The 54,643-nt window shown below is 67.1% G+C and carries 55 protein-coding genes and 1 riboswitch (1 of these 56 cut by a window edge); of the genes, 27 read left to right on the plus strand and 28 right to left on the minus strand.

Annotated features, from left to right (window positions below):
* Nucleotides 1-274 precede the first annotated feature (274 nt).
* The gene (locus PA6_RS01750) at nucleotides 275-1,435 is read left to right on the plus strand and encodes a GGDEF domain-containing protein (protein WP_021699142.1); all 1,161 of its coding nucleotides are present in this window, start codon (nucleotides 275-277) and stop codon (nucleotides 1,433-1,435) included.
* Nucleotides 1,436-1,462: 27 nt separating this feature from the next.
* Here PA6_RS01750 and PA6_RS01755 read toward each other — a convergent pair whose 3' ends face one another.
* The gene (locus PA6_RS01755; RefSeq protein ID WP_021699143.1) at nucleotides 1,463-2,350 is read right to left on the minus strand and encodes a LysR family transcriptional regulator; all 888 of its coding nucleotides are present in this window, start codon (nucleotides 2,348-2,350) and stop codon (nucleotides 1,463-1,465) included.
* 103 nt (nucleotides 2,351-2,453) lie between these two features.
* Here PA6_RS01755 and PA6_RS01760 point away from each other — a divergent pair, with 103 nt between their 5' ends.
* Both PA6_RS01760 and PA6_RS01765 read left to right on the plus strand, forming a co-directional pair.
* Nucleotides 2,454-3,971 carry an NADH-quinone oxidoreductase subunit L gene (locus PA6_RS01760; RefSeq protein ID WP_021699144.1) on the plus strand — a complete coding sequence of 506 codons (1,518 nt, stop codon included), beginning with the start codon at nucleotides 2,454-2,456 and terminating at the stop codon, nucleotides 3,969-3,971.
* A complete protein-coding gene (locus tag PA6_RS01765) occupies nucleotides 3,968-6,415 on the plus strand; it encodes a YbcC family protein (protein WP_021699145.1) in 2,448 nt (815 codons plus the stop codon). Before PA6_RS01760 ends, PA6_RS01765 begins: the two co-directional genes overlap by 4 nt.
* Before the next feature lie 64 nt (nucleotides 6,416-6,479).
* On the opposite strand, the gene cysD is transcribed toward PA6_RS01765, so the two are convergent.
* Complete coding sequence (gene cysD, locus PA6_RS01770) at nucleotides 6,480-7,415, minus strand: sulfate adenylyltransferase subunit CysD (RefSeq protein WP_021699146.1); 936 nt, start codon at nucleotides 7,413-7,415, stop codon at nucleotides 6,480-6,482.
* A complete protein-coding gene (locus PA6_RS01775) occupies nucleotides 7,412-8,269 on the minus strand; it encodes a DUF6671 family protein (RefSeq protein ID WP_021699147.1) in 858 nt (285 codons plus the stop codon). The genes cysD and PA6_RS01775 overlap by 4 nt, the downstream gene beginning before the upstream one ends.
* Nucleotides 8,270-8,365: 96 nt before the next feature.
* Between PA6_RS01775 and PA6_RS01780 the strand changes: the two genes are divergently transcribed.
* Nucleotides 8,366-9,289, plus strand: coding sequence for a LysR family transcriptional regulator (locus tag PA6_RS01780; RefSeq protein WP_021699148.1), 924 nt, complete (start codon nucleotides 8,366-8,368; stop codon nucleotides 9,287-9,289).
* 5 nt (nucleotides 9,290-9,294) lie between these two features.
* Here PA6_RS01780 and PA6_RS01785 read toward each other — a convergent pair whose 3' ends face one another.
* Nucleotides 9,295-10,239, minus strand: a complete 945-nt coding sequence (locus PA6_RS01785; RefSeq protein ID WP_021699149.1) for an L-threonylcarbamoyladenylate synthase — start codon at nucleotides 10,237-10,239, stop codon at nucleotides 9,295-9,297.
* Nucleotides 10,240-10,383: 144 nt separating this feature from the next.
* Between PA6_RS01785 and PA6_RS01790 the strand changes: the two genes are divergently transcribed.
* Entirely contained in the window at nucleotides 10,384-10,956 is a 573-nt protein-coding gene (locus PA6_RS01790; protein ID WP_021699150.1) for a flavin reductase family protein, read from the plus strand.
* 10 nt (nucleotides 10,957-10,966) lie between these two features.
* Here PA6_RS01790 and cobJ read toward each other — a convergent pair whose 3' ends face one another.
* The 4 genes from cobJ to cobG are packed head-to-tail and all read right to left on the minus strand — an operon-like array spanning nucleotide 10,967 to nucleotide 15,276.
* Nucleotides 10,967-12,625, minus strand: a complete 1,659-nt coding sequence (gene cobJ / locus PA6_RS01795; RefSeq protein WP_021699151.1) for a precorrin-3B C(17)-methyltransferase — start codon at nucleotides 12,623-12,625, stop codon at nucleotides 10,967-10,969.
* A complete protein-coding gene (locus tag PA6_RS01800) occupies nucleotides 12,618-13,358 on the minus strand; it encodes a precorrin-2 C(20)-methyltransferase (RefSeq protein WP_021699152.1) in 741 nt (246 codons plus the stop codon). Before PA6_RS01800 ends, cobJ begins: the two co-directional genes overlap by 8 nt.
* Nucleotides 13,358-13,984 carry a precorrin-8X methylmutase gene (locus PA6_RS01805; protein WP_021699153.1) on the minus strand — a complete coding sequence of 209 codons (627 nt, stop codon included), beginning with the start codon at nucleotides 13,982-13,984 and terminating at the stop codon, nucleotides 13,358-13,360. Before PA6_RS01805 ends, PA6_RS01800 begins: the two co-directional genes overlap by 1 nt.
* Nucleotides 13,981-15,276 carry a precorrin-3B synthase gene (gene cobG, locus PA6_RS01810; RefSeq protein WP_043216153.1) on the minus strand — a complete coding sequence of 432 codons (1,296 nt, stop codon included), beginning with the start codon at nucleotides 15,274-15,276 and terminating at the stop codon, nucleotides 13,981-13,983. Before cobG ends, PA6_RS01805 begins: the two co-directional genes overlap by 4 nt.
* 97 nt (nucleotides 15,277-15,373) lie before the next feature.
* A riboswitch (cobalamin riboswitch) is annotated at nucleotides 15,374-15,571 on the minus strand.
* Between the two features lie 182 nt (nucleotides 15,572-15,753).
* Here cobG and PA6_RS01815 point away from each other — a divergent pair.
* The 3 genes from PA6_RS01815 to PA6_RS01825 are packed head-to-tail and all read left to right on the plus strand — an operon-like array spanning nucleotide 15,754 to nucleotide 18,397.
* Complete coding sequence (locus PA6_RS01815; protein ID WP_021699155.1) at nucleotides 15,754-16,956, plus strand: bifunctional cobalt-precorrin-7 (C(5))-methyltransferase/cobalt-precorrin-6B (C(15))-methyltransferase; 1,203 nt, start codon at nucleotides 15,754-15,756, stop codon at nucleotides 16,954-16,956.
* Nucleotides 16,953-17,687 carry a cobalt-precorrin-6A reductase gene (locus tag PA6_RS01820; protein ID WP_021699156.1) on the plus strand — a complete coding sequence of 245 codons (735 nt, stop codon included), beginning with the start codon at nucleotides 16,953-16,955 and terminating at the stop codon, nucleotides 17,685-17,687. Before PA6_RS01815 ends, PA6_RS01820 begins: the two co-directional genes overlap by 4 nt.
* Complete coding sequence (locus PA6_RS01825; protein ID WP_021699157.1) at nucleotides 17,684-18,397, plus strand: (2Fe-2S) ferredoxin domain-containing protein; 714 nt, start codon at nucleotides 17,684-17,686, stop codon at nucleotides 18,395-18,397. Before PA6_RS01820 ends, PA6_RS01825 begins: the two co-directional genes overlap by 4 nt.
* 117 nt (nucleotides 18,398-18,514) lie before the next feature.
* On the opposite strand, the gene ttcA is transcribed toward PA6_RS01825, so the two are convergent.
* The gene (gene ttcA, locus PA6_RS01830; protein ID WP_021699158.1) at nucleotides 18,515-19,342 is read right to left on the minus strand and encodes a tRNA 2-thiocytidine(32) synthetase TtcA; all 828 of its coding nucleotides are present in this window, start codon (nucleotides 19,340-19,342) and stop codon (nucleotides 18,515-18,517) included.
* Nucleotides 19,343-19,428: 86 nt separating this feature from the next.
* On the opposite strand from ttcA, the gene PA6_RS01835 reads away from it, so the two are divergent.
* The 3 genes from PA6_RS01835 (at nucleotide 19,429) to PA6_RS01845 (ending at nucleotide 21,368) form a co-directional block, all read left to right on the plus strand.
* Nucleotides 19,429-20,022 carry a DNA-J related domain-containing protein gene (locus PA6_RS01835; protein ID WP_021699159.1) on the plus strand — a complete coding sequence of 198 codons (594 nt, stop codon included), beginning with the start codon at nucleotides 19,429-19,431 and terminating at the stop codon, nucleotides 20,020-20,022.
* Between the two features lie 166 nt (nucleotides 20,023-20,188).
* Nucleotides 20,189-20,788 (plus strand): Yip1 family protein, encoded by a 600-nt coding sequence (locus tag PA6_RS01840; protein WP_021699160.1) that lies wholly within the window; start codon nucleotides 20,189-20,191, stop codon nucleotides 20,786-20,788.
* Nucleotides 20,789-20,873: 85 nt separating this feature from the next.
* Nucleotides 20,874-21,368, plus strand: a complete 495-nt coding sequence (locus PA6_RS01845; RefSeq protein ID WP_021699161.1) for a SprT family zinc-dependent metalloprotease — start codon at nucleotides 20,874-20,876, stop codon at nucleotides 21,366-21,368.
* A gap of 9 nt (nucleotides 21,369-21,377) precedes the next feature.
* Here PA6_RS01845 and PA6_RS01850 read toward each other — a convergent pair whose 3' ends face one another.
* From PA6_RS01850 to PA6_RS01865, 4 genes are all read right to left on the minus strand, one after another.
* Nucleotides 21,378-21,668, minus strand: a complete 291-nt coding sequence (locus tag PA6_RS01850) for a lysozyme inhibitor LprI family protein (RefSeq protein WP_237034875.1) — start codon at nucleotides 21,666-21,668, stop codon at nucleotides 21,378-21,380.
* 147 nt (nucleotides 21,669-21,815) lie between these two features.
* A complete protein-coding gene (locus PA6_RS01855; protein WP_021699163.1) occupies nucleotides 21,816-22,991 on the minus strand; it encodes a CaiB/BaiF CoA transferase family protein in 1,176 nt (391 codons plus the stop codon).
* A gap of 2 nt (nucleotides 22,992-22,993) precedes the next feature.
* The gene (locus PA6_RS01860) at nucleotides 22,994-24,631 is read right to left on the minus strand and encodes an AMP-binding protein (RefSeq protein WP_021699164.1); all 1,638 of its coding nucleotides are present in this window, start codon (nucleotides 24,629-24,631) and stop codon (nucleotides 22,994-22,996) included.
* A gap of 100 nt (nucleotides 24,632-24,731) precedes the next feature.
* Nucleotides 24,732-25,655 carry a LysR family transcriptional regulator gene (locus tag PA6_RS01865; RefSeq protein WP_021699165.1) on the minus strand — a complete coding sequence of 308 codons (924 nt, stop codon included), beginning with the start codon at nucleotides 25,653-25,655 and terminating at the stop codon, nucleotides 24,732-24,734.
* Between the two features lie 156 nt (nucleotides 25,656-25,811).
* On the opposite strand from PA6_RS01865, the gene PA6_RS01870 reads away from it, so the two are divergent.
* From PA6_RS01870 to PA6_RS01890, 6 genes are all read left to right on the plus strand, one after another.
* A complete protein-coding gene (locus PA6_RS01870) occupies nucleotides 25,812-27,512 on the plus strand; it encodes an amidohydrolase (protein WP_081693920.1) in 1,701 nt (566 codons plus the stop codon).
* 96 nt (nucleotides 27,513-27,608) lie between these two features.
* A complete protein-coding gene (locus PA6_RS01875) occupies nucleotides 27,609-28,352 on the plus strand; it encodes a TorF family putative porin (RefSeq protein WP_021699167.1) in 744 nt (247 codons plus the stop codon).
* 110 nt (nucleotides 28,353-28,462) lie between these two features.
* Complete coding sequence (locus PA6_RS01880; protein WP_021699168.1) at nucleotides 28,463-29,365, plus strand: DMT family transporter; 903 nt, start codon at nucleotides 28,463-28,465, stop codon at nucleotides 29,363-29,365.
* Between the two features lie 291 nt (nucleotides 29,366-29,656).
* Nucleotides 29,657-31,099 (plus strand): cytochrome-c oxidase, cbb3-type subunit I, encoded by a 1,443-nt coding sequence (gene ccoN / locus PA6_RS01885; RefSeq protein ID WP_021699169.1) that lies wholly within the window; start codon nucleotides 29,657-29,659, stop codon nucleotides 31,097-31,099.
* Nucleotides 31,096-31,251: a hypothetical protein gene (locus PA6_RS23280; RefSeq protein ID WP_021699170.1), complete on the plus strand. Its 156-nt coding sequence runs from the start codon at nucleotides 31,096-31,098 to the stop codon at nucleotides 31,249-31,251. The genes ccoN and PA6_RS23280 overlap by 4 nt, the downstream gene beginning before the upstream one ends.
* Nucleotides 31,252-31,380: 129 nt before the next feature.
* Nucleotides 31,381-32,469 (plus strand): HPP family protein, encoded by a 1,089-nt coding sequence (locus PA6_RS01890; RefSeq protein WP_043216155.1) that lies wholly within the window; start codon nucleotides 31,381-31,383, stop codon nucleotides 32,467-32,469.
* 17 nt (nucleotides 32,470-32,486) lie between these two features.
* Here PA6_RS01890 and PA6_RS01895 read toward each other — a convergent pair whose 3' ends face one another.
* Both PA6_RS01895 and cysK read right to left on the minus strand, forming a co-directional pair.
* Entirely contained in the window at nucleotides 32,487-33,350 is an 864-nt protein-coding gene (locus PA6_RS01895) for a LysR family transcriptional regulator (protein WP_021699172.1), read from the minus strand.
* Between the two features lie 70 nt (nucleotides 33,351-33,420).
* Complete coding sequence (cysK, locus tag PA6_RS01900; protein ID WP_021699173.1) at nucleotides 33,421-34,395, minus strand: cysteine synthase A; 975 nt, start codon at nucleotides 34,393-34,395, stop codon at nucleotides 33,421-33,423.
* A gap of 213 nt (nucleotides 34,396-34,608) precedes the next feature.
* Between cysK and PA6_RS01905 the strand changes: the two genes are divergently transcribed.
* From PA6_RS01905 to PA6_RS01915, 3 genes are all read left to right on the plus strand, one after another.
* Entirely contained in the window at nucleotides 34,609-35,454 is an 846-nt protein-coding gene (locus PA6_RS01905) for an AAA family ATPase (RefSeq protein WP_021699174.1), read from the plus strand.
* A 144-nt stretch (nucleotides 35,455-35,598) separates the two neighbouring features.
* Nucleotides 35,599-36,777 carry a vWA domain-containing protein gene (locus tag PA6_RS01910; protein ID WP_021699175.1) on the plus strand — a complete coding sequence of 393 codons (1,179 nt, stop codon included), beginning with the start codon at nucleotides 35,599-35,601 and terminating at the stop codon, nucleotides 36,775-36,777.
* Between the two features lie 86 nt (nucleotides 36,778-36,863).
* On the plus strand, nucleotides 36,864-37,358 hold the full coding sequence (locus tag PA6_RS01915; protein WP_021699176.1) for a PaaI family thioesterase: 495 nt from the start codon (nucleotides 36,864-36,866) through the stop codon (nucleotides 37,356-37,358).
* A gap of 46 nt (nucleotides 37,359-37,404) precedes the next feature.
* Here the strand turns inward: PA6_RS01915 and PA6_RS01920 are convergent, their stop codons facing one another.
* The 4 genes from PA6_RS01920 to PA6_RS01935 are packed head-to-tail and all read right to left on the minus strand — an operon-like array spanning nucleotide 37,405 to nucleotide 39,660.
* Nucleotides 37,405-37,938 (minus strand): DUF2937 family protein, encoded by a 534-nt coding sequence (locus tag PA6_RS01920; RefSeq protein ID WP_021699177.1) that lies wholly within the window; start codon nucleotides 37,936-37,938, stop codon nucleotides 37,405-37,407.
* A 2-nt stretch (nucleotides 37,939-37,940) separates the two neighbouring features.
* Nucleotides 37,941-38,720: a class II glutamine amidotransferase gene (locus PA6_RS01925; RefSeq protein WP_021699178.1), complete on the minus strand. Its 780-nt coding sequence runs from the start codon at nucleotides 38,718-38,720 to the stop codon at nucleotides 37,941-37,943.
* Nucleotides 38,721-38,723: 3 nt separating this feature from the next.
* Entirely contained in the window at nucleotides 38,724-39,167 is a 444-nt protein-coding gene (locus PA6_RS01930) for an HIT family protein (RefSeq protein ID WP_021699179.1), read from the minus strand.
* Nucleotides 39,168-39,177: 10 nt separating this feature from the next.
* The gene (locus PA6_RS01935) at nucleotides 39,178-39,660 is read right to left on the minus strand and encodes a hypothetical protein (RefSeq protein WP_021699180.1); all 483 of its coding nucleotides are present in this window, start codon (nucleotides 39,658-39,660) and stop codon (nucleotides 39,178-39,180) included.
* A gap of 106 nt (nucleotides 39,661-39,766) precedes the next feature.
* Here PA6_RS01935 and PA6_RS01940 point away from each other — a divergent pair, with 106 nt between their 5' ends.
* From PA6_RS01940 to PA6_RS01950, 3 genes are all read left to right on the plus strand, one after another.
* Entirely contained in the window at nucleotides 39,767-41,809 is a 2,043-nt protein-coding gene (locus tag PA6_RS01940) for a S9 family peptidase (RefSeq protein WP_021699181.1), read from the plus strand.
* A 68-nt stretch (nucleotides 41,810-41,877) separates the two neighbouring features.
* On the plus strand, nucleotides 41,878-42,408 hold the full coding sequence (locus tag PA6_RS22370) for a DUF4124 domain-containing protein (RefSeq protein WP_021699182.1): 531 nt from the start codon (nucleotides 41,878-41,880) through the stop codon (nucleotides 42,406-42,408).
* Between the two features lie 3 nt (nucleotides 42,409-42,411).
* Nucleotides 42,412-42,837, plus strand: a complete 426-nt coding sequence (locus tag PA6_RS01950; protein WP_021699183.1) for a hypothetical protein — start codon at nucleotides 42,412-42,414, stop codon at nucleotides 42,835-42,837.
* On the opposite strand, the gene PA6_RS01955 is transcribed toward PA6_RS01950, so the two are convergent.
* Complete coding sequence (locus tag PA6_RS01955) at nucleotides 42,821-43,117, minus strand: hypothetical protein (RefSeq protein ID WP_021699184.1); 297 nt, start codon at nucleotides 43,115-43,117, stop codon at nucleotides 42,821-42,823. The genes PA6_RS01950 and PA6_RS01955 overlap by 17 nt on opposite strands.
* Before the next feature lie 84 nt (nucleotides 43,118-43,201).
* On the opposite strand from PA6_RS01955, the gene PA6_RS01960 reads away from it, so the two are divergent.
* Nucleotides 43,202-43,555, plus strand: coding sequence for a YajD family HNH nuclease (locus tag PA6_RS01960; protein ID WP_021699185.1), 354 nt, complete (start codon nucleotides 43,202-43,204; stop codon nucleotides 43,553-43,555).
* A 50-nt stretch (nucleotides 43,556-43,605) separates the two neighbouring features.
* On the opposite strand, the gene PA6_RS01965 is transcribed toward PA6_RS01960, so the two are convergent.
* The 6 genes from PA6_RS01965 to rnd form a co-directional block, all read right to left on the minus strand.
* On the minus strand, nucleotides 43,606-44,145 hold the full coding sequence (locus tag PA6_RS01965; protein WP_021699186.1) for a hypothetical protein: 540 nt from the start codon (nucleotides 44,143-44,145) through the stop codon (nucleotides 43,606-43,608).
* A 97-nt stretch (nucleotides 44,146-44,242) separates the two neighbouring features.
* Complete coding sequence (locus tag PA6_RS01970; RefSeq protein WP_021699187.1) at nucleotides 44,243-45,466, minus strand: hypothetical protein; 1,224 nt, start codon at nucleotides 45,464-45,466, stop codon at nucleotides 44,243-44,245.
* Between the two features lie 57 nt (nucleotides 45,467-45,523).
* Entirely contained in the window at nucleotides 45,524-45,973 is a 450-nt protein-coding gene (locus PA6_RS01975) for a YcgN family cysteine cluster protein (protein ID WP_021699188.1), read from the minus strand.
* Nucleotides 45,974-46,043: 70 nt separating this feature from the next.
* Nucleotides 46,044-46,970: a D-2-hydroxyacid dehydrogenase gene (locus PA6_RS01980; RefSeq protein ID WP_043216167.1), complete on the minus strand. Its 927-nt coding sequence runs from the start codon at nucleotides 46,968-46,970 to the stop codon at nucleotides 46,044-46,046.
* A 5-nt stretch (nucleotides 46,971-46,975) separates the two neighbouring features.
* A complete protein-coding gene (locus tag PA6_RS01985; protein ID WP_021699190.1) occupies nucleotides 46,976-47,269 on the minus strand; it encodes a YcgL domain-containing protein in 294 nt (97 codons plus the stop codon).
* Nucleotides 47,266-48,381, minus strand: a complete 1,116-nt coding sequence (rnd, locus tag PA6_RS01990; RefSeq protein ID WP_021699191.1) for a ribonuclease D — start codon at nucleotides 48,379-48,381, stop codon at nucleotides 47,266-47,268. Before rnd ends, PA6_RS01985 begins: the two co-directional genes overlap by 4 nt.
* Nucleotides 48,382-48,499: 118 nt before the next feature.
* On the opposite strand from rnd, the gene PA6_RS01995 reads away from it, so the two are divergent.
* On the plus strand, nucleotides 48,500-49,558 hold the full coding sequence (locus tag PA6_RS01995) for an SMP-30/gluconolactonase/LRE family protein (RefSeq protein ID WP_021699192.1): 1,059 nt from the start codon (nucleotides 48,500-48,502) through the stop codon (nucleotides 49,556-49,558).
* Between the two features lie 51 nt (nucleotides 49,559-49,609).
* Here PA6_RS01995 and PA6_RS02000 read toward each other — a convergent pair whose 3' ends face one another.
* Nucleotides 49,610-50,401 carry a lysophospholipid acyltransferase family protein gene (locus tag PA6_RS02000; RefSeq protein WP_021699193.1) on the minus strand — a complete coding sequence of 264 codons (792 nt, stop codon included), beginning with the start codon at nucleotides 50,399-50,401 and terminating at the stop codon, nucleotides 49,610-49,612.
* Nucleotides 50,402-50,500: 99 nt separating this feature from the next.
* Between PA6_RS02000 and PA6_RS02005 the strand changes: the two genes are divergently transcribed.
* Nucleotides 50,501-51,355 (plus strand): sulfurtransferase, encoded by an 855-nt coding sequence (locus tag PA6_RS02005; protein ID WP_021699194.1) that lies wholly within the window; start codon nucleotides 50,501-50,503, stop codon nucleotides 51,353-51,355.
* Between the two features lie 72 nt (nucleotides 51,356-51,427).
* On the opposite strand, the gene PA6_RS02010 is transcribed toward PA6_RS02005, so the two are convergent.
* A complete protein-coding gene (locus PA6_RS02010) occupies nucleotides 51,428-52,180 on the minus strand; it encodes a helix-turn-helix transcriptional regulator (RefSeq protein ID WP_021699195.1) in 753 nt (250 codons plus the stop codon).
* 184 nt (nucleotides 52,181-52,364) lie between these two features.
* Between PA6_RS02010 and lon the strand changes: the two genes are divergently transcribed.
* On the plus strand, nucleotides 52,365-54,643 hold the 5' portion of the coding sequence (lon, locus tag PA6_RS02015) for an endopeptidase La (RefSeq protein ID WP_021699196.1). It continues 106 nt past the right edge of the window; the window shows 2,279 of its 2,385 coding nt (coding positions 1-2,279); its start codon is at nucleotides 52,365-52,367; its stop codon lies off the right edge, out of view.

A 54,643-nucleotide genomic window follows, 5' to 3' on the forward strand; every position in this document is an offset into this window, starting at 1 on the left:
CCTTTTGGTTCCTTTTGGGGCGACTGCCAAAAGGAACCCGCCCAGCAGGACGGAACCACTGCCCCAGCCAACACGAAAACAGCTAGGCAATACCAACAGAAACGCCTGACCTGTAACAATGCATCACCTGGCAAAGCCGCTTTGAAGTTCCCTCCCTTGCCGCATGCGACTAAGATCAGCCACCCCCAAGTCGCCCCGAACCATTTCGGCATTGCGCACTTGCGCCACCGCTCAGTGGCGACTGTCCCTGCCCCGTTGCTCGATGTGAGAGCCCATGGTCACCACCGTAGTCATCGGCATGCTTTGCGTGCATCTGCTCTGCTTTAGCGTGATGTTCCTGCTGATCAGCAGACGACTGCATGGCAAGAAGATGGGTATGGACGTGTTCGCCCTGGGCAATCTCATGCTCGGGCTTGCCTACGTCCTGCAGCTGTTCGGCGGGCATGCCAACGGGAGCGTGATGAGCATCGTCAACCACACGCTGACGCTCTGCGCTCCCGCGACCTATGTGCTGGGCGGCCTGCGTTTCTTCGACTACCCGATCCGCATCTGGCGCCCCCTGCTTGCCACCGCAGCGGGCTACACCGCCGTGCAGATCCTGGTGCAGGTGCTGCTCGGGACCGAAGCCCGCCATGCCTTGCTGGCGGGTTCGTGCGCGGCGCTCTTCCTGGCGATGACGGTTGCCGCGCTCTATGTCGGAACGACCCTGGCCAGGGACCTGCGCGTCGAGATGGGCGTTTTTGCCGTGCTGATCGGCGGCATCTGCGCACTGAACGCGGGGAAGTTGCTGATGATTCTCTCGGGAGGCCTACAGGCGCTTGATTACGACACCAGCTTCCAGAAGCTCTTCTACCTCTACATGTCGTTCCTGGGCACCGTGCTCCCCCCGAGCCTGGTCTGGCTGGTGCTGCGCCGCCTCACCGATGAACTGCGCCAGATGGCCACCAGCGACCCGCTCACCCGCCTGCTCAACCGGCGCGGGTTGCTGGAAGGTCTGGAAGCACACTTCCGCTCCCGCACGGCCGGGCCGGCCAACCTGCTGATCGTGGATATCGATCATTTCAAACGCATCAATGACACCCACGGACACAAGGTCGGCGATTTGGCGCTGTGCCATGTTGCGCAGGTCATCAAGGCGACCGCTCGCCAGGGCGACTTGATCTGCCGGCTGGGTGGTGAGGAGTTCGCGGTGATCAGCCTGGACACGGGGAAAGCCGGCACCCTGGCATTGGCCGAGCGCATGCGCGCGGCAATCGAACACAGCGAGGTGCCTGGCGTTGGCGCAGACCAGCCGCTGCGCTGCACCGTTACCATCGGCATCTCGGATGGCTTCAGCAGCACTCAGGCGCTGGACGAAGCCATGCAGCAGGCGGACGCAGCGTTGTATCGGGGCAAGTCCAGCGGACGCAATCGCATCGAATGGGCGCTCGCCTGATCTGTCCGCTCGCCCCGGGGCGGCCTGTCAGCGCCGCGACACCACCGCTCGGTCGAGCAGCTCATCCAGAATCCGCAGGCTGAACTGGCGCTGCAGGGTCACCGCGAAGAACTGCTCGGCGATGTCCGACACTTCGGCATACAGCTGCAGGGCGCCGCTGCGCAGCTCGTCCTGCACCACCACGGCCGGCAACAGGGCCAGGTCGCCGGAGTCGCGTGCGAGCAGACGCAGCATGGCCATGTCGTCCACCTCCGCGCAGATGATCGGGGTCAGGCCGTGGCTGTGGCAGTAGACCTCGAACTGGCTGCGCACATCGCTGCTGCGCCCGGGCACGATCAGGCGCACCTGCTGCAGGTCGCGGCGCAGGTCGAAGGGCTGTGCGTCGGCACGCGGCGGGCCGATCAGGCACACCGCCTGGCGATCCAGCAGGCGGCATTGCCAGGGATGCTGGCTGTCGGCACTCACCGCCCGGTTGGTCAGCACCACATCCAGTTTGTGCAGGGCCAGGCGTTCCAGCAGTTCGTCCAGGCTGCCGGATTCCAGGGTGATGCGCAGGTCGTCACGGCCGAGGAAGGGGCGCAGCAGGTTCTCCTGGAAGTTACGCGACAGCGTGGCCACGGCGCCGATGCGCAGCGTCTGGCTGGCCTGGCGGGCGCTCTGCAGGGTGGTCTGCAGTTCGCTGCCGAGGGCGAAGATGGTCTCGGCGTAGTCCAGCACCAGGCGCCCTGCCTCGGTCAGCTGTAGGCTGCGGCCAGCGCGGATGAACAGTGGATGACCGAGCTGTTCTTCGAGCACGCGGATCTGCGTGGACAGGGCCGATTGCGACACGTGCAGCGCCTCGGCGGCACGCGTCAGGTTGCCTTCCTTGGCCACGGCCCAGAAGTAATGCAGGTGGTGGAAATTCAGCCGGCGCATATTTCGTTCTTCTAAAGTGAACGAACAATTCTTATCTATCTATTTTTAATAGTTCAAGCACTCCATGAGACTAGCGCCATCGCGCCCCCATGGAGATCGCCGCATGTTCAGCCTGTACTTCCCACTGGCTCAGGGGATGCCCTGGCTCTTCGCCCTGGCGCTGTTGCCGACGGCGCTGCTGCGCGGGTTCTGGTGGCCGGCGCGCATCGCCGGCGGCCTGGGCCTGGCCCTGGTGCTGGGCGCCTGGCTGCAGGCGGCGCTGGACGGCCAGGATAACGACCGTCTGGGGCTGGCCATGCTCGGCCTGGTCGGCCTGCTGGCCTGGGTGATCATCGAGTACTCGTGGCGCTACCTGGAGGGCGAGCCCGGCCAGCGTCGCTACGTGCTGGCCCTGCTGGTCACCCTGGCCGCCGTGGCCACGGTGGTGACCAGCACCGACCTGATCCTGCTGGTGGGCGCCTGGATTCTCTCCAGCCTGAGCCTGCACCAGTTGCTGACCTTCTACCGCGACCGCCCCCAGGCGCTGGTGGTGGCGCACAAGAAATTCCTCGCCAGCCGCCTGGCCGACGTCTGCCTGATCCTCGCCGCGCTGCTGCTGATCCGTGCCAGCGGCGACAGCAGCATGGCGCTGATCGTGGAGGCAGTTAATGCCCGCCTGCAGACCAGCGGCCAGCTGGGCTGGGACCTGCAACTGGCCGCCCTGCTGCTGGCCCTGGCGGTGATCCTCAAGTCCGCGCAGCTGCCAGTGCACGGCTGGCTGATCCAGGTGATGGAGGCGCCGACGCCAGTGTCGGCGCTGCTGCATGCCGGGCTGGTCAACCTCGGCGGCTTCCTGCTGCTGCGTTTCGCCCCACTGTTCTCCGCCGCCGTGCCGGCACAAAGCCTGCTGGTAGTGGTCGGCGGGCTGACAGCGGTAATCGCCGCGCTGGTGATGATGACGCGCATCAGCATCAAGGTGCGCCTGGCCTGGTCGACCTGCGCGCAGATGGGCCTGATGCTGCTGGAATGCGGCCTGGGCCTGTATGAACTGGCGCTGGTGCACCTGCTCGCCCACTCGCTGTACAAGGCCCACGCCTTCCTCGCTGCCGGCGAGACGGTGGCCCAGGCGCGGCAGCACGCGCTACAGCCCCAGGCCCCCACGCCCAGCCTCGCCGGCCTGCTGCTGGCCCTGTTGCTGGCCGGTCTGAGCCTGGCTCTGCTGCAGGGGCTGTGGGCCTGGCTGCTGCCGTCCCAGGCGTTGCCGCTGGTGGCCCTGGCCATTCTCGCCGTTGGCCTGGCGCCCTGGTGTCTGCGCCGTGGCCAGGTGCTCTACGGGCTGGCGATGTTCGCCCTGCTGCTCGGTGCCTACCTGCTGTGGCACCAGGCGGCGGCCTGGATCCTGCAGCAGCCGGGCAGCGCCGCGCCCTGGCCGCTGAGCGTCCTGGCGCTGCTGCTGTTCCTCGGCCTCTATCTGCTGCAGGCGCTGATCCTCGCCCGTCCCCAGGGCGCCCTGGCGCGGCGCCTGTATCCGCTGGCCTTCGCCGGCTTCTACCTGGATGAGCACTTCACCCGCCTCACCTTCCGTCTGTGGCCGGTCCGCGCGCCGCAGGTTTCGCCCCGCGCCACAGGAGATCGCCCATGACCGCGCACGAACACTTCCCTGGCCTCCACCGGGACGCCCTGCACGGCGCTGCCCGGCAGGCCTGTGAACGCATCGCGCCGACCTGGCCGCTGGACCGCATGATCGCTGTCAGCCCCCTGTGGGAACGTCGCGACCAGCCCTGGCAAACCATCGCCGCGCAGCTCTGGCAGCGTGCCGGCAGCCGCCTGAGCCTGGCCGCCGACGACTACCGGCAGGCCTGGCAGGCCGGCCGCATCGGTGCACGCCACCTGCAACAGGCAGTGGCCGAGCAGGGCCAGGCGTGGACAGTCGAGCAGTTGCTCAGCGCCCTGGACGCCGAGCCGGTGCACGCCAGCGGCCTGCCCTTGCTGGAAGACCTGACCGAGCCGGGCATCGCCCTGCCCGGCTGGCCGACGCTGATCACACAGCAGATCGGCCAGTGCTGCGCCGCCTGGTTCGACCACGAGCAGGCCGACTGGCGCCCGGATGCCGGCGTCGGGCTGTATCAGGCCTGGCGCAGCAGCATGCTGGCGGATCGCGGGCTCAGCGTGCTCAGCCCGCGGCGCGACCTGCGCGCGCGCATCGCCGAGCTGCCGGAGCAGGCCGGAGCGGCGCTGGAAGCCGCCGTGCGCGACCTGGGGCTGACCAGCAAGGACTGGGAACCCTGGTTCGACTGCCTGCTGCTGCGCAGCCTGGGCTGGGCCTCCTGGTGCGCCTACCGGCGCTGGCAGGCACGCCTGCAGGGTGGCAATGACCAGAACCTGCTGGAGCTGCTGGCCATTCGCGCGGCCTGGGAATGGCTGGTGGATGACCGCCAGCGCGGTGCAGAGAGCCGCTGGCAGCGTTGGCGCACGGCCTGGCAGGCCGGCCTACAGCAATCACCTTCGGCAGCCTGGCAGGCCTTGCAGCTGTGGCAGCGGGCCGATGAGCTGGCCTGGCAGGAACAGCTGCAGCAACGGCTCGGCCAGGCGTCTGCGGCCACCCCGGCGCAGGTGCCGATGGCCAAACTGTTCTTCTGCATCGATGTGCGTTCCGAGCCGCTGCGCCGGGCCCTGGAGCAGGTCTGTCCGGACCTCGAGACCGGCGGCTTTGCCGGCTTCTTCGGCCTACCCATCGCCTACACGCCGCTGGGCACCTGCGCTACCCGCCCGCAACTGCCGGGCCTGCTGGCGCCGCAACTGCAGGTCAGCGACAGCAGCGGCGACGCGGCGCAGGACCGGCACCTGGCTCAGATGCGCCAGCAGCGTCTGACGCGCCAGGGCCGCTGGCGCCTGTTCGAGCGTCTACCGGCCTCCACCTTCAGCCTGGTCGAGAGCATCGGCCTGGGCTATGCCGGCTCCCTGGTCGGGCGCACCAGCGGCCTGCTCGGTGGCACGCCGGAGGCCCACCGCAGTGCCTGGCGCGACGGTGAGTGGCAACGCCTGAGCCCGCAGTTACCGGCCATGGGCCTGGCGCAGAAGACCGAGCTGGCCGCGCGCATCCTCCAGGCCATGGGCCTCAGCGGCCAAGTGCCGGAATTGCTGGTGCTGATCGGCCACGGCAGCCAGAGCGCCAACAATCCCCAGGCCGCCGGCCTCGATTGCGGCGCCTGCTGCGGGCAGGGCGGCGAGGTCAATGCGCGCCTGCTGGCCAGCCTGCTCAACGACACCGAGGTGCGAGCCGAGCTGCGCAGCCGCGGGCATGAGCTGCCGGCGCACTGCCAGGTGCTGGCCGGCCTGCACAACACCAGCACCGACGAGGTTCGGATCTTCGGCCAGCAGCATCTGCCGGCCGCCCTGCAGCCCGCCTGGCAGCGCCTGCGCCACGCCCTCGACCAGGCCGCCGTGCGGGTGCGCCAGGAGCGTGCTGATGCGCTGGGCCTGGCGGCGGCGCGCGAGCAGCCGGGCAAGCTGCTTGACTTGCTGCGCCGACGGGCCCGCGACTGGGCGCAGACCCGTCCCGAATGGGGCCTGGCCGGCAACGCTGCGTTCATCGCCGCGCCGCGCGCGCGCACCCGTGACGTCGACCTGCAGGGCCGCGCCTTCCTGCACGACTACGACTGGCGCCAGGACCGCGAGGGCAGCGTGCTGGAGCTGATCATGACCGCGCCTATGGTGGTGGCGCACTGGATCAACCTGCAGTACTTCACCTCCACCACCGACAACCTGCGTTTCGGCAGCGGCAACAAGCTGCTGCACAACGTGGTGGGCGGCCATATCGGCGTGTTCGAGGGCAACGGCGGCGACCTGCGCATCGGCCTGGCCCGCCAGTCGCTGCACGACGGTCAGCAGTGGGTACACCGCCCGCTGCGCCTGCACGTGGTCATCGAAGCGCCGCAGGCGATGATCGACCGGGTGATCGAGGCGCACGCCGTGGTCCGCGATCTGGTGCAGCACGGCTGGCTGTACCTGCTGCGCCTGGACGGCGAGCCGGCGCGCCTGGAGCGGCGCACCGCCTGCGGCTGGCAAGCCTTGGCGGGCGCCTGAAAACGCCGAGGCCGCGTCCGGATGACGCGGCCTCGGTGGTTGCGGCAACCAGACGCTGGAGTCGCTAGAAGTAACCCTCGATTTTCTTCTTCTCCATCGAGCCTTCCTGGTCATGGTCGATGACCCGCCCCTGGCGTTCGGACGTGCGGGTCAGCAGCATCTCCTGGATGACCTGCGGCAGCGATTGCGCCTGCGATTCCACCGCACCGGTCAGCGGGTAGCAGCCAAGGGTGCGGAAACGTACCCAGCGGGTCTGGATGCCGGCGCGCTGCTCGGGCGTGAGGTGCTCCAGCAGCCGCTCGTCATCCACGCAGATTAGCGTGCCGTGCAGCTCCACCACCGGGCGCGGCGCCGCGCGGTAGAGGTCGACGATCTCGATGTTCTCCAGGTGGATGTACTGCCAGATATCCAGCTCGGTCCAGTTCGACAGCGGGAACACCCGCAGGCTTTCGCCGGCGTTGATCCGGGTGTTGTACAACTGCCACAGCTCGGGGCGCTGCTGCTTGGGGTCCCAGCGCTGGTGCGGATCGCGGAAGGAGCACACACGCTCCTTGGCCCGCGACTTTTCCTCGTCGCGCCGGGCGCCACCGAAGCAGGCGTCGAAACCGTACTGCGCCAGTGCCTGCTTGAGCGCCTCGGTCTTCATGATGTCGGTGTACTTGGCCGAGCCCACGGAGAACGGCGTGATATTCAGCCGCGCGCCGTCGGGGTTGATGTGCACGCGCATGTCCAGGCCCAGGCGCGCGGCCAGGCGGTCGCGGAACCGGCCCATCTCGTGGAATTCCCAGCCGGTGTCGACATGCAGCAGCGGAAACGGCAGCTGGCCGGGAAAGAACGCCTTGCGCGCCAGATGCAACAGCACGGTGGAGTCCTTGCCGATCGAATAGAACAGGCAGGGGTTACGCATCACCGCCACCACCTCGCGCAGGATATGGATGGCCTCGGCCTCGAGGGCGCGCAGGTGGGTCAGGCGGGGAACGCTGGGGGCGAAGGCATTCATGGATTGCATTGCTCGCAGTGGCCGGCACTGGCCAGTTGGGTGACGGGACGACGTTCTTCGTGCTGGCACGCCGGGCAGGCCCAGATGTGCGCCGCAGCCAGCGGCGTGCCCAGGCCACAGTCGGCACAGAGCAGGCCGGGCTCGCTGCGCACCACCGAGTAACCGCGCGCGCCACAGGCCGGGCAGTGACTGGAGAGACGTTGAGCCAGCTGCACGGCGGCATCGCGAATCACGGCCTGGCGCAGGGGATTGACGTGCGCTCGCATATCCGTCTCCAGCCAGATGCCTGGCTCGCGCGCCAGCAACCATTCCAACTGGCCAAGCAGCCAGTCGCGCTCGCGAATGCCCTTGTGGAACCAGGACTCGCCGGGACGCCCGAGGATCAGCGCGTGCTCGGGAAAACGCGCACGCTGCATGAAGGCCACGGCGGCCTCCAGGCTATCGACCTCGGTTTGGGCGTAATTGGTGGCACCGGAACCGGCCAGGGCAAACACCGGGTACTGCAACTGCGCATCCCACAGGCAGAGGATTTCGTAGTCCCAGGGCGTCCAGCCCAGATGCGGGTCGCGGGCGAAGCTGCCCTCGCTGCCCAGGCCGTAGCGCATTCCGCTCAGCGCACAGGCCAGCCTGGCCTTGGCCAGCGCCGTGTCATGGGCGCTGCCGCTACGCGGCACCTCGCGGCTGAAGGTGCCGAAGTGATCGGTGTCGTAGCTGCTGACCGCTTCGATGGCAAAGCCCAGCGGTGCCAGCGCTTCGACCACCAGGCGGGTCTTGTCATGGCAGGTGAGGAAGGCGACACACCGCGCCAGGGACTGGACGGCATGATGCCCATGGGGGGCAAGAGCGGCAGACATGGCGATGATTCCTGCTGAGGGAGACGCAGGTATTTTCACCAGCCGCAGCTATAGTCAAAAATAGATTATCGATTACAAAACCATCGCTTATTGGCTATGAAAAGACCGCGCTTTCACACCCGCCAGACCACCTTTCGCCAACTGGAAACCTTCCTCGCCGTGGCCGAGCGCCTCAGCGTGACGGAGGCGGCGCGCGCCCTGCACCTGGCGCAGCCCTCGGTGTCGACGCAGATTGCCAAGCTGGAGCAGGCCCTGGGCATGCGCCTGTTCGAACAGCTGGGCAAGCGCCTGCACCTGACCGATGCCGGACGCGAGGTGCAGGCCGGGGCGCGGGAGATCTTCGATGCCCTCGATCATCTGGAGATGCGCCTGGCCCAGCTCAACGGCCTGACCGCCGGGCAGCTGCGCCTCGGCGCGGTGACCACCGCCAAGTACCTGGTGCCGCGTCTGCTCGGCCCGTTCTGCCGGCAGTACCCGCAGGTCGAGGTGGAGCTGAATATCGCCAACCGCTCGGAGGTGATCCGCCGTCTGGAGGACAACCGCGACGACCTCTATGTATTCAGCCAGCCGCCGCGGCATCTGGACCTGGACGTGGTACCGCTGGCCGACAACCCGCTGGTGGTGATCGCCCCGGCCGGGCATCGCCTCGCCAGTCAGCGCCTGCGCTGGGAGCAGCTGGCGGCGGAGCCCTTTCTCAGCCGTGAACCGGGCTCCGGCACACGCCTGGCCATCGAGGAACACTTCGCCCGCTATGGTTGGAGCCTCAGGCCGCAGATGACCATCGAGAGCAACGAGGCGATCAAGGAGTCGGTCGCCGCCGGCCTGGGCATCGCCATCCTGTCGCGGCACACGCTGATCCACACCGCGCCGGGCAACCTGGTGGAGCTGGACGTGGAAGGCTTCCCGATTCCCAACCGCTGGTACCTGGTGCGCTGGCGCACCAAGAATCCGTCACCGGCCGCAGTGGCCTTCAGCCGTTTCGCTGAGATACCGCTGGCTACCCCGATGCTGCCGGACTGAGCATTTCAGTCCAGGCGCTGGCTGGCGCGACTCAGACGGTCATGCACCGCGGCCCAGGCGTCCTGCAGCGGCGGCAGCTGGATATACAGGCGCTCCAGGCCCAGCGCATCGAGCTGGTAGAGCGCGGCATACAGGCGCGCGGCATAGGCCTGCGGCTCGGCGCCCAGATCCAAGGCTGGTCCCTGGCTGGGCTGCGCGGCACCACACCAGAGCCAGCCGCAGCGCGGCGAAGCCAACGCCTCGGCAGGCGCCTGCACGAAGGCCAGGGTCGTGGTGCTGGGCGCGTAGTGACGATGGTGCTGGCCGGGCGCGCGCACGGCGCCGGCCTTGCCTTCCAGCGGCTCGCCCAGCAACGCCTCCAGCCGATCCTGGCCGAGCATGCCGCGCCGCAGCAGACGCGGGCTGTCGCCCGGCAACAGGCTGACGATGCTCGATTCCAGGCCCACCTGGCAGGGGCCGCCGTCGAGAATCCACAGGTCGCTGTCGGCGAACTGCTGCGCCACATGCTCGGCGCTGGTCGGGCTGATCGACATGTAGCGGTTGGCCGAGGGCGCCACCAGGCCACCAGCGAAGGCCGCCAGCAGCGCCTGCGCGCTCGGGTGTGCCGGCACGCGCAGGGCCACGCTGTCCTGGCCGGCGGTGACGCTGCGCGAGACTTCGTCACGGGCCGGCAGCACCAGGGTCAGCGGCCCCGGCCAGCAGGCGTCCATCAGCCGTCGCGCCGCCGGCGGCACCTCGGCGGCCCACTGGCCGACCTGCTCGGCGCTGGCCAGGTGCACGATCAGCGGGTTACTGCTCGGCCGCCCCTTGAGGGCGAAGACCTGCTCCACCGCCGCCGGCTGGCAGGCATCGGCGGCCAGGCCGTAGACGGTTTCCGTGGGCATGGCGACCAGGTCGCCGGCGCGCAGGCGGGCGGCGCACTGCTGGATATCGGTAGTAATCAGGGGCATGGCGGTGTGTGCGGCAGGAGCGTGGCTGAAAGCGGGCATAGCTTGGCATAAGTCGGCGCACCCGATAAGCCGGCGGGATGCCCGCAGTTGCCTTGCCGCCGGTAACAGGCCAGCATCGCGCATCCCTCGTGTTCTGGAGCCCCTATGCATCCGCACCTCGCCCCCGTCGACCTGGCCAAGGCCTACCGCCTGCTCAACCACGGCCCGACCGTGCTGGTTTCGACGCGCCATGCCGGCGTCGACAACGTGATGGCGGCGGCCTGGTGCTGCGCCCTGGACTTTGCCCCGCCCAAGCTGACCGTGGTACTGGACGAGGCCACACGCACCCGCGAATTGCTGGAAGGCAGCGGGCGCTTCGTCATCCAAGTGCCGACCGTTGCCCAGCTGCGGCTGACCGAGCAGGTCGGCAACCACAGCCTCAAGGACGATCCGGACAAGCTGGCCAAGGCCGGTGTCGAGCTGTTCGACCTACCCGACCACGACCTGCCCTTTGTCCAGGGCTGTTCGGCCTGGCTGGCCTGCGAGCTGATCGCCGAACCGCACAACCAGGCCGCCTACGACCTATTCATCGGCCAGGTCGTGGGCGCCTGGGCGGACGACCGGGTGTTTAGCGACGGTCGCTGGCACTTCGAGACCGCCGACCCGGCCTGGCGCAGCCTGCACCACGTGGCCGGCGGGCACTTCTATGCCATCGGCGAGGCACTCAAGGCCGAGTAGCCAATGCGAATCAGCCCTGCGGGTACCACCTCGGCGTGTACACCCACTCGCCGCCGCCCTGGCGTGGGAAGCGGCGGGTCTGGCTGGAGCCGATGATCACCAGGGTGCGCATGTCCACCAGCTCCGGGGTCAGCTCACCAAAGGTAAGCACGCGCAGGGCCTCGGCCGGGCGACCGATGTCGCGACCGAGCACCACCAGGGTCTGCGGTTCGCGGTGCTGGCGCAGCAGGTCGATGGCGCGGCCGAGTTGCCAGGGGCGGGCCTTGGAGATCGGGTTGTAGAAGGCCATGGCCAGGTCGGCGGCAGCGGCGTGCTGCAGGCGCCTCTCGATCACCGCCCAGGGCTTGAGGTTGTCGGACAGCGAGATCAGGCAGAAGTCGTGGCCCAGCGGCGCACCGGCCTTGGCGGCGGTAGCCAAGGCGGCGGAGATGCCGGGTAGCACCTCCAGTTCGACGCCCTGCCAGCCTGAGTCGGACGAGGCTTCCAGCGCTTCCATCACGGCTGCGGCCATAGCGAACACGCCAGGGTCGCCGGACGACACCATCACCACCCGCCGCCCCTGCGCGGCCAGCTCGAAAGCATGGGCGGCGCGCTGCAGCTCCTCGCGGTTGTCGCTGGCATGCAGGCACTGGCCTTCGCGATAGGGGCCAGCCATGCTCACGTAAGTCTCGTAGCCAAGCACGTCCTCGGCCTCATCCAGCGCGCGACGCACGGCCGGGGCCAGCAGTTCGGCGCAGCCGGGGCCGATACCGACCACGCTGAGGCGACCGCGCGGGCGGCCGATGGCGCTCGCGGACTCGGGGCTGTCGGCCAGATGCAGGCTTAGCCCCGGCGCCTCATAGCAGGCCGGCGGCAGCGCGGCCGTCGAGTCGATAAAGCGCAGCGGTACCTTCAGCTCGGCGGCGGCCTGCTCGGCGAACGGCAACGCGCGCCCTTCTCCCTCTACCAGCAGCGCGGCCAGGGCCGCCTCGGCCAGGCCGGCGTCGGCCAATGCGGTACGAACGGTTTCGGCGGAAGGCTCGGCACAACGCGCCAGCAACCGACGCGGATGAATCAGCAGCGCATCGTCGTCACTGGCGGCAGCCACATCGATACGCAGGCAGCGCTCGCCCTCGGCATGCAGCGGCAGGTCGGCCTGCGCCAGCCAGGGTGCCTCGCCCTCGACACGCAGGCGCGCGCCACCGAGCAGATCGCTGACCAGGCGTTTGCCCTGCTCCAGGTCGGCCAGGACATAGCCCGCCGGCGGATCGAGCAGGCAGGTGCCGAAGCGCAGCTCGCCGCTGGTGGTGATGGCCGGCGCCACGGCCAGCAACTCGCCCAGCTCGCGCGCCAGGCGATTGACCCCAGCCAGGCCGCCGAGCAGCGGCACCACAGCGCTGCCATCTTCGGCCAGGGCCAGTACCGGTGGCTCCAGGCCCTTCTCCGCCAGCAGCGGCGCAAGGCTGCGAATGACGATGCCGGCGGCGCACAGGGCGATGATCGGCGTGCCGGCGCGGTACAAGGCGCGCAGGTGTTCGGCGAACTCGCGGTAGCTTTCGTCTACCTCCTCCACCCGCCCAACCAGGCCGTGGATGCGCGCCGCCGGATAGCGCTCGCGCACGCGGCGTGCGGTCTCTAGAGCCGAGGTGCCGAGAATAACGATGGCGGCAGGATTCACGGACTCAGCCACGCCACTTCTCCCCTGGCACCAGGATCATGGAGAAGTACGGCGAGGCCAGCGGGTCCACCTGGTCCAGCGGCACTATCTGCTGGTTGTGCATGGTGGCGCGCTCCACATAGTGGGCGCGCTCGGCCAGACCGAGGCGTTGCAGGACGCGGCGCACCTTGTCGAAGTTGCGACCGAGCTTCATTACCACGGCGGCTTCGGCGCTGCGCAGGCGCTGCTCCAGCTCTTCCTCCGGCAGCACGCCAGAGAGCACGCTCAGGGACTGGTTGCGGTACACCAATGGCGTGCCCAGTACCGAGGCGCAGCCGAGCATTGAGCACACGCCGGGTACCACCTCGGCCTCATAGCGTTCGGCCAGGCGGTCGTGCAGGTACATGTAGGAGCCGTAGAAGAACGGATCGCCCTCGCAGATCACCGCCACATCGCGGCCGGCATCCAGCTCGGCGGCTATCTGCACGGCGCAGGTGTCGTAGAAGTCGGCGATCACATCCTCGTAGGTCAGCGGCGGCTCCAGCTTCTCGGTGGTCACCGGGTAGACCAGCGGCAGGCGGCGCTGCGCAGTGGTGAGATGAGCCTCGATGATGCCGAAGGCGTTGCCGCCCTGGCCCTTGTTGGCCTTGGCCTTGGCCACGAAGTAGCCCACCACCGGAGCAGACTGCAGCAGGCGCAGAGCCTTGAGGGTAATCAGTTCCGGATCACCGGGGCCGACGCCGAGGCCGAGCAGACGTCCCTTCATCACTCCACCTCCGTGGCCAGGGCGTTCACCGCGGCAGCGGCCATGGCGCTGCCACCACGGCGCCCGCGCACGATGACGTAGGGCACGCCGCGGCTATCGGCAGCCAGCATGTCCTTGGACTCGGCCGCGCCGATAAAGCCCACCGGCATGCCCAAGATCAGCGCCGGCCTGGGTGCGCCGGCGTCGAGCATCTCCAGCAGGTAGAACAACGCGGTCGGTGCGTTGCCGATCACCACCACGCTGCCCTCCAGGTGCTCGCGCCAGTGTTCAAGAGCCACGGCAGAGCGGGTGTTGCCAAGCTCGCGGGCCAGCTGCGGCACGTCCTTATCGTGCAGCGTGCAGATCACCGGGTTGTTCGCCGGCAGGCGCGCGCGGGTGATGCCTTCGGCCACCATGCGCGCATCGCAGAGGATCGGCGCGCCCTTGGCCAGGGCGGCGCGGCCGGCGGCACCGGCACCGGGCGAGAAACGCAGGTCCTGCACCACATCGACCATCCCGCAGGCGTGGATCAAACGCACGGCGAGCTTTTCCAGGTCGACGGGGATCGCCGAGAGGTCAGCCTCGGCGCGGATGGTGGCGAAGGACTGGCGGTAGATCTCCTGACCATCGCGGATGTAATCGATCATTCGGGGCTTCCTGCGGCGAGGCGCTCGCCGGCTTGGTCGATATCGAGGGATTGCGCCAACAGGCGGCCGAACCCGGCCAAGCCCTGCTCGCGCCGATAGAGGTCGTAACGGCCGCCGGGCTGGGCCAGCAGCGTATAAGGCGCGATATGAGCGGCGGCGCAGCTGCGCGGGCAGCCGCTCAGGTGCACCTGGGCGATCTGCGCCGGGAGGCGCTCAGCCAGCTCGCGGGCATCGGCCTTGGTGTCCGCCTGGGCCCTGGCGCAGCCGGGCAAGCCGCTGCAGGCGAGCAGGCGGGCCAGCGGCGTGCGCGTTTCCAGCAGCAAGCCGAGGTCATGCAGGGCTTGGCCGACGAAGGCTCGACGGCTCCCAGGTATGTCCGGCAGCAGCAACCCCTGCCAGGGCGTGAGACGCAGCTCGCCACAGCCCTCGGAGTCAGCCAGTTCAGCCAGGGCACTCAACTGGTCGGCGTGTAGCCTCCCGAGCGGCGCGCCGACCAGCAGCATCACCCAGCCTGACTGCGCCTGCACATGCGCCCCCAGCGGCGGGCTGTCATAGCGCGGACGCCGCGGAGTGGCCCATGGCTGCTGCACAGACAATGGCAGGCGCGCCAGGAACTGCTCCACCGGCAGCTCAGCCAACAGCTGGCGCATCCGGGTATGCGCGCCGGCCAACTGCAGGAACAGCCGCAGCACGGCCTCCACCAGTCGCTCCGCCTGTGCCAGGGGAATCACGCCCAGCGCCGCATCGCGCGGGCAGCCCGCCAGGCCGAAGGCCAGGTGCGTGCCGCCAGGCAACGCGCTGAGCCACAGGTCGTGGGGATGGTCGAGCATGGCGAGGGCCTCGCCGCCGTCCAGCTGGAGGGCGAACTTGGCCGACAAGGCGTGAAACTCGGGCGTATTTTCCAGCAGCGCCAGCAGGCGGCCGGCCAGCGGGCGGGTATCGAGGTGCGCGCTGCGATCGCGCCCGGCCGCCGGACTGAGTAGCAGGTTGCGCACATCATCAGCAGCCGGGTTGCGCGGGCCGAGGCCGGCGGCCAACAGGTGCTGCACCAGCGGTTCATGATTCTCGTCGCGCACGCCGCGCAACTGCAGGTTGCTGCGGTTGGTCAGCTCCAGCACGCCAGTGCCGCAGAGCCGTGCGGCCTCGGCCACGGCGCGGGCCTGCGCGCTGGTCAGCAGCCCACCGGGCAGCTTGACGCGGCAAATGCCGCCATCGCGCGCGGGCACGACACGCCATAACCCCGGGCAGGCCGAGGGACGCAACAAAGACGCGGCAGGAGCAACTGGCTGCATGCGGTCACCGACAACAAACGACGCGGCGACCGAACCGGAGGCATCACCCGGGCAGGGCGATTCCTTGGCATCGGTACACCCCGCCCGATGTTGGCACTCGCGACTGCGTCGTCGGCAGGTCTCCTGGCTGGCAGGTCGTCATCGCGGCGCGGCCTTCCCGATTGCTCAGTGGCGTGTGTGCGGAGCGACTCGCTGCTTACAGTTGCGGGGGCAGCCATGGTTGGAGCCGAGGCTCACCCATGTTCCCTCTTAGGCCCGTAAGGAGCCACGATCTGCTGCGCGTCGGAAAAACTGCGTTGAAAGCGGCTTCGGAATGCTCATTTACCGTTCGTAAACTCCGCTTCCTCAGCCCCTTTCGCCTGGTTTTTCTCTAGCTCGCCAGATCGTGAACCGTCTCATGGGCACCGACGAAGGCGCTATTATGCCCGCTTTTTCCGGCGCCGGGCCAAGCCCGCGCGTCACCGCAAGGAGAGCTGCATGACGGCCTGGCTGACAGTGGTGGGCATTGGCGAAGACGGTTACGCCGGCCTGGGCAAGGCGGCGCGGCGCGCGTTGCTGGGCGCCGAGTGCATTGTCGGCGCACCGCGCCAGCTCGACCTGCTGCCACCCTGCATTCGCGCCCCGCGCCAGACCTGGCCCAGCCCCTTCAGCCTGGAGCCGGTATTACGGCGGCGCGGCACGCCGACCTGCGTGCTGGCCAGCGGCGACCCCATGCTCTATGGCGTCGGCGCCAGCCTGGCGCGCCAGGTCGATGAGAGCGAGATGCTGGTGCTGCCGGCGCCCTCCTCCTATTCGCTGGCCGCCGCGCGCCTAGGGTGGCCACTGCAGGACGTCACCCTGCTGTCGGTGGTGGCGCGCCCGCTGCCTGCCATCGCCCGCCAGCTGCACGACGGCCAGCGTCTGCTGATCCTGTGCAACGACGGCAGCAGCCCGGGTGCGCTCGCCGCCTTGCTGCGCGAACGCGGCTTCGGCGCCAGCCGCCTGAGCGTGCTGGAACACCTGGGCGGCCCGCAGGAGCGCCGTATCGATGGCCTGGCAGCAAGCTGGAGCCTGGAGGAGATGGCCGCACTCAATCTGCTGGCCGTCGAGTGCCGGGCCGATGCCGGCGTGCAGCCGCTGCCGCTGACCATCGGCCTGCCCGACGACGCCTATCGCCACGACGGCCAGTTGACCAAGCGCGACGTGCGCGCCATCACCCTGGCCCGCCTGGCGCCGCGCCCCGGCGAGCTGCTGTGGGATGTCGGTGCCGGCTGCGGCTCGATCAGCATCGAGTGGCTGCGCAGCCACCCGCGCTGCCGCGCCATCGCCATCGAAGCTGATGCCGGACGCCAGCAGCTGATCGCCCATAACCGCGACGCTCTCGGCGTACCGCAACTGCAACTGGTGGCCGGCGAGGCACCGCAGGCCCTGAAGGGATTGGAAGCACCAGACGCCATCTTTATCGGCGGCGGCGTCACCGTGCCCGGCGTGCTGGAGCAATGCTGGCAGGCGCTAAGGCCCGGCGGCAGGCTGATCGCCAATGCCGTGACCCTGCAGAGCGAGGCCATGCTGGTGGCTTTCCGCGCACAGCACGGCGGCGAGCTGACCCGCATCGCCATCGCCCAGGCGCAGCCACTGGGCGATTTCGACACCTGGCGCAGCGCCCTGCCGATCACCCTGCTGCACGTGCACAAGCCATGACCCGCGTGCTGCTGCTCGGCGGCGTCGGCGACGCCCTGCGCCTGGCTCGGCGCCTGGGCCCCGAGCACCTGTACAGCCTGGCCGGGCTGGGCAAGGTGCCGGAGGATCTGAGCTGCCGGGTGCGCGTCGGTGGCTTCGGCGGTGCCGAAGGGTTGGCCGATTTTATTCGCACTGAAGGCTTCGACCTGCTGCTGGACGTCACCCACCCCTATGCCGCGCAAATCAGCGCCAATGCCGCTGCGGCCGCGCGCCTGGCCGGAGTACCCTGCTGGGCGCTGCGCCGGCCCGGCTGGCAGCCGCAGCCTGGCGACGACTGGCGCGAGGTAGCCGACTGGGCCGCACTGGTCTCGGCGCTGGCGCCCTTCCGCAAGCCCCTCTTCACCCTCGGCCGCGAACCGCTGGCGCACCTCGATGAAATCCCGGTACACCAGCACTGGACCCTGCGCCTGCTCGACGCCCAGCCCGAACACCCACGCGCCCGCTGCATCGCCGCGCGCGGCCCGTTCGCGCTCGAAGATGAACGGACGCTATTCGCCAACGAGGGCTTCGATGTGCTGATCAGCAAGAACAGCGGCGGCAACGCCACCGAGGCCAAGCTGCAGGTCGCCCGCGAGCGCGGCCTGCCGGTTTTGATCCTGCAACGCCCGCCACTGCCCGAGGTGGAGCGCAGCTTCGCCGATCCCGACACCCTGTGGCAGGCGCTACAGCCGCTGCTCCGAGATTCCCGATGAAGACCTCAATCTACGCCCGTGTCCTGTTCGCCGGCCCCGACCTCGACCATGGCAGCTTCGCCGAGCTGATCCGCCGCCAGTTCGGCGAACAGTTCGGCGCCGCCGTGCTGAGCGATCTGTTCGAAACCAGCACCGGTTATGACGCGCTCTGGACGCACGTGCGCGAGTGCCTGAGCGGCGAAGAACTGCCGCTGCTGGTCGTGGATCTGGACCCGCTCGGCGGCAGCCCGCAGCTGGACTGGCTGCGCGGCGAGCTGCAAGCCCTGGGGGGCGAGCACGCCGACCGCCTGTTCGTCTGCGCCGGCAATGCCGAGGACGTGGTGGCGCTGGCCGCACTGATCCAACAGCCGGAAAAGCACCTGGGCTGTGTGGACGTGCCGCAGCTGCCGCAATCCCACGCCTGGTCGTGCATCCCACCGCACCGCTATCGCGTGCTGCTGTGCAACGGCCCGCGCTGCACCCGGCGTGGCGCCCTGCCGCTGTGGAAGCTGTTGCGCGAGGAGCTGAAGGCAGTCGGGCGCCTGGAGACCGAGGATGGCGTGCATATCACCCGCACCCAGTGCCAGTTTCCCTGCGACCAGGGGCCGACCCTGAGCGTCTACCCGAGCGGCGAGTGGTACCGCATTCGCGATGCAGCCGAGGTGAGGCGTCTGGTGCAGGAGCGTTTCGTCGAGGAACGGGCGGTGCCTGAACTGATCATGCGCGCATGATCATGGAGCCCATGTAGGACGGGTGAAACCCGCGCGGTGTGATTACGCAGGTTTCAACCGCCCTACCAAAAGCTCACCCGGAAACGAAACCGGCCGCTCTGGGCGGCCGGTCGGGGATCACAGATTCATCACATCGAGGAAGCGCGGCGTGGCGCTGTCGTCGATCTTCAGGCTCTGGAAGTCGAACAGGTTGCGGTCGGCCAGTTGCGACGGCACCACGTTCTGCAGGGCGCGGAACATGATCTCGGTACGGCCCGGGCTCTTGCGCTCCCACTCGGTGAGCATTTCCTTGACCACCTGGCGCTGCAGGTTCTCCTGCGAGCCGCACAGGTTGCACGGGATGATCGGAAATTCCTTCATCACCGAGTAGGCCTCGATGTCCTTCTCGCTGCAGTAGGCCAGCGGGCGGATCACCACGTTGCGCCCATCGTCGGACAGCAGCTTGGGCGGCATAGCCTTCAGCGTGCCGCCGTAGAACATGTTGAGGAAGAAGGTCTCGAGGATGTCGTCACGATGGTGACCGAGGGCCATCTTGGTCGCGCCGATCTCGTCGGCGTAGGTGTACAGGGTGCCGCGGCGCAGGCGCGAGCACAGCGAGCAGGTGGTCTTGCCCTCCGGGATCTTCTCCTTCACCACCGAGTAGGTGTCTTTCTCGATGATGTGGTACGGCACGCCGATGGATTCCAGGTAGGCCGGCAGCACGTGCTCGGGGAAGCCGGGCTGCTTCTGGTCCATGTTCACCGCCACGATCTCGAACTGGATCGGCGCCACCTTCTGCAGGTACAGCAGCACGTCGAGCATCGTATAGCTGTCCTTGCCACCGGACAGGCAGACCATCACCTTGTCGCCGTCCTCGATCATGTTGAAGTCGGCAATGGCCTCGCCGACCTGGCGACGCAGGCGCTTCTGCAGTTTGTTCTGGTTGACCGATAGGGTGCTGGGCATGGTGCTGGGAAATCCGGGGTGAAGGCGAAAAGCTGGCTATTTTACGCACAAAGCCGGCGCACGGCAGCCCGTGTTAGGCTCAACCGATGAACAACGATCTCGATCCTGCGCTCGACCTTGCCGAGCAACTGCACGAACTGCTGCGCGCCGCCCCCGCCGGCATCAGCGAATTCCAGCTGATCCAGCAACTCAAGGCGCGCCACTCCACGCATATCCCCAACCTCGGGTTGGACGACAAGCTGGTGCTGTTCCGCACCCACTTCCTGCTGTTCAACGCCCTGTACCTGTTACGCGAGCGCCTCTGGGGGCGCGAGGAAGCGCACCTGCAGATCAGCCCGCTGTGCGTGCAGTTGCAGCCCTGGCACAGCGGCGGCGAAGGCCTGGCCGAGCACGACCCGCTGCGTGACTACTATCTCAATCTGAACAATCTGCGCGACACCACCGAGCGCGACGTGGAAAAGCTGCTGGCCAGTTTCTGGACGCGCATGCAGGGCGGCGACGAGAAACGCGCGGCCCTGGAACTGTTCGAGCTCAATGGCGACCAGCCGCTCAATCTCGCCGCTATCAAGCTGCGCTACCGCCAGCTGGTGAGCCAGCACCATCCGGATCGCGGCGGCAGCACGGAGCGCTTGCAATCGATCAACCTGGCGATGGAAATACTTGAGCGCTATTACGGCTGACAGATAGAGAGCAATTCGCTCTAAAGCCACGGCTCACGCGGACTCCAGCCTTCTCCTATACTGCGGCATACGGTCGCACTTAATTCGGCCTGCACCCGGCGCTGCTGAGCACGCACACCGGGCGCTACGCTCGGGGCGATCGACAATAAAAAGAGGAGGTGTCTGCATGATCCACCATGTTTGGGGGCTCTTCACCCATCCCGACCAAGAGTGGCAGGAAATCCGTGGCGAGGAAGAAAGCATCAGCCACATGTACCTGACCCACGTCCTGATTCTCGCTGCCATTCCCGCGCTCTGCGCCTATTTCGGTACCACCGAAGTGGGCTGGACCATCGGCGATGGCGATCCGGTCAAACTCACCGCCGAAAGCGCGCTGCAGATGACCATCATGTCCTACCTGGCGATGCTGGCCGGTGTGGCCGTGATGGGCGCCTTCATCCACTGGATGGCGCGTACCTACGACTCCAGCCCGACCATGACCCAGTGCGTGGTGTTCGCCGCCTACTGTGCCACCCCGCTGTTCATCGGTGGTGTCGCCGCACTCTACCCGAGCCTGTGGCTGGGCATGTTCATCGGCACGGCCGCCATCTGCTACACGGTCTACCTGCTGTATGCAGGCATTCCCACCTTCATGGGCATTCCCCAGGACGAAGGCTTCATGTTCTCCAGCTCGGTACTGGCCGTAGGCCTGGTGGTGCTGGTGGCGATGATCGCCTGCTCGGTGATTCTCTGGGGCTTCGGCGTGGGGCCGGTCTACACCAACTGATTGGAAACCCGGCCTGCCGCCACAGGGAGCCGCCTTCGGGCGGCTTCGTGTTTTATGGCGCCCCTGGACGCGGCATAATCGCCGCATGCCCGATTTGCTCCATGCCCGCGTCGAAGCCTGCTACCAACTGGCCGAAGACTTCTTCAAACGCTCATTCCCTCGCCCCGAAGTCAGCTTCAAGCTGCGCGGGCAGAAGGCCGGCGTTGCGCACCTGCAGGAAAACCTGCTGCGCTTCAACCCCAAGCTCTACGCGGAAAACCGCGAGCACTTCCTCAAGCAGACGGTGGCCCACGAAGTCGCTCATCTGGTCGCACACCAGTTGTTCGGCCCGCGCATCCAGCCGCATGGCGAGGAGTGGCAGCTGATCATGCGCGGCGTCTACGAACTGCCGCCGGAGCGCTGCCATAACTATGACGTGGGCCGGCGCAAGGTCACCCGCTACCTCTACCTGTGCCAGTGCCCGGACGGCGAGTTCCCCTTCTCCGCCCAGCGCCATGGTCTGGTGGGCCAGGGCCGCCGCTACTTCTGCCGACGCTGCCGCGCGACCCTGGTGTTTAGCGGCGAGCAGCGAGTGGAGTGACCCGCTGGGTCAATAGCCCACTTCGAGCATGTGCTTGATCGATTGAGTGCGCCTGCGCGCCTCGTCGGCCATGCACTCAGCCTCCCAGAAGCCGGTCCAGCTGCTGCCCTCCACCCGGTCGCGGGCGTACACGCTGCAGTACTGCTCGCGAAAGCGGATCCAGGTGCGCTGAGCCTGCACAAGATCCGGCAACAGATGAGGGCTCTGCTCCTTTACGTGAGCCACCTGCAGGTCATAACTGGCCTGCAGCTCCTGCTCAGCGGCTTTCCACTTGGGCCCTTGGCATGCACTGGTAGCCATCGCACTACCCAGGGAGCAAGGGTCTTCCTCCGCAAAGGCAAACGTGCTCAAAAGCAGTACCAGAGACATCCAAATCGACCTGACCATAGCTCGCCTCCTTGGCAAAAGGAGGCAAGGCTAGTGCAGTGAGTGAAGGTCGTCGAGCCCCTATGCCAGCGCTTTGCTCGCCCTGAGCGCAGCGATCTGCTCGGCGTCGTAACCCAGCTCGCGCAGCACCTCGTCGCTGTGCGCACCGACCGCCACGCCGATATGCCGGGGCGGCTCCAGCCCTGCGGAGAAACGGATCGGGCAGGCCAGCTGGCGTTGCGCTGCCCTGCCCTCGCGCGGTACTTCGGTGACCACGCCACGGGCCTTGAGCTGCGGGTGCTCGACCGCCTCGGACAGCTTGAGCACCGGCTCGACGCAGGCATCCAGTGCGGCGAAACGCTGCTGCCAGTCGGCCAGGTCGTGCTTCTCGATCTCGATCTCGATCTCGCGCTTGAGCGCCTTCTGGTCCTTGGGCGACAGGCCCAGGGCGGCCAGCTCCGGGCGGCCGATGGCGGCGCAGAACTGCTGCATGAATTGCGGCTCCAGGCTGCCCACCGACAGCCAGCGGCCGTCGCGGGTGCGGTAGTAGTCGTAGAAGCTGCCACCGTTGAGCGCCTGGTTCTCCATGTCCGGCTCCTGGCCGGCAGCGAGGAAACCGGCGCCAGCCATGGCGTGCAGGCTGAAGGCGCAGTCGGTCATGCTGATGTCGACATGCTGGCCCTGCCCCGTGCTGTGCCGAGCGATCACCGCGGCGAGCAGGCCGATCACCCCGTGCAGGGAGCCGCCGGCGATATCCGCCACCTGCATGCCGAGCGGCAGCGGACCACTGTCGCGGCGCCCGGTGTAGCTGGCGAGGCCGCTCAGCGCCAGGTAGTTGAGGTCGTGGCCGGCGCGGTCCTTGTACGGCCCGGTCTGGCCGTAGCCGGTGATGGAGACATAGATCAGCCGCGGGTTGATCGCCTTGAGCGCTTCATAGCCGAGGCCGAGTTTGTCCATCACTCCGGGGCGGAACTGCTCCAGCACGATGTCGTATTCGGCCACCAGGCGGCGCACCACCTCCAGTGCTTCGGGCTGCTTCAGGTCCAGCGCCAGCGAGCGCTTGTTGCGGTTGAGGTAGGCATGGCTGGCGGACACGCCATCGACATGCGGCGGCAGCACACGGACCAGGTCCATGCGCGTCGGCGATTCGATGCGCAGCACTTCGGCGCCCAGGTCGGCCAGCAGCAGCGAGGCGAACGGCCCCGGCAGCAGGGTGGAGAAGTCGAGGACTTTCAGCGAGGACAACGGGCCTTTCATATTCAGTCTTCCCAGTGAACAGCAGGTTGATGCGGCAGGCGGGCGACCCACTCGGCGTAGCGGGCCTCCAGCACGTTGCGGCGGATCTTCAGGGTCGGCGTCAGGCTGCCGTTATCCACGGTCCAGCTCTCGCTCACCAGCAGCAGATGGCTCAGGCGCTCGTGCGCCGGCAGCGCGGCATTGAGGCGCTCCAGGGTCGCCAGCAGGTCGCCGACGATCTGCTCGCGGGCCTGGGCCCGGGCTGCCGGCGACAGGTCGATCAGCGCCAGCGGCTGGTCGCGGTTGCTGCCCATCAGGCAGACCTGCTCGACCCAGGTGTTCTTGGCGATCTCGCCCTCGATCGGCGCCGGCGCCACGTACTTGCCCTTGCTGGTTTTGAAGATGTCCTTGACCCGCCCGGTGATGCGCAGGTAGCCGTCGGCATCCACCTCGCCCTTGTCGCCGGTGTGCAGCCAGCCGCCCTCCAGGGCCTGGGCACTCAGCTGCGGCTCACGGTAGTAACCCTGCATCAGGGTCGGACTGCGGAACAGCACCTCGCCGCTGTCGGCCAGGCGCATTTCGAGGAAGGGCATGGGCCGCCCGACCGTGCCGAAGCGCACCTGGCCGGGCCGGTTGAAACAGCCGTAGGCGAAGTTCTCGGTCATGCCGTAGCCCTCGCAGATGGTCAGGCCGATGCGCCGGTACCACTCCAGCAGCCCCGGAGAAATCGCGGCGGCGCCGGACACCAGGATGCGCGCCCGGTCCAGGCCCAGGCCACGGCGGATCTTGCGCGCCACCAGGCTGCCGAGCAGCGGCAGGCGCAGCAACAGGTCCAGCTTGCGTTGCGGCAGGCGCTCCAGCACGCCCTGCTGGAAGCGCGTCCACAGCCGCGGCACCGAGAAGAACACGGTCGGGCGCACGTGCTGCAGGTCGGCGGCGAAGGTCTCCAGCGACTCGACGAAGGCCACCGCCGCGCCGGCGTAGAGGCTGTTCATCTGCACCAGGAAGCGTTCGGCGGCGTGCGACAGCGGCAGGTAGGAGAAGAACTGGTCGCGCTCGTTCATCCTCATCTCGGCGCAGGCATTGGCGGCGGAAAAGGCCATGGCCCGCGCCGACAGCATCACGCCCTTGGGCTGGCCGGTGGTACCGGAGGTGTAGAGGATGCTGAGCAGCTCGTCGCCCTGCTGCCGGTGCACCTGCTGCAGCGGCGCATGGGCCTGCAACTCGTGCCACTGGTAGTCGGCGCGCAGGGTCGGATAGGGCATGGCGATGCGCGCCACCTGCGCGCCGATGGCCCCCTCCAGCTTGTCCGGTTCGTCCAACTTGCCGAGGATGATCGCCCGGCACTCGGCATGCTCCAGCACGTAGGCGATGCTCTCGGCGGTCTGCAGCGGATAGAGCGGCACACTGATCAGCCCGGCCATCATGATGGCCAGATCACTGATGAACCACTCGGCACAGTTCTTCGCCAGGATCGCCACCCGGTCGCCTGGCGCGCAGCCCAGGGCCTGCAGGCCGCTGGCCAGGCGCCGCGCCTGTTCGTCGACCTGGCGCCAGGTGAAGTCATGCCAGTGGCCGGCCACCGGCTGGCGCAGCCAGACCCGCTCGGGCGTGCGCTCGCACCAGTGCTGGAAACGTTCTAGCGGCAGTTGTTCGGTCATGCGGGCGTCCCTTCTTGTTGTTATCTGCCCCGCCGGGCTGGTTCAAGGTAGACCCGCCCTCGCCGCCCCTCAATGACCCAAGCGCTCGGCGCAATTGACCCTAGCGGTCAGCCTCCAGGGTGAAGGCCAGAAATCGCTGCAGGTAATCGATGAAGGCCTGCACCTTGCCGGTGGCACGGCGGTGGCTGGGATAGACGGCGAGGATGTCTTCGCCGAAGGCGTCCGGCTCGATCTGGTAGTCCGCCATCAGCCGCACCAGGCGGCCATCGGCCAGATGAGGCGCAACGCTCCACAGCGGGGTGTGCAGCACGCCGTTGCCGGCCACGGCATTGGCCAGTAGCAGGTCGTAGTTGTCGCTCTCCAGGCGCACCCGCTGCGGGTGCGGCAGGCGGATGCGCACGCCGTCGCGCACCACCCACCAGCCGTCGCGTCCAAGCGCCGGGTGGGCGTACATCAGCCAGTCGTGCTGTTCCAGGGTCTGCGGCGTCAGCGGTAGCGGGTTGCGCGCCAGGTACGCCGGGCTGGCGGAGAGGCAGATGCGGTTCTTGCCGACCACCCGCGCGATCAGCCCCGGCAGGTCGCTCGGCCCCTCGCGCAGCGCCAGGTCGTAACCGGCCTCGACCAGGTCGACGAAGTCGTCGCACAGGTCGACGCGCAGGCGAATCTGCGGGTACTCGGTCAGGAAGCCGGCACAGACCTGATCGAGAAAGGCCTGCCCAAACGCCAGCGGCGCGGTCAGCCGCAGGCTGCCGTGCAGGCCGTGCTGCAGCTGGCCGATTTCCTCGCCCGCCTCGTGCAGGCGCTGCAGCACCTGGCGCGCGGTGTCCAGATACAGGCGCCCAGCCTCGGTCAGCACGATGCGCCGGGTGCTGCGCTCGAACAGCTGCGCGCCCAGCTCGCGCTCCAGGTGGCCGACGGCCTTGGTCAGGGCCGAAGGCGTCTTGCCCAGCAGCTCGGCGGCGCGGCTGAAACTGCCCTGCTCGGCCGTGGCGACGAACATGCCGAGGGCACTGAACTTGTCCATGGTCGTTTCCTACCAGGCAAAAGGATTTTGCGCGAACAGGCCATTCTGCCCGTCCCCCATGCTCGCTAGTCTCGCCGGCAGATCAATAAAAACAAGGGGTCTGCTGTGAAAAGAGCGTTACTGGCAAGTGCACTAGCTTTTTCCACCCTGGAAGCCATGGCCGCCGCCGACATAGTGCTTTACAACGGCCAGGTGTTTACCGCCGAGGCCAGCCAGCCCAGGGCCCAGGCCATCGCCGTGGACGACGGCAGGATTCTCCAGGTCGGCAGCGACGCGGCCATCCTCGCCCTGGCCGACGCCAGCACCCAGCGCATCGACCTGGCCGGCAAGGTGCTGATGCCGGGCATGATCGACACCCACAGCCACCCGGTGATGGGCGCCCTGGCCAGCCTGCGCGCCAACCTCTATGACGAGGTCAAGCCGCTGGCGGAACTGGAACAGTGGATCCTCGCGCAGGACGCGGCCGGCACCGCGCGCCTGGACGACATCATCGCCATCAGCGGCGTCAGCTCGGCTTACTGGAAGGACAGCCGCGCGCTGGCCAAGCGTTTCAACCAGGGCCGCTGGGCCGAGCAGCCGCTGGTGCTGGACGGCATCGACGGCCACACCGGCTGGGCCAACCAGGCCATGCTGCGGCGCGTCGGCATCGACGCCGCGCTGATCAAGACCCTGGACGCCAAGGAAGCCAGCTACATCGAGCACGAGGCGGACCTGACACCCACCGGCTACCTCAGCGAAACCGGCTGGGACCGGGTGCGCAGCCAGCTGCCCAAACCCTCCCATGAACTGATGCTGAAGGCCGCCCGCGAGGCGGTGCGCCTGAACCTGGAGGTGGGCGTCACCGCCTGGATGGATGCCGCGGCCAATGGCGGCGGCGAGCAGTCGCTGTTCGAGATGCGCCCCACCACCCGCGACCTCGGCGTGCTGCCGCTGTACCGCGAGCTGGCCGAGAAAGGCGAGCTGAACGTGCACGTGGCCGCCCTGCTGCTGACCCACCCGCAGAGCAAGCCCGAGGACCTCGCCGTGCAGGCCGAGGTGATGCGCCAGTTCGAAGGCGTGCCCAACCTGACCTTCCCCGGCCTCAAGGTGTTCGTCGACGGCATCCTCGAATATCCGGGGCAGACCGCCGCGGTGATCGACCCGTACACCAACAGCCACAAGCAGGGCCAGCTGCTGATCGACCCGCAGGGCTTCGGCCCGCTGCTGGTCGCGGCCGAGCAGCGCGGCTGGATCGTGCACATGCATGCGGTCGGCGACAGGGCGGTACGGGAGTCGCTGAATGCCGTGCAGTACGCCCGCCAGCACAATGCCAAGGCGCTGCCGCACAGCATCACCCACCTGCAGCTGGTCAACCCCAAGGAGTTCGCGCGCTTCAGGGAGCTCGGCGTAATCGCCTCCATGCAGCTGCTGTGGGCCACCGCCGAGAGCTACACCGAGGAGCTGGTCAAGCCCTACGTCAGCGCCTTCGCCTACCGCTACCAGTACCCGGCGCGCTCGCTGCACAAGGCCGGCGCCACCATCGCCGGGGCCAGCGACTGGCCGGTGTCCAGTCCCAACCCGTGGAACGCCATCGCCCAGGCCAGCACCCGCACAGGCCCGCTCGGCGTGCTCAACGCCGCCGAGAGCATCGACCGTGAAACCATGCTGCGTGCCTACACCATCAATGCCGCCAAGGCCCTGCGCCTGGAGGACCGTATCGGCTCGCTGGCGCCCGGCAAGCAGGCCGACCTGATCGTCCTCGACCGCGACATCTTCACGGTCAGCGACGCCGAGCTGTTCGACACCCGGGTGCTGCAGACCTGGTTCGCCGGCAAGCCGGTGTACCAGGCCGGCGCCACCATCGCACACGCCGAATAAGACCCATCCGCCGCCTTCACCGTGCGCCCTGCGGCGCGCGGCGGAGCGGTTCGCCTTCGAACTGCCGACCTAACAACCACAACACAAGGCTCTTCCATGCGCATCCAGCACCTTCTCGCCCTGGCCATCGCGGCCGGCGGCACCCTGCAGGCCCAGGCCATCGAACTCAACGAGCAGTTCGCCCTGGCCATCACCCCGGGAATCTACAGCGACTACCGCAACAGCGGCATCTCGCAGACCCTCGGCGACCCCGCCGCCCAGCTCGACCTGATGCTCAGCCACGCCAGCGGCCTGTACGCCGGGGTGTGGACCAGCAACGTCGACTTCGGCTACGACTGGGAAAACGACGACCGCTTCGGCACCCGCCAGGAGATCGACTACTACCTCGGCTACTACTGGCAGATCACCGACGCCATCAGCCTGGATACCTACTACAACCACTACACCTTCCCCGGCGAAGGCCAGTTCAACGGCAGCGACATCTACCTGACGCTGGAGGCCTACGGCTTCTTCGTCGGCGGCAAGCATTCCCACGACACCGACGACACCGCCTTCAGCCGCTACGCCGGCTACCGCACCCAGCTGCCGCTGGAGATCGGCCTGGAATTGCGCTGGGAGAACGTCGATTACAAGGACGGGGTGTTCTTCAACGCCGACTACAGCGACTCGCGCGAGGACTACGACAACTGGCAGGTCTCGCTCAACCGCGAGCTGGCCGGCATCACCTGGGGCCTCAGCTATGTCGATACCGACCTGTCCGATGCCGAGTGCCTGAGCTTCACCGGCTACGAAGACCTGTGCGGCGCCGACCTGGTGGTCAGCGCCAGCAAGACCTTCTGAGCCATGACCACGGCCGTGCGAATGCATCTGTACGGCCGATTTGAAAGTCAGCTGCGGATTGCGCCGTCTGCCGGGCGGCGTAATCTGGCGGCTCCTGCCTGGAGCCGTTGATGAACGCCGCCGACCTGTTCCGCCTGCTGCTGCTCGCCGCCATCTGGGGCGCCAGCTTCCTGTTCATGCGCATCGCCGTGCCGGTGCTGGGCAGCCTGCCGACCGCCTTCTTCCGTGCCAGCCTCGGCGCCCTCGGCCTGCTGGCCTTCCTCCTGCTGATGCGGCCGCTGTGGAACTATCAGGGCAAGTTTCGCGCCTGCCTGATCCTCGGCGTGATCAACGCCGGCCTGCCCTCGGTGATGTACTGCCTGGCAGCGCTGGTGCTGCCGGCCGGCTACTCGTCGATCTTCAACGCCACCACGCCGCTGATGGGCGTACTGATCGGCGCGCTGTTCTTCAGCGAGGGGCTGACCACAAGCAAGGCCGCCGGCGTGGCGCTCGGCCTGTTCGGCGTGGCCGTGCTGACCCGCACCGGCCCGGTGGACTTCGACCTGCCGCTGCTGCTGGGCGCTGCCGCGTGCCTGGTGGCCACCACCTGCTACGGCTTCGCTGGCTTCCTCACCCGCCGCTGGATCGGCCCACTGGGCCTAGACAACCGCCTGGTGGCCTTCGCCAGCCTGGTCGGTGCCAGCCTGTTCCAGCTGCCGCTGTTCGCCGGCAGCCTGGCCTGGCAGCCGCCCACCAGCTGGGGCGGGCCCACGGTATGGCTGTCGCTGGCCGGCCTGGGCCTGGTCTGCACCGCCTTCGCCTATGTCCTGTACTTCCGCCTGCTGGCCGACATCGGGCCGATCAAGGCCAGCACCACCACCTTCCTGATCCCGCCCTTCGGCGTACTGTGGGGCGCCCTGCTGCTGGGCGAACCGCTGACTTGGGACTACCTGCCCGGCTGCCTGCTGATCGGTGTGGCGCTGTGGCTGGTGGTGCGTCAGACCGCGCCTATCGCCAGCAGGCGTAACGCCTGATCTCCCCCTTGCCCGGTCTTGACGCCCATCAAGGCCTTAAGTCTTTACCTGCGAGAAGATATGTTGAGGAGCTGTGATTAGTTCATTTTTTATGATGCTATCGCTCAATATTATTAGTTTGTCTTGAGTATTCGGGTTCCACACACTACGCCAGCCTGTCAGCCGGCACCCTGAACTTCACGAGAGTTCAGGACCACGTTCGCCCATTCCGACGCCCCGCTCCGGGGCTAGTCCGGCAAGCCGTCCTGACAGGCCTTTCGATGCCCCGTAGCGTGCAATGGATCTCCGGCAATGATTTCTCCTGAAGACGCCCTCCCCGCTCCAATCTACAACTACACCGTCGTCCGCCAGTTCACCCTGATGACCCTACTGTGGGGCATTCTCGGCATGAGCATGGGCGTATTCATCGCCGCGCAACTGGTCTGGCCCGAGCTCAATTTCGGCTTGCCCTGGCTCAGCTTTGGACGCATCCGCCCGATTCATACCAACCTGGTCATCTTCGCCTTTGGTGGCGGAGCCCTGTTCGCGACCTCGTTCTATGTGGTGCAGCGCACCAGCAAGGCCCGCCTGATCTCCGACAGCCTGGCCAGTTTCGTATTCTGGGGCTGGCAGGCCGCGATGGTGGCGATGGTGGTCAGCTACCCGCTCGGCTACACGACCTCGAAGGAGTATGCCGAGATGGAATGGCCGATCGCTCTGTGGGTGACCATCGTCTGGGTTGCCTACGCCTACCTGTTCTTCGGCACCATAGCTGCGCGCAAGATCCGCCACATCTATGTGGGCAACTGGTTCTATGGCGCCTTTATCGTGGTGACGGCCATGGTGCACGTGATCAACCACCTGGCCTTGCCGGTGACCGCACTGAAGTCCTACCCGCTATACTCCGGCGCTACCGATGCGATGATCCAGTGGTGGTATGGCCACAGCGTGGTCGGTTTCATCCTCTCGGTGGGCTTTCTCGGCATGATGTACTACTTCGTGCCCAAACAGGCAGGACGTCCGATCTACTCCTACCGCCTGTCCATCGTGCACTTCTGGGCCATCATCGCGCTGTATATCTGGGCCGGTCCTCACCATCTTCATTACACAGCCCTGCCCGACTGGGCACAGACGCTGGGCATGGTGATGTCGGTGATTCTGTTGGCACCGTCCTGGGGTGGCATGATCAACGGCATGATGACCCTCTCCGGCGCGTGGCATAAGCTGCGCTCCGACCCGATCCTGCGCTTTCTTGTGGTGTCCCTGGCCTTCTATGGCATGAGCACCTTCGAAGGTCCGATGATGGCCATCAAGACCGTCAACTCGCTGTCGCACTACACCGACTGGACCATCGGGCACGTCCATGCCGGCGCGCTGGGCTGGGTCGCGATGATCAGTATCGGCACCCTCTACCACATGATCCCCAGGCTATGGGGGCGCGAGCGGATGCACAGCATCGGCTTGATCAACGCGCATTTCTGGCTGGCCACCATCGGCACCGTGCTGTACATCGCCGCCATGTGGGTCAACGGCATCACTCAGGGCCTGATGTGGCGCGCGGTGAACGAGGACGGCACCCTCACCTACTCCTTCGTCGAGGCCCTGGAAGCCAGTCATTTCGGCTATGTGGTGCGCCTGGCGGGAGGCGCGGTGTTCGCCAGTGGCATGCTGCTGATGGCCTGGAACTGCTGGCGAACCATTAGGACTGGTGCCGCTGAAGTCCATCCGGCCCACCTGAAGGAGTATGCCTCGTGATCTTTTTCGCCCTGAGCCTATTGGTTACGTGGATCTCTGTGCGCGCCCTGTCCCTGCCGGCCGATGAACTGCAACAGGCCGCCCTCCTACCCTTCGCCGATGAAATACCGGAAGAGCCCAAGCCTGCTGAATCTGGCGCTCTGAACGCCTGACTCCTAGCCCAGGGACGGGCGCTCCTAGCGCTCACAAAGCGCATTCGAGTCTCACCGCTCAACGGGGAGACTCTTTTTATTCAACTGAAGCGCAAAAGCATGAACGCTCAAAACTCCCGGAAAAACCACTTGGCCTGGTTAGCCCCGGCGATGGCAGCCACCACACCACGCGAGTGGCTCCGCGTCATCATCGGCACCGTAAGCGGCCTCTCGCTGAGCCTGCTGCTCGGTCTACAACTGCTTCCCGAGCAGACACTCATGCACCTGTACGGCCCGCTGGCTGCCAGCACCATCATGCTGTTCGCCGTGCCATCAGGAACCATGGCCCAGCCCTGGTCGGTGCTGACTGGTTACCTGAGCGCATCCATGATCGCTATCGGCGCGAGCCATTACCTGGGCTTCTCATTGATGACCAGCGCCATGACCCTGGGCATTAGCCTGCTGGCGATGAGCGTACTGCGCTGTCTACACCCGCCGGCAGGCGGATTGACGCTGTGCCTGCTGCTTAGCGAGGACCTCGTCCGCCAGCAGGGCTTCATGTTGCTGCTGCCGATCCTTGGCATAGTCACCTGCCTGCTGATCTGCGCACTGATCTACAACAACCTCACGGGAGTGCGCTATCCGAACCGTGCCGAGCGTACCGACCTGCACAACACCCGCGACCCGTTACCGACCTATCGCGTCGGCATCTCCACAGCCGACCTCGACCAAGCCCTGCAAGAGTTCGGTGAGTTCGTCGACATTACCCGCGAGGACCTGGCGCACCTGATCCACGCCACCGAGCGCCAAGCCCTCAAACGCAACATGGGCTCGATGCTGGTGGAGCAGATCATGTCGCGGGACCTGCGTTGCGTCTCGCCACAAACGACGCGCGAGCAGGCTCTGGAGATGCTGCGTCACCATCGCCTGCGCAGCCTGCCGGTGCTCGACGGCCAGCGCCTGGTCGGCATCGTCAGCCTGGTGGACCTGATCAGCCAGACACAGGATACCCGTCGGTTCTCCTTGCGACCCCGGCGCAGCATCAAGGTGGCGGAGTTGATGAGCAGCCCGGTGCGCTATATCGACAGCAAAGCCCATGTGGTAGAGCTGATACCCCTGCTATCCAGCCAGGGGCTGCATTGCCTGCCGGTACTGGAGGACGGCAGCTTGATCGGCATCATCACCCAGACTGACCTGATCGCCGCGTTACAGCGCGACGTTCTGGAGCGACTGGGCTGACTCTGGGAATAGCCCTTTCAGATCATCGGATCCCAGCGCTGCGACCAGTCGCTGTCGGCTCCGGCTACCTGGCGCAGGGTATCGAGTGCCTGGAGTAGCGCCGTCGAGCTTCGCTCGCGGGGATACACCAGATAGACCGGATAGGTGAACTCCGGTGCCTGCTCCACCCACTCCAGCAGACCGCTATCCACATGGCTCTGCACCACCCGCCGACGGAAATAACCGCAGCCGCCGACATCCAGAATGTACTGCAGGGCCAACGGCCCCAGATTGAAGCTCACGGCCGGGCGTGCATAGCCAGGCAACGCCGCGTTGTGGCGCTGACGAAAGTCCTCACCCCAGTCGACGTAGACATAAGGCAGCGGCTGGCGTGGATTGCGCACCTGCACCAGGCGCTCTTCCATAAGCAACTCAACCTGCATGCCCGGCCAGTACAGGGGCTGGTAGACCAACACGGCATCCAGCCCGCCCTGCTCTAGGCGATGTACCAGGTTGCTGCCCTCACCAATATGGCTGTGCACGGCATGCTTGTTCATCGTCTGGCGTAACGCGCAAACCCAACGCAGCATCAGTGGATTACACAGACTCGGTTCGGCCCCGATATGCAGTATCTCAGCACAGTCATCAGGTAATGGCAGTTCCTGCTGTGCCGCCTCCCAGGCCAATACCATACGATTGGCGAAATCGACGAAGGCCTCACCGTTGGGCGTCAGCTTCGCACCGGACCGGTTGCGTACGAACAGGCTGCAGTTGAGCTGACTTTCCAGACTCTGGATCCTCGCGGTGACGGCCGTTTGGGTCAGGTGCAAACGCTCCGCCGCACCGACGAAGCTGCCGCAGCGGGTGATTTCAAGAAAGGTACGGGCCAGATCGACAGACATCGGAAGTACCGCTTTACCAAGAAGGCGCGATTATAGCGCCCGGCACTGCCGATCCGGCCCGGAGATAGACTTACTGCTGCAACTCCTGCTCGGTAAACAGATCACTGAACAGCATGCTCGACAGGTAGCGCTCGCCCGAGTCCGGCAGGATCACCACGATGGTCTTGCCCTGCATCTCCGGCTTCTCGGCCAGGCGCACGGCGGCGGCCATGGCGGCGCCGCAGGAGATGCCGCAGAGGATGCCCTCTTCCTGCATCAGGCGCAGTGCCATGGCCTTGGCCTCGTCGTCGCCGACCTGCTCGACGCGGTCGACGATGGACAGGTCGAGGTTCTTCGGCACGAAGCCGGCACCGATGCCCTGGATCTTGTGCGGGCTGGGCTTGATTTCCTCGCCGGCCAGCGCCTGGCTGATCACCGGCGAGGCGATCGGCTCCACCGCCACCGAGAGGATTGGCTTGTGACGCTGCTGTTTGATGTAGCGCGACACACCGGTGATGGTGCCACCGGTGCCGACGCCCGCCACCAGCACATCTACCGCACCGTCGGTATCGTTCCAGATTTCCGGGCCGGTGGTCTTCTCGTGGATGGCCGGGTTGGCCGGGTTGTCGAACTGCGCAGGCATGAAGTGGGTCGTGGGGTTGGCCGCAACCAGTGCCTCGGCCTCTGCGATGGCGCCCTTCATGCCCTTGGCCGGCTCGGTCAGCACCAGCTCGGCACCCAGGGCCTTGAGCACCTTGCGCCGCTCCAGGCTCATGGACGCCGGCATGGTCAGGATCAGCTTGTAGCCACGGGCGGCGGCGACGAAGGCCAGACCGATGCCGGTGTTGCCCGAGGTCGGCTCGACCAGGGTCATGCCCGGCTTGAGCACGCCGCGCGACTCGGCGTCCCAGATCATGTTGGCGCCGATCCGGCATTTGACCGAATAGCCCGGGTTGCGCCCTTCGATTTTCGCCAGAATGGTCACGCCCTTGGGCCCCAGGCGGTTGATCTGCACCAGCGGCGTGTTGCCGATGGATTGGGCGTTGTCGGAATAGATGCGGCTCATGACGGAAGTCCTTGTGCAGGCAGGAACGAGACCGCCAAGCCTATGCCCAGGCCGCGCGGGCGTCCAGCCGCTGACCTTGAGCGGGTGACCCGCCATTCAGTGACTGAATGGCGCGTCTGCGTTCACAGTGCGCCGGCACGCGGGGTATATTGGGCTTTTCAGCTGTTCGCCGTGCCGGGCGCCGCCCGCGCGTTACCGTTCGAGGATGACACGATGAAGTTCGAAGGCACTCAGTCCTACGTCGCTACCGACGACCTGAAGCTCGCGGTCAACGCCGCCATCACCCTGCAGCGCCCGCTGCTGGTCAAGGGCGAGCCGGGCACCGGCAAGACCATGCTGGCCGAGCAGCTGTCCGCAGCCTTCGGCGCCCGCCTGATCACCTGGCACATCAAGTCCACCACCAAGGCGCATCAGGGCCTGTACGAGTACGACGCGGTCAGCCGCCTGCGCGACTCGCAGCTGAACTCGGAGAAAGTCCACGACGTTCGCAACTACATCAAGAAGGGCAAGCTGTGGGAGGCCTTCGAGTCCGAGGAGCGGGTGATCCTGCTGATCGACGAGATCGACAAGGCCGACATCGAGTTCCCCAACGACCTGTTGCAGGAACTCGACAAGATGGAGTTCTACGTTTACGAGACCGACGAGACGATCAAGGCCAAGCAGCGCCCGATCATCATCATCACCTCGAACAACGAGAAGGAACTGCCGGACGCCTTCCTGCGCCGCTGCTTCTTCCACTACATCGCCTTCCCCGACCGCGAGACCCTGAAGAAGATCGTCGACGTGCACTACCCGGGTATCAGCGGCGAGCTGGTGGCCGAGGCGCTGGACGTGTTCTTCGACGTGCGCAAGGTGCCGGGCCTGAAGAAGAAGCCTTCCACCAGCGAGCTGGTCGACTGGCTGAAGCTGCTGATGGCCGACAACATCGGTGAGGCCGTGCTGCGCGAGCGCGATCCGACCAAGGCCATCCCGCCGCTGGCCGGTGCCCTGGTGAAGAACGAGCAGGACGTGCAGCTGCTCGAGCGTCTGGCCTTTATGGCGCGCCGCGCCGGGCGCTGAAGTTTGTCTCCCCTCTCCCCTTGGGAGAGGGGCCGGGGGTGAGGGATTGCCGGGCGACTCGGTGTTGCCTGCCGGACCCTCTCCCTAACCCTCGCCCATGAATGGGAGAGGGAACTGTCCGTACATGCCTAGAGGTCCGCAGCCATGCTGCTCAACCTGTTCAATGAAATGCGCGCGGCCAAGGTACCGGTGTCGGTGCGCGAGCTGCTCGACCTGATCAACGCGCTCAAGCACAACGTCGTGTTCGCCGACATGGACGAGTTCTACTACCTCGCCCGGGCGATCCTGGTGAAGGACGAGCGCCACTTCGACAAGTTCGACCGCGCCTTCGGTGCCTACTTCAAGGGCCTGGAAAACCTCAACGAACACATCGAGGCGCTGATCCCCGAGGAGTGGCTGCGCAAGGAGTTCGAGCGCCATCTGTCCGAAGAAGAGAAGGCGCAGATCCAGAGCCTGGGCGGCCTGGACAAGCTGATCGAGGAGTTCAAGAAACGCCTCGAAGAACAGAAGGAACGCCACGCCGGCGGCAACAAGTGGATCGGCACCGGCGGCACCAGCCCGTTCGGCTCCGGCGGCTACAACCCGGAAGGCATCCGCGTCGGCGACGCCGGCAAGCGCCAGGGCAAGGCCGCCAAGGTGTGGGACCAGCGCGAGTACAAGAACCTCGACGACCAGGTCGAACTGGGCACGCGCAACATCAAGGTAGCCCTGCGCCGCCTGCGCAAGTTCGCCCGCGAAGGCGCGGCGGAAGAGTTCGACCTCGGTGGCACCATCGATCACACCGCCAAGGACGCCGGCCTGCTCAACATCCAGATGCGCCCGGAGCGGCGCAACACGGTCAAGCTGCTGATCCTGTTCGACATCGGCGGCTCGATGGATGCGCACGTGAAGGTCTGCGAGGAGCTGTTCTCGGCCTGCAAGACCGAGTTCAAGCACCTGGAGTACTTCTACTTCCACAACTTCATCTACGAGAGCGTGTGGAAGAACAACCTGCGCCGCACCAGCGAGCGCTACTCCACCAATGACCTGCTGCACAAGTACGGCCCGGACTGGAAAGTGGTGTTCGTCGGCGATGCGGCCATGGCGCCCTACGAGATCACCCAGCCCGGCGGCAGCGTCGAGCACTGGAACGAGGAAGCCGGCTACGTCTGGATGAAACGCTTCATGGACAAGTACAAGAAGCTCATCTGGATCAACCCCTATCCCAAGGACGCCTGGAGCTACACGGCCTCCACCAACATCGTCCGCGAGCTGATCAACGATCAGATGCACCCGCTGACGCTGCGGGGGCTGGAGGAAGGGATGCGCTTCCTTTCCAAGTGACCAATGAACGGGCCCCGCAGGGCCCGTTCTGCTTTGTGGCGAAAGCCGTTAGGCTTGGCCCGTTATCCCTTCGCAACGAGCCAAACATGCACGACATTTCCCTGCAGGACGCCGCCGCCCCCGAAGGCGTCTGCTACGGCTGCGGCAGCCGCAACCCGCACGGCCTGCACGTCAAGAGCCGCTGGCACGAGGACGGCATCCACGTCGTCGCCGAACACCTGCCCGACCCCATGCACTGCGGCTGGCCGGACCTGGTCTACGGCGGGCTGATCGCCATGCTGGTGGACTGCCATTCGAACTGGACGGCCATGGCCTACCACTACCGAGCCGAGGGCCGCGAGCCCGGCAGCCTGCCGCGCATCGACTGCGTCACCGGCTTCCTCGGCATCAAGTACATCAAGCCGACGCCCATGGGCGTACCGCTGCAACTGCGCGCGCGGGTCGAGGGCGAGGTGGGGCGCAAGACCCAGGTGATCTGCGAGATCTACGCCGGCGATGTGCTCACCGCCATCGGCGATTCGGTCTTCGTGCGGGTGGATACCGGGCAACTGGCTGCCGCCGCCCACGGTCGCGACAGCTGACGGCACCACGAACAAAGAAAAGGCCCCGCGCGGGGCCTTTTTCATGTCAGCGCCAGTGGCGCTTCTCGTAGGCGATGGTCCTGTGCTTGCGGCCAATGCCAAGGGTCCAGCCGAGGCCCAGCGCCAGCAGCTCGACCAGCCAGGCCAGCAGCAGCCCGACGCCGAGCGCCCAGGCGATGGCCTGGGGCGCCAGCAGTACCTGGTAGCTGTAGGCATCCAGGGTCTGTTGCAGGATCTCGCGATCAGCCGCCGTGGCCAGGTGCCAGGCCTGGGCGTACCAGGGCCCCTGCATGGCCAGCCACTCGGCTTCCAGCAGCTCGGAGCGGCTCACCAGGTGGGCGATGCTGTCGGCGTCGCTGCGCATGACCTCGTCGGTGCTGGCGCGGTAATGGGCGACCAGGGCGTTGAGGTCGGCGTTGAAGAAGCGTGCCGCGGTCTCGCGAAAGCCCAGCAGGCTTTCCTCGGACTCGGCGCGCTGGGCGGCCACGCGCTTGCCGTAGTCGTCGACCAGGCCTGGCACCTGCACGCCGACCAGCAGGCCGAAAGCGAATACCAGCAGTCGCAGGTAACTTCTGAACATCCTCACTCCCCCATCTGTCCTTGGGCAATGCGCTCGCCGCGCCGCCACAGGCTCCACTCGCCCGGGCGCAGCAGGTTCCAGCGTTCGTTATCGGTCAAGGGTTCGGTGGCGATCACGGTCACCACATCATTGGGCGTGGTCTCCGCCTGGAAGTCCACCGTCACGTCCACATCCTTCAGGCGCGCCGGGCCGAAGGGCGCGCGGCGGGTGATCTGCGCCAGCTTGGTCGAGCAGAAGCAGAACAGCCAGTCGCCGTCGCTGAGCAGGCAGTTGAACACGCCCTTGCCGCGGTATTCCTGCGCCGCCTGCACCAGCACCGGCAACAGTACCTCGACCGGCACCGGCTCGGGGAAGGCGCCGCGCACCCGGTTGAGCAGGTCGCAGAAGGCCGCCTCGCTGTCGGTATCGCCGACCGGGCGGTAGAAATCGAAGCGCGGGGCGAAGCCGGCCAGCTGGCCATTGTGGGCGAAGCACCAGTTGCGCCCCCACAGCTCGCGGACGAAGGGATGGGTGTTGGCCAGACAGACGCGGCCGACGTTGGCCTGGCGAATATGGCCGATCACCGTCTCGCTCTTGATCGGATAGCGCTGCACCAGGCGCGCCACCTCGGAGTCGACGCTGGCCGCCGGGTCCTGGAACAGGCGCAGGCCACGTCCCTCGTAGAAGGCGATGCCCCAGCCGTCACGGTGCGGGCCGGTGCCGCCGCCGCGCTGCATCAGCCCGGTGAAGCTGAACACGATATCGGTGGGCACGTTGGCGCTCATGCCGAGCAGTTCGCACATGCCTCAGCCCTCCGCCAGCGCCGCGCGCAGGCGCTCGGCCTCGCCCGCCAGGCGCGCCTCGATGCGCTTGCGGCCAAGCGGCAGGAAGCGCGTGAGGGTGCGCCAGCACAGCGCCGGCAGGTCGCCGACACGCCGGGGAATCAGGTGCAGATGCAGGTGCGGCACATGCTGGTTGGCCGCAGGACCGTCGTTGATCAGCAGGTTGATGCCGAGCACGGCAGGATCGCTGCGGTACAGCGCGCGGCCGACCCGGTCGGCCAGGGCCAGCAGCGCCTCGCGCGGCGCGGCCGGCAGGTCGGCGAGAAAAGGCGCGTGGCCGCGGGCGACGATCAGCACATGACTGGGGCGCAGCGGGAAAATATCCAGCAGCACGACGAAATGCTCGTCCTCATGGATCACCTGGGCCGGCAGCTGGCCGTCGACAATGGCGCAGAACACGCAGCTCATGCGCCGGGGCTCACAGGCGCGGTTCGATACGCAGGCGCCGATCGCCCTGGGCATCCAGGCGGGTATCGGCGTCGAAACGCTCGTCACGGTCCATCAACTCGCGCAGGGTCGGTTCGTCCGCTGCCGCGGCGGCCTGATCCGCTGAGCCGCGACGGCCCTGCCACCAGCGCTCGATCGGCCAGCGCAGGCCGGCGAAAGCCAGCCACACCGCCAGCGCGATCAAGCCGTAGATAGCCAGGTCGGCCACCGCCCGCCAGGCGTTGTTGCCCACCTTGAACAGCAGATCCAGCGCGGTGATGGCGATGGCCGGAGCGAACAGCTCCTTGGCCGGATCGACGATGGTCGGGGTCAGCAGCAGTACCGCGACCACCACCCGCAGCGGTTCGCGCAGCCAGCGCCAGATCCAGCCGGTCATGCGGAACCACACCAGCAGGCAGCCCAGCGCGGCGATCGCGTAGAGGCCCCAGGCGAGCAGATAGTCTTGTTCGGTCATGGTGTGTCGTGGCTTGGCCGGCTGAGGGGGGCTTATGATAACGGCTTTTGCGCGACCTGCGCCTCCCCGTGGTCGCCCCAGCCGCAACCGAAAGCCGAGAAGCGCGATGACCGACGCCCCGATTACCCGCCGCGAAGCCGGCGCCGACCCCTACCGCTGGCTGGAGCAGCGCGACAGCGCCGAGGTGCTCGAGCACCTCAAGGCCGAGAACGCCTACCTCGAGGCGCAACTGGCCGAGCAGGCCGGGCTGCGCGAGACGCTGTTCCAGGAGATCAAGGGCCGTATCCGCGAGACCGACCTGTCCCTACCGGTACCCTGGGGCCCCTGGCTGTACTACCAGCGCACCACCGCCGGCGACGAATACCCACGCCACTACCGCTGCCCGCGCCCGGCCGACGGCTCGCTGAGCGTGGATGAGAACGCCGAGCAGTTGCTGCTCGACCCCAACGCCCTGGCCGGTGACGGCTACCTGGCCCTCGGCGCCTTCACCATCAGCCCGGACCACCGCCTGCTCGGCTACAGCCTGGACACCAGCGGCGACGAGATCTACCGCCTGTTCGTCAAGGACCTCGGCGACGGCCACATCGACGAGCTGCCGTTCGACGACTGCGACGGCCAGATGACCTGGGCCAACGACAGCCGGACCCTGTTCTTCGTCACCCTGGACGACACCCACCGCCCTCATCGCCTGTATCGCCATGCGCTCGGCAGCGAAGGCGCCGATCTGGTGTTCGAGGAAGCCGACGGACGCTTCTTCCTCAGCTGTCATCGCACCAGCTCCGAGCGCCAACTGGTGCTCAGCCTGGGCAGCAAGACCACCGGCGAGGCCTGGGTGCTGGATGCCGACACGCCCGCTGGCGAATTCCGCTGCCTGGCACCACGCCAGGAGGACCACGAGTACGACGTCGACCACGGCCTGCTGGACGGCCAGTGGACCTGGTTCGTGCGCAGCAACCAGGCCGGCATCAACTTCGCCCTGTATGCCGCGAGCGAGACACAGCCGAGCCGCGAGCACTGGCGCGAGCTGATCGGGCACGACAACGCACGCATGCTGGAAGGCGTCAGTCTCAACCAGGACGCCTTCGTCCTCAGCCTGCGCGAAGGTGGCCTGCCGATCATCGAGGTGCATCCGCAGGGCCGCGCGCCCTACCCGGTGCAGCTGCCGGATGCCGCCTACAGCCTCTATGTGCAGGACAGCCTGGAGTTCCACAGCCCGGTGATCCGCCTGCGCTACGAGGCGCTCAACCGCCCGGCGCAGGTGCGCCAGCTGGAGCTGGCCACAGGCGCGCAGAAGGTACTCAAGCAGACCCCGGTGGAAGGCCCGTTCGATGCTGATGCCTACGAGAGCCGCCGCCTCTGGGCCACGGCGGCCGACGGCACGCAGGTGCCGATCAGCCTGGTGGCGCGCCGCGAAGTGCTAACCGCAGGCGCTCCCGCCCCGCTCTACCTGTATGGCTACGGTGCCTATGGCGAAAGCCTCGACCCCTGGTTCAGCCATGCGCGCCTCAGCCTGCTGGAACGCGGCTTCGTCTTCGCCATCGCCCACGTGCGCGGTGGCGGCGAACTGGGTGAAGCCTGGTACCGCGCCGGCAAGCTGGAACATAAGACCAATACCTTCGGCGACTTCATCGCCTGCGCCGAACAGCTGGTCGCCGAGGGTCTGACCACCTCGAAGCAGCTCGCCATCAGCGGCGGCAGCGCCGGTGGCCTGCTGATCGGCGCGGTGCTCAACCAGCGGCCCGAGCTGTTTGCCGCGGCCATCGCCGAGGTGCCCTTCGTCGACGTGCTCAACACCATGCAGAACCCCGACCTGCCGTTGACGGTGACCGAGTACGACGAATGGGGTGACCCCAACCAGCCGGAAGTATTCGCGCGCATCAAGGGCTACGCGCCCTACGAGAACGTGCGCGCGCAGGGCTACCCGGCAATCCTCGCCGTGGCCGGCTACAACGACAGCCGCGTGCAGTACTGGGAAGCCGCCAAGTGGGTGGCCCGCCTGCGCGAACTGAAGACCGACAACAACCTGCTGTTGCTCAAGACCGACCTCGGCGCCGGCCACGGCGGCATGAGCGGACGCTACCAGGCGCTGAAGGATGTGGCGCTGGAGTACGCCTTCCTGTTCAAGGTGCTGGGGGTGACCGACCGCTAAGCCTCACTTGGCAAGCGCCGGACGCCTGTTTATCGTGCCTGCGCCCAACTCTGCAAAAGGAATTCGGAATGTCTGGCCGCCAGTTTCTCCCCGCACTGCTGCTCTGCTGCGCTCTGCCACTGCAGGCCCAGGTCTACACCTGGGTCGACGAGAATGGCCAGAAGCATTTCGGCAGTCAGCCGCCTACGCCGCAGCAGCCGGTAGAGACGGTCACCATCCGCCAGGGCTACAACAGCGACGGCCAGCAGCCTGCCGTGGTGGCCGCCGAGCCGGAAAGCAGCGAGGGCGACGCCAGCACGGCGGCACACCAGGAGAAAGCGCCCTCGGCCAAGGCCATGTGCAACGAGGCCATCCGCTGGACCGGCATCGACATTCCCAACCTCAAGGACATCGCCCGCGAGCGCAAGCAGGACGGCAAGATCACTGGCGATCAGTACCAGCAGGCCATCAAGGGGCTGGACGAGGCCAGGAAACACATCACCGTGCAGAACTGCCTGGCCAGCGAGGGCAAGGACCGTGAGCGCTTCGAATGCCTGTCCCAGGGCGCCGGCATCATGGTCTGCTCGGGCGCGCTGGAAAGCGCCCTGAAGAATCTCTAGCCCATGCAGACCCTGCTCTATCGCTGGCTGCTCCTGGTCGGCCTGAGCCACGTGGTGCTGGGTGTGGTGCTGGCCTTCGCCGTCCACCTGCCGCTCACCCAGGCCTATTTCGACTACCTGCACGCCAGCGTGTCAGCAGCGCCACCCTCGGCGGAGCACCAGGCTCTGCTGCGCACCATGGTCGGCCTGTTCGGCCCTACCGTGGCGAGCTGGGGCCTGCTGTTCAGCCTGCTGCTGGTGCTCTACCGCCAACATGGCCATTGGCAGATAAAGCCGACGATCTTCGCCGCGCTGCTGCTCTGGTGTGTGCTGGACAGCAGCATCTCCGCCTATTTCGACCTGTGGTTGCATGCCTACCTCAACAGCGCTGCCGCCCTCGCCATCGCGCTGCCACTCTGGGCATTGCGGCCGCTCAGGGCTTGCCGCTAGCGTCCGCCGGCTTGGCTGGCTGCGGGTTGCGCCGGGTATCCAGCTGCGGCAGCGGCTGATCCCGGGGGAGCGGCTGCGGCGCGAGCAGCGGCGAGCGCGGCGCAGGCTGGCCGGGCCGCACCTGCAGCGGTGGGCTGTTGCGCGGAGCGGCCGGCAGGGTGCGGATCTGCGGCTGGGCATAGGGCTGGGGCGTAGCGGTGCCGGGCAGGCCCGGCGGCTGGGCCAGGGTCTGCGCAGCCGGCAGCAGCAACAGACAGGCGAAGAAATACAACGAGCGCATGACGGGCCTCCACCCTTTCGGGCTTTCCCTCTATTCTGGCAGCCTTCCCCGGCAACCATCGGCCAACCGACCATAGGCACCCGCATGAACAAGCTCGACCAGATCCTCGCCGAGGCCCAGCTCCGGCGCGAGACCAGTTACCGCGAGAAGGCGCTGAAGATGTACCCGCACATCTGCGGGCGCTGCGGCCGCGAGTTCAGCGGCAAGCGCCTGAGCGAGCTGACCGTGCACCATCGCGACCACAACCACGACAACAACCCGGAAGACGGCTCCAACTGGGAGCTGCTGTGCCTGTACTGCCACGACAACGAGCACCAGCGCCAGGTCGACCTGCACTACCAGAAAGAAGAAGCGGCCACCGCCGGCGCGACCAGCAAGGTCACGCACAAGGCCCTGGCCGGCCTGGAAGCGCTGCTCAAGGGCAAACCGGACGCCTGAAACGCAAACGCCCGCTCAGCTGAGCGGGCGCCTTCCTGCCTGCCGAACGATCAGAGCATGTGGTTCTTCTTGAACTGGGCGATGGTCGCGTCCGGACGGCCTTCTTCCTTCTGCAGGCCATAGGTCACGGTCTGGCCGTTCGGGCCGCTGCCGATGTCGGTGTAGCGGAAGATCGGCTCACCCAGCTTGACCATGTCCTGCATGTCGCCGTAGCGCTTGAACACGTAGATCGAGCCATCCTGGCGCACTTCGCCGTAGAAGGGATGCGCCGGCACCTGAGCCACCTTGAAGAAGCGGTAGGCGGCGATCTTGTCCAGCGGCTTGCCCTGGTCCTCGGCGCGCAGCGCCAGCACCACCTCGAGACCATTGGCGTCTTTTTCTTCGAGGGTACGCATGGACGGCGCCTGGCCGCTGGCCAGGTAATCCTTGAACACCTGCAGATCGTCGAACAGGATGACCTGGGTCTCGCTGCGGACTTGGTACCAGTCCTCGTTGTTCAGCGGCTCCGGCTTGGAAGCCGACATGGGCGCGGCACAAGCCGCGAGGGTTGCGGCCAGCATGGCGACGGACAAGGGTTTGAGGATGGACATGGCAACTCCTGGTGGCTGTTGTAATGGCCGAGCACGTTGCCGCAGTCCCGTGACGGCGCGATGAACGCGCCGTGTCAGTTGCGTGACGCCCCTCCAGTCAGCGCAAGAGCTTGCTATCGAGCACCTCGGAGCCACGCCCCATGACGTTCTCGCTGATCTCGATGAAATCCTTGGTGCTGGCCTTGTCCAGACGCATCAGGCCGCGGGTGACATCATCCAGCGAACGCTGGTTGTCGGTGTTCTTGCGAATCTCGCGGTCCAGCTCCTGCAGCAGCAGTACGGCGCGCGCGGTGACAGGCCCGGTGGAGTCGTCGGTGCGCAGGCTGTCGACCTTCTTGCTCCAGCCCATCAGCTTCTTGCGAATGGCCTGGTAGCGATCCTCGCTCATGCCACCGGCGCGGCGCACCAGCTCGATGGCGTAGTACTCGGCCAGGCCCTCGCTGATCCAGTCGCTCCTGTCAGTGTCGCGGATACGGCTGAACACGTGGACCAGTTCGTGGACCAGCGAACTGGTGCCATTCTCGCTGACCAGCGGCCGGTCGGCGTGGAAGAAGATCGAGTTGGGCGCCGACAGGCCGCCACGCCACATCGGATCATTGGCGCCGACGATCAGCAGCTTGGCCGGGTCGCGCGGGAACACGGCCTGGGCCTCGGGCCAGACGAAGGTCAGCAGGGTCAGGATGTCCATGCGGCGCATGCCCTCGCCCACCGGCGCGGCCACGGTCACATCGGTGTCACCCAGCTGGGCGCGGCGGCTGCCGATCTTGCCGGCCAGGATCCAGCCCGTCGGCCGGTCGAACTGGCGCGACGGGTTGTCGATGCGGAACTTGTTCTCGCCAACCTTCGGCCAGCCGGTCTCGATGCCGTTCCAGCCCTTGGGCAGCTCGAACTGCAGACGTGCGACCAGCTCGACCTTGTCATCCTTGCTCAGGCGCGCGCTGGGCACCAGGTCATCGCCGCGCAGCAGGGCCCAGTCCGGCGTCATGCGCGCATCGAAGGTGTCATTGGCGCGCGGGTGGCTGATGCGCACCTTGTAGGTCAGGCTGCTCTTGCCCTTGCCCGGTAACCAGGTGCCGCTCTCGGGGCCGTCCTGGGTCCAGGTACCATCGGCGCTGAAGTCGCTGTAGTAGCCCTTGCTGCCCAGGTTGAAGGCCAGTTTCTGCACGACCTCGCCCTTTTCCAGAGTCAGGCTGACTTCGGCCTGATCAGTCTCCGGCAGAAATTTCACCCGATAGTCCAGGTCGACCTGCTTGGCCGCCCACAATGGTGAGCTCATGCCAAGCAGTAAGGTTGCGGTCAGCAGCGGGCGGCGGGCAGACATCGAGAAGCTCCATGCGGTGAGATTGAACAGCTTTGGACAGGCGCCGACGGAGAAAGATCAGCCGGCGCGGAAGATCAGATGATCCTCCCAGTCATCCTCGGCCACGCTGCCTTCGGCGAGCATGCGCCCGGACTGGGAAATGCGTTCGTGGTGCACGGCATCGGGATCGCCGCAGACCAGGTGGTGCCAGAGCGGTAGGTCCTTGCCCTCGCTGACCAGGCGGTAGGCGCAGGTCGGCGGCAGCCACTTGAACTCATCGGCCTGGGCCGGGGTGAGCTGGACGCAATCCGGCACGTGCTGGCGGCGATTGGCGTAGTCGCTGCAGCGGCAGGTTTTCAGGTCCAGCAGCTTGCAGGCGATGCGTGTGTAATAGACGCTGCCGTCGTCCTCGTCTTCCAGCTTCTGCAGGCAGCACAGGCCGCAGCCGTCGCACAGGGACTCCCACTCGTCCTGGTCGAGCTGGGCGAGGGTCTTGCGTTTCCAGAAGGGTTGAACGATGGCGGCCATGGCAATCAGTACAGCGGCTAAAGGCGCGGCAGTCTAGCCCCTGGTCGCGGCGCGGCCAAGGGCAGCCCGTCTAGTAGCCGCGGACGAAATCCACCTCGCCGCGCAACGGCTGGCCGTCGCGGTAGCGCTGCAGGTTGTCGAGGAACAGCGCGACCAGCGCCGCCGGCTCGGTGGGCGCCGAGCTGTGCCCGGTGAGCAGCAGGCGCGGCGCGTCCCAGAAGGGATGGCCGGGCGGCAGCGGCTCCTCGCGGCACACGTCGATCACCGCGCCGGCCAACAGGCCGCTGCGCAGGGCTGCCACCAGCTCGGCCTCGACCACCGCCACGCCGCGTCCGCAGTTGATGAACAGTGCCTCGCCGCGCATGCGGGCGAATAGCGGCGCATCGTAAAGATCGCGAGTGGCCGGGGTGTCCGGCAACAGGTTGACCAGACAATCGGCCCAGGCCGCCTGCGTGGCCAGCGCATCGAGGCCATGCACCTCGGCGAAGGGGGCGATCGGTCGCGGCTCGCGGGCGATGCCGCGCAGCTCCACGCCAAAGGGCGCGAGCAGACGCGCCACCTCGCTGCCGATATCGCCGGCGCCGACGATCAGCACCCTGCAGCCGCGCAGGCTGGGCGGTGCCTGGTTATCCCAGCGCTGCTCGACCTGGCTGGCCAGACGCGCCAGCAGGCGGCGCCGGTGGGCCAGCAGGTAGGTCAGCACATACTCGGCCATCGGCTGGCCGAAGATGCCGACCGCGCGGCTCAGGCGGTAGTCACGCGGCAGGTCGCGGCCCAGCAGCGGCGTGATACCGGCCCAGGTGGATTGCAGCCAGGCCGGACGCAGGCCCTGACGCAGCAACGGCAGCAACAGGTCCGGCTGGCCGAGCCAGATCGGACAGGCGCTGGCCTGCTCGCTACCAGCCTGCGCGCCGGGCACCAGCTGCAACTCGGGCGCGGCGGCGCGCAGCAGCTCGGCGTAGGTGGCGTGGTCGTGCTCCAGCAGGAGGATGCGCACCGTCGTCACACCGGGTCGTTGCGGCGCAGTAGCTCTTCCGGCAGGTGCTGGATGTATTCCTCTTCAGGTGGCGGCATCTGCAGGTGGTAGCCCTGCTTGTCGAGGTTCTCCAGCACCTGGTGGATGTCCTCGCGGGCCAGCTTCTTCTCCGGGGTGAGGATCATCTCGAAGCACAGCTGCGGGGCGCCGAAGGCGGCCAGCAGGCCTTCCGGCACGCGACTCAGGGCCTCGGCCTTGAGCACATAGAGGTACATCTCGTTCTTGCGCGGGCTTTTGTAGATGGAGCAGATCTTCTTCATTGCAGTACGTCCAGCAGGGCTTGGCCCATCAGTTCGCGGCGCCAGCCGCGCAGGTTGTCCGGCAGCGCCCAGGGGCCGTCGGGGAAGCCGCTCTTGAGCAGGGCTTCGAGGGATTTCTTGCGCAGCATCAGCTCCGGGGCGATCTGCAGGCGCTCGGCCTCTCGCTGGCCCACCGCACGCAGCTGCTTGAGCAGGGCGCCGGCTTCGAGCGGCAGCGGCATGGGCAGCGCCTCGGGCCACTGTTCGGGTGGCAGCGCGGCGGCCTCGCGGATCAGCTTGAGAATGGTCTCGCCATCCTGGCGCACGGTGCGCGGGTGCATGTCCTCGATGCGCGCCAGGGCCACCGTGTTGTCCGGCTGGAAGCGCGCCAGCGGCCACAGCGAATGCTCGCGCAGGACGCGGTTGCGCGGCTGGTTGCGTGCCCGCGCCTGGCGTTCGCGCCAGGCGCACAGGGCGCGCAGCACGGCCAGCTGCTGGGGCGACAGCTTCCAGGCCAGCTTGGCCTCCAGGTAGGCCTCGTCCGGGTCGATCTCGCGGCGCAGGTTGGCGACCAGTTCGGCGCCGTCTTCGAGAATCCAGGCCAGCTTGTCTGCCGACAGCTTCGGCAACAGCACCTGGTACAGCTCGGCCAGGTGCTGGGCATCCTCGGCGGCGTAGCTGACCTGGGTCTCCGACAGCGGGCGCTGCAGCCAGTCAGAGCGGGTCTCGCCCTTGGGCAGCTCGATGCCAAGCACGGTCTGCACCAGGCGCGAATAGCCCATGGAGAAGCCGATATTGAGGTACCCGGCCGCCAGCTGGGTGTCGAACAGTGGCGCCGGCAGCACACCGGTCAGGCGCAGGAAGACTTCCAGGTCCTCGCTGCAGGAGTGCAGCACCTTGGTCACCGCCGGGTCTTCCAGCAGCTCGGCGAACGGCGCCCAGTCCTTCACCACCAGCGGGTCAACCAGGTAGGCGCGCTGGCCGTCGCCGACCTGCAGCAAACCGGCGATGGGATAGAAGGTGTCGACCCGCATGAACTCGGTGTCGAGGGCGACGTATGGCAGCTTGCGCCACTCGGCGCAGTGACGCGCCAGGCTGGCGTCGTCGAGAATCCACTGAATATCGATGGCCACGCGGCACTCCTTGATCAATGCCGCGCAGTATATATGGGCGACGCTGATGCGGGGCATTCATGCCCGGCATGGCGACGGCGTGTACACTGCCGCCACCTCACCACAGGGACGAACAACAATGAAGAAACTCCTTGGTCTGCTGGCCATCGCCATTGCCGGTGCCGCCGGCTACCTCGCCATCACCCCCAGCCCCATCGACCCGCTGGCCTGGCAACCGCAGCCGGCACCATTGATGACCGGCGTGCTGGAGCCCAACGACAGCCTGATGAAGGCCGAACTGCTGGCGCAGGGGCAGATCCACGGCCCGGAAGACACCGCCGTGGACGCCCAGGGCCGGGTCTATGCCGGCCTGCATGACGGCCGCGTGGTGCGCATCGCCGACGGCAAGGTCGAGACCTTCGCCAACACCGGTGGCCGCCCGCTGGGCATGGATTTCGATGCACAGGGCAACCTGGTCCTGGCCGACGCCTACAAGGGCCTGCTGCGCATCGACCCGGCCGGCAAGATCGAAGTGCTGGCCAGTGCGGCCGACGGCGTGCCCTTCGCCTTCACCGACGACCTCGATATCGCCAGCGACGGGCGCATCTATTTCACCGACGCCTCCAGCAAGTTCCAGCAGCCGGACTACCTGCTCGACCTGCTCGAAGGCCGTCCCTACGGCCGCTTGATGGTGTTCGACCCGGCCAGCGGCAAGACTGAAGTGCTGCTCAAGGACCTGTACTTCGCCAACGGCGTGGCGCTGTCGCAGAACGAGGACTTCGTGCTGGTCAACGAGACCTACCGCTACCGCATCCAGCGCTACTGGCTGAAGGGCGACAAGGCCGGCACCCACGACCTGTTCGCCGACAACCTGCCGGGCATGCCGGACAACCTGCAGGGCGATCGCGCCGGTACCTTCTGGGTGGCCCTGCCAACCCCGCGCAAGGGCGACGCCGACTTCCTGCAGAACCAGCCGTGGCTCAAGGCTCAACTGGCCAAGCTGCCACGCGCGCTGTGGCCGAAACCGGCCTCCTACGGCCTGGCCATCGCCCTCAACGAGCAGGGCGAGATCGTGCAAAGCCTGCACGACACCAGCGGCACCCACCTGCGCATGGTCACCTCGGTGAAGCCGGTGGGCGACTACCTGTACCTGGGTAGCCTGGACAACGACCGGATCGGCAAGCTGAAGATTCGCTGACCCTCCCCCTCCGGGAGAGGGACAAAAAAGCCCGCCATTAGGCGGGCTTTTTCATGCCGGCTGACCGGTCAACCGCTCCCGCGGTGCGCTGGACTGCGGCTCGCCGAGCAGCGCCTGCATGCTCTGGCGAGTCTGCGCCATCAGCTCAGGCAACTGCTCGGGGCTGAAACGGCTGGCATCGATCGGCGCGCCGATGTGCAGCTGCACCGGCTGGCCCAGGTTGAAGCGCCAGGTGCGCGCCGGCAACACCTCGTGGATGCCACGAAAGACCATCGGCACGATGATCGCGTTGGTATCCAGGGCCAAGTGAAAGCAGCCTTTCTTGAACGGCAGCAGCTGACCATCCTTCGAGCGCGTGCCTTCGGGCGCCGCCCACAGGACAATGCCGCTCTCCATTATGCGCCGCGCCTGTTCAAGATCCTTCACCGCCTGCTGGCGGTTGTGCCGGTCCACCGAAGGGAACTCGGCGGCGCGAATCGCCGCGCCGAAGATCGGGATGCCGAACAGCTCCTTTTTCGCCAGCATGCGGATCGAGCCCGGCAGGGCGACGAAGCTGGCGGGAATGTCGTAGTGGCTGGCGTGGCTGCTGAGCAGGATGTAGCGCCGTCCGTCATTGAAGTCCGGCATCTGCCCATGCACGCTCAGGTGCATGCGCACCAGGCGCAGCAGCAGGCCCGACCAGCGCCGGGTGTAGCGATCGACATCGGCACGCCCGAGGCGCCCGACCAGGGCACGCAGCAATACCTTGCTGCAGTAATAGAAGGTGACCAGCAGCGATCCCAGGACCACGCCGACACGGCGGGCCAGGTTGGCGCTTTCGATGGCAGGTTGCAGGCTGAGCATGGTGACTACCTCACACGGCGAACCGCCTGGGGTTCGCTTCTGGTTATGGAGAGCTGTCTTTATGATGCCCATAGTCACGATTTCGACACAGGAGTTCCCATGCCGCTCGCCCAGCTGATCAGCACCACCGCCCTGCATGCCCGCCTGCAGGAGCCGAACCTGGTGCTTCTCGATTGCCGTTTCGCCCTCGAAGACCCGGGCTACGGCGCGCGCAGCCATGCCGAAGGGCACCTGCCCGGCGCACACTTCGCCGATCTGGAGCGCGACCTATCGGCACCGGTGGTCAAGGGCGTGACCGGCCGCCACCCGCTGCCCGATCCGCAGATGCTCGTGGACAGGCTACGCAGCTGGGGCATCGACAACGACTCGACCATCGTGCTGTACGACGACGGCCCCGGCGCCTTCGCCGCGCGCGCCTGGTGGCTGCTGGCCTGGCTGGGCAAACGCGACGGCGTGTGGCTGCTCGACGGCGGCCTCAAGGCCTGGAAGGCAGCCGGCCTGGCGCTGACCGCCGACCTGCCCAAGCAGCGGGCAGGCAGCTTTGATGGCCAGGCGGACGGCTCGCTGCTGCTGAGCGCCGCGCAGCTGCAGCAGCGCCTGGGGGCCGGCGATCTGACCCTGCTGGACGCCCGCGCCCTGCCCCGTTTCCGCGGCGACGTGGAGCCGCTAGACCCGGTGGCCGGGCATATCCCCGGCGCACAGTGCGCGGTGTTCACCGACAACCTGGACGCCGACGGGCGCTTCCTCCCCGCCGGGCAGCTGCGCGCACGCTTCGATGCCCTGCGCGGTACGCGGCCGGTGGAGTCGCTGGTGGCCTACTGCGGCTCGGGCGTCACCGCCTGCCACAACCTGTTCGCCATGAGCCTCGCCGACTACCCGCTGGCGCCGCTGTACGCGGGCTCCTGGAGCGAGTGGATCACCGACCCGGCACGCCCCGTGGCGACTGGCGATTGAGCAGCGCCTGGGGCGAGGGAGGCAGCGCCCCTCACCCCTGGCCATCTCCCAGAGGGAGAGGGGAAATGACCTCTACTGCAGGCCGCGCAGGCGCTTGGGGGTCAGCCCCAGGTAGCGGCGCATGGCCGTGGTCAGCGCGCTCTGGCTGGAGAAACCGCACTCCTCGGCGATACGCACCAGCGGCAGCGGGCTCTCGCGCAGCAGGCGCGCGGCATGGTCGAGGCGGGTCTTGAGCAGGTACTGGTGCGGCGTCAGGCCCACGCTGTCCTTGAACTGGGCATGAAAGTGGCTGGGGCTGAGGCAGGCCACCTGGGCCAGCTCGATCACCGTGATGCGCCGCGCCAGGTGCTCGACGATATAGGCGTCCAGGCGACCGATATCCAGGCCGGCCACGGCGCTGCGGCCGCGCTCGCCGAACAGGCGCAGGTGCAGCGCGCGCAGCAGCACGCCACCGAGGGCGCGGGCCAGGTGCGGGTCGCTGCCGTAGCGCGCCAGCTCGGCACCGGCGTAGCTCAGCAGGTTCTGGAAATCGGCGTCCAGGGTCGGATAGCGCGGGCTCTCGAACAGCTCGGCGAGCAGGCTGAGGTCTTCCGGCGAGGTATCGCGTTCGTCCAGGTCGAGGATCAGCATGCGGTTGTCGCCCATGCCGGCGAACTGGTGCTCGGCGTCGCCCGGCACCAGGCAGGCACGCATGCGGCAGACCTCGCCACCACAGCCATCGACCTCGAATTCCGCGCGGCCGGACAGCGACAACACCAGCTGGTGGTAGTCGTGGGCATGTTCGTGCGCCTGGTTGTCCAGGCAGGCAAGGCGGGCAGTGAGCATGGCAGGAGCACCGTTCGAGACTGGGTTGCACTTTAACCAGTCAAACGCGAAAGATGGAGTGCAACCGATAGGCGGCAAAGGTTGCACCTATAACGATAAACGCACAACCCGCCGCCAGGATTGAAATGCCGGGCGCCCTGCCCCATCTACATCTGCATCACCGGTCAAGCAGACAAGGGCCGCCATGAGCGACAGTTCCGAATACCTCGAGGCCGAACAGCCGGCCACCCCTCTCGCCCTGCCCGGCCAGAACCTGCCGGACAAGCTGTACGTCATCCCCATCCACAACCGCCCGTTCTTCCCGGCGCAGGTGCTGCCGGTCATCGTCAATGAAGAACACTGGGCCGAGACCCTGGAACTGGTAGCCAATACCGAGCACAAGTGCCTGGCGCTGTTCTACGTCGACCAGCCGGTGACCGACCCGCGCCACTTCGACACCGCCAGCCTGCCCGAGCACGGCACCCTGGTGCGCGTACACCACGCCAGCCGCGGCGACGGCAAGCTGCAGTTCGTCGCCCAGGGCCTGAGCCGGGTGCGCGTGCGCGGCTGGCTCAAGCGCCATCGCCCGCCCTACCTGGCCGAGGTGGACTATCCGCCGAGCCCGGCCGATCCGCGTGACGAGGTCAAGGCCTACGGCATGGCGCTGATCAACGCGATCAAGGAGCTGCTGCCGCTCAACCCGCTGTACAGCGAGGAGCTGAAGAACTACCTCAACCGCTTCAGCCCGAACGATCCGTCGCCACTGACCGACTTCGCCGCCGCGCTGACCACCGCCAGCCCTGCCGAGCTGCAGGAGGTGCTGGACTGCGTGCCGATCCTGCGGCGCATGGAGAAGGTGCTGCCGCTGCTGCGCAAGGAAGTGGAAGTCGCGCGCCTGCAGAAGGAGCTGTCCGCCGAGGTCAACCGCAAGATCGGCGAGCACCAGCGCCAGTTCTTCCTCAAGGAGCAGCTCAAGGTGATCCAGCAGGAGCTGGGCATCACCAAGGACGACCGCAGCGCCGACGCCGACGAGTTCCGCGCGCGCCTGGCCGGCAAGACCCTGCCCGCCCAGGCGCAGAAACGCATCGACGAGGAGCTGGGCAAGCTGGCCATTCTGGAAACCGGCTCGCCCGAGTACGCGGTAACCCGCAACTACCTGGACTGGGCCACCAGCCTGCCCTGGGGCGTGTTCGGCGCAGACAAGCTCGATCTCGGCCATGCCCGCCAGGTGCTGGACAAGCACCATGCCGGCATGGACGACATCAAGGCGCGCATCACCGAGTTCCTCGCGGTTGGCGCCTTCAAGGGCGAGATTGCCGGCAGCATCGTGCTGCTGGTCGGCCCGCCCGGCGTGGGCAAGACCAGCATCGGCAAGTCCATCGCCGAATCCCTCGGCCGGCCGTTCTACCGCTTCAGCGTCGGCGGCATGCGCGACGAGGCGGAAATCAAGGGCCACCGTCGCACCTACATCGGCGCCATGCCCGGCAAGCTGGTGCAGGCGCTCAAGGAAGCCGAGGTAATGAACCCGGTGATCATGCTCGACGAGATCGACAAGATGGGCGCCAGCTACCAGGGCGACCCGGCCTCGGCGCTGCTGGAGACCCTCGATCCCGAGCAGAACGTCGAATTCCTCGACCACTACCTGGACCTGCGCCTGGACCTGTCCAAGGTGCTGTTCGTCTGCACCGCCAACACCCTGGATTCCATCCCCGGCCCGCTGCTCGACCGCATGGAGGTGATCCGCCTGTCCGGCTACATCACCGAGGAGAAGCTGGCCATCGCCAAGCGCCACCTGTGGCCGCGCCAGCTGGACAAGGCCGGGGTGAAGAAATCCCAGCTGAGCCTCAGTGACGCCGCACTCAAGGCGGTGATCGAGGGCTACGCCCGCGAAGCCGGCGTGCGTCAACTGGAAAAGCAGCTGGGCAAGCTGGTGCGCAAGGCGGTGGTCAAGCTGCTCGACGAGCCCGGCAAGCCGGTGAAGATCGGCCCCAGAGACCTGGAAGGCTACCTCGGCATGCCGCTGTTCCGCGGCGAGCAGGTGTTGTCCGGCACCGGCATCATCACCGGCCTGGCCTGGACCAGCATGGGCGGCGCCACCCTGCCGATCGAGGCCACGCGCATCCACACGCTCAACCGCGGCTTCAAGCTCACCGGCCAGCTGGGCGAGGTGATGAAGGAGTCGGCGGAAATCGCCTACAGCTACGTCACGGCCAATCTGAAGCAGTACGGCGGCGCCCCGACCTTCTTCGACCAGGCCTTCGTCCACCTGCATGTGCCGGACGGCGCCACGCCCAAGGACGGACCAAGCGCCGGCATCAGCATGGCCAGCGCCCTGCTCTCCCTGGCGCGCCAGCAGGCGCCGAAGAAGGGCGTGGCGATGACCGGCGAGCTGTCGCTGACCGGCCAGGTGCTGGCCATCGGTGGCGTGCGCGAGAAGGTGATCGCCGCGCGGCGGCAGAAAATCTTCGAGCTGATCCTGCCGGA

This window comes from Aquipseudomonas alcaligenes NBRC 14159, assembly GCF_000467105.1.
GTDB lineage: Bacteria > Pseudomonadota > Gammaproteobacteria > Pseudomonadales > Pseudomonadaceae > Aquipseudomonas > Aquipseudomonas alcaligenes.

Excerpts from the sequence above, each read along its gene's own strand:
- PA6_RS01865 (WP_021699165.1), bottom strand. The coding sequence starts at position 25,655 with ATGGACAAGTTCAGTGCCCTCGGCATGTTCGTCGCCACGGCCGAGCAG.
- ccoN (WP_021699169.1), top strand. The coding sequence starts at position 29,657 with ATGATTTCTCCTGAAGACGCCCTCCCCGCTCCAATCTACAACTACACC.
- PA6_RS01785 (WP_021699149.1), bottom strand. The coding sequence starts at position 10,239 with ATGCCCCTGATTACTACCGATATCCAGCAGTGCGCCGCCCGCCTGCGC.
- PA6_RS01805 (WP_021699153.1), bottom strand. The coding sequence starts at position 13,984 with ATGATCGATTACATCCGCGATGGTCAGGAGATCTACCGCCAGTCCTTC.
- PA6_RS01775 (WP_021699147.1), bottom strand. The coding sequence starts at position 8,269 with ATGTCTGCCGCTCTTGCCCCCCATGGGCATCATGCCGTCCAGTCCCTG.
- PA6_RS01870 (WP_081693920.1), top strand. The coding sequence starts at position 25,812 with ATGGCCGCCGCCGACATAGTGCTTTACAACGGCCAGGTGTTTACCGCC.
- PA6_RS01800 (WP_021699152.1), bottom strand. The coding sequence starts at position 13,358 with ATGAAGGGACGTCTGCTCGGCCTCGGCGTCGGCCCCGGTGATCCGGAA.
- PA6_RS01910 (WP_021699175.1), top strand. The coding sequence starts at position 35,599 with ATGCTGCTCAACCTGTTCAATGAAATGCGCGCGGCCAAGGTACCGGTG.
- PA6_RS01970 (WP_021699187.1), bottom strand. The coding sequence starts at position 45,466 with ATGTCTGCCCGCCGCCCGCTGCTGACCGCAACCTTACTGCTTGGCATG.
- PA6_RS01755 (WP_021699143.1), bottom strand. The coding sequence starts at position 2,350 with ATGCGCCGGCTGAATTTCCACCACCTGCATTACTTCTGGGCCGTGGCC.
- PA6_RS01825 (WP_021699157.1), top strand. The coding sequence starts at position 17,684 with ATGAAGACCTCAATCTACGCCCGTGTCCTGTTCGCCGGCCCCGACCTC.
- PA6_RS01855 (WP_021699163.1), bottom strand. The coding sequence starts at position 22,991 with ATGAAAGGCCCGTTGTCCTCGCTGAAAGTCCTCGACTTCTCCACCCTG.
- PA6_RS01925 (WP_021699178.1), bottom strand. The coding sequence starts at position 38,720 with ATGTGCGAACTGCTCGGCATGAGCGCCAACGTGCCCACCGATATCGTG.
- PA6_RS01960 (WP_021699185.1), top strand. The coding sequence starts at position 43,202 with ATGAACAAGCTCGACCAGATCCTCGCCGAGGCCCAGCTCCGGCGCGAG.
- PA6_RS01815 (WP_021699155.1), top strand. The coding sequence starts at position 15,754 with ATGACGGCCTGGCTGACAGTGGTGGGCATTGGCGAAGACGGTTACGCC.
- PA6_RS01835 (WP_021699159.1), top strand. The coding sequence starts at position 19,429 with ATGAACAACGATCTCGATCCTGCGCTCGACCTTGCCGAGCAACTGCAC.
- PA6_RS01920 (WP_021699177.1), bottom strand. The coding sequence starts at position 37,938 with ATGTTCAGAAGTTACCTGCGACTGCTGGTATTCGCTTTCGGCCTGCTG.
- cobG (WP_043216153.1), bottom strand. The coding sequence starts at position 15,276 with ATGCAGCCAGTTGCTCCTGCCGCGTCTTTGTTGCGTCCCTCGGCCTGC.
- ttcA (WP_021699158.1), bottom strand. The coding sequence starts at position 19,342 with ATGCCCAGCACCCTATCGGTCAACCAGAACAAACTGCAGAAGCGCCTG.
- PA6_RS01765 (WP_021699145.1), top strand. The coding sequence starts at position 3,968 with ATGACCGCGCACGAACACTTCCCTGGCCTCCACCGGGACGCCCTGCAC.
- PA6_RS22370 (WP_021699182.1), top strand. The coding sequence starts at position 41,878 with ATGTCTGGCCGCCAGTTTCTCCCCGCACTGCTGCTCTGCTGCGCTCTG.
- PA6_RS02010 (WP_021699195.1), bottom strand. The coding sequence starts at position 52,180 with ATGCTCACTGCCCGCCTTGCCTGCCTGGACAACCAGGCGCACGAACAT.
- PA6_RS01790 (WP_021699150.1), top strand. The coding sequence starts at position 10,384 with ATGCATCCGCACCTCGCCCCCGTCGACCTGGCCAAGGCCTACCGCCTG.
- PA6_RS01995 (WP_021699192.1), top strand. The coding sequence starts at position 48,500 with ATGAAGAAACTCCTTGGTCTGCTGGCCATCGCCATTGCCGGTGCCGCC.
- PA6_RS01845 (WP_021699161.1), top strand. The coding sequence starts at position 20,874 with ATGCCCGATTTGCTCCATGCCCGCGTCGAAGCCTGCTACCAACTGGCC.
- PA6_RS01750 (WP_021699142.1), top strand. The coding sequence starts at position 275 with ATGGTCACCACCGTAGTCATCGGCATGCTTTGCGTGCATCTGCTCTGC.
- PA6_RS01850 (WP_237034875.1), bottom strand. The coding sequence starts at position 21,668 with ATGGCTACCAGTGCATGCCAAGGGCCCAAGTGGAAAGCCGCTGAGCAG.
- PA6_RS01965 (WP_021699186.1), bottom strand. The coding sequence starts at position 44,145 with ATGTCCATCCTCAAACCCTTGTCCGTCGCCATGCTGGCCGCAACCCTC.
- PA6_RS01950 (WP_021699183.1), top strand. The coding sequence starts at position 42,412 with ATGCAGACCCTGCTCTATCGCTGGCTGCTCCTGGTCGGCCTGAGCCAC.
- PA6_RS02000 (WP_021699193.1), bottom strand. The coding sequence starts at position 50,401 with ATGCTCAGCCTGCAACCTGCCATCGAAAGCGCCAACCTGGCCCGCCGT.
- PA6_RS01820 (WP_021699156.1), top strand. The coding sequence starts at position 16,953 with ATGACCCGCGTGCTGCTGCTCGGCGGCGTCGGCGACGCCCTGCGCCTG.
- PA6_RS01760 (WP_021699144.1), top strand. The coding sequence starts at position 2,454 with ATGTTCAGCCTGTACTTCCCACTGGCTCAGGGGATGCCCTGGCTCTTC.
- PA6_RS01975 (WP_021699188.1), bottom strand. The coding sequence starts at position 45,973 with ATGGCCGCCATCGTTCAACCCTTCTGGAAACGCAAGACCCTCGCCCAG.
- PA6_RS01895 (WP_021699172.1), bottom strand. The coding sequence starts at position 33,350 with ATGTCTGTCGATCTGGCCCGTACCTTTCTTGAAATCACCCGCTGCGGC.
- PA6_RS01985 (WP_021699190.1), bottom strand. The coding sequence starts at position 47,269 with ATGAAGAAGATCTGCTCCATCTACAAAAGCCCGCGCAAGAACGAGATG.
- PA6_RS01940 (WP_021699181.1), top strand. The coding sequence starts at position 39,767 with ATGACCGACGCCCCGATTACCCGCCGCGAAGCCGGCGCCGACCCCTAC.
- cysK (WP_021699173.1), bottom strand. The coding sequence starts at position 34,395 with ATGAGCCGCATCTATTCCGACAACGCCCAATCCATCGGCAACACGCCG.
- PA6_RS01915 (WP_021699176.1), top strand. The coding sequence starts at position 36,864 with ATGCACGACATTTCCCTGCAGGACGCCGCCGCCCCCGAAGGCGTCTGC.
- PA6_RS01935 (WP_021699180.1), bottom strand. The coding sequence starts at position 39,660 with ATGACCGAACAAGACTATCTGCTCGCCTGGGGCCTCTACGCGATCGCC.
- PA6_RS01860 (WP_021699164.1), bottom strand. The coding sequence starts at position 24,631 with ATGACCGAACAACTGCCGCTAGAACGTTTCCAGCACTGGTGCGAGCGC.
- PA6_RS01780 (WP_021699148.1), top strand. The coding sequence starts at position 8,366 with ATGAAAAGACCGCGCTTTCACACCCGCCAGACCACCTTTCGCCAACTG.
- PA6_RS01875 (WP_021699167.1), top strand. The coding sequence starts at position 27,609 with ATGCGCATCCAGCACCTTCTCGCCCTGGCCATCGCGGCCGGCGGCACC.
- PA6_RS02005 (WP_021699194.1), top strand. The coding sequence starts at position 50,501 with ATGCCGCTCGCCCAGCTGATCAGCACCACCGCCCTGCATGCCCGCCTG.
- PA6_RS01955 (WP_021699184.1), bottom strand. The coding sequence starts at position 43,117 with ATGCGCTCGTTGTATTTCTTCGCCTGTCTGTTGCTGCTGCCGGCTGCG.
- PA6_RS01840 (WP_021699160.1), top strand. The coding sequence starts at position 20,189 with ATGATCCACCATGTTTGGGGGCTCTTCACCCATCCCGACCAAGAGTGG.
- PA6_RS01905 (WP_021699174.1), top strand. The coding sequence starts at position 34,609 with ATGAAGTTCGAAGGCACTCAGTCCTACGTCGCTACCGACGACCTGAAG.
- PA6_RS01930 (WP_021699179.1), bottom strand. The coding sequence starts at position 39,167 with ATGAGCTGCGTGTTCTGCGCCATTGTCGACGGCCAGCTGCCGGCCCAG.
- PA6_RS01880 (WP_021699168.1), top strand. The coding sequence starts at position 28,463 with ATGAACGCCGCCGACCTGTTCCGCCTGCTGCTGCTCGCCGCCATCTGG.
- cysD (WP_021699146.1), bottom strand. The coding sequence starts at position 7,415 with ATGAATGCCTTCGCCCCCAGCGTTCCCCGCCTGACCCACCTGCGCGCC.